At 51.6% G+C, this 57671-nt stretch carries 52 protein-coding genes and 3 tRNA genes (1 of these 55 running past the window's edge); 21 read left to right on the forward strand and 34 right to left on the reverse strand.

All coding sequences use genetic code 11. The features are described 5' to 3' along the window. Positions 1-227 precede the first annotated feature (227 nt). The 3 genes from uvrB to ACTHSA_RS01875 all read left to right on the forward strand — a co-directional run bounded on the left by uvrB (position 228) and on the right by ACTHSA_RS01875 (position 3784). Positions 228-2255, forward strand: a complete 2028-nt coding sequence (gene uvrB, locus ACTHSA_RS01865) for an excinuclease ABC subunit UvrB (RefSeq protein ID WP_440367404.1) — start codon at positions 228-230, stop codon at positions 2253-2255. A 24-nt stretch (positions 2256-2279) separates the two neighbouring features. Beyond that, entirely contained in the window at positions 2280-2936 is a 657-nt protein-coding gene (locus ACTHSA_RS01870) for a hypothetical protein (RefSeq protein WP_308881600.1), read from the forward strand. A 299-nt stretch (positions 2937-3235) separates the two neighbouring features. Further along, positions 3236-3784 carry an SMI1/KNR4 family protein gene (locus ACTHSA_RS01875; RefSeq protein ID WP_440367405.1) on the forward strand — a complete coding sequence of 183 codons (549 nt, stop codon included), beginning with the start codon at positions 3236-3238 and terminating at the stop codon, positions 3782-3784. Between the two features lie 154 nt (positions 3785-3938). On the opposite strand, the gene xth is transcribed toward ACTHSA_RS01875, so the two are convergent. The 4 genes from xth to ACTHSA_RS01895 all read right to left on the reverse strand — a co-directional run bounded on the left by xth (position 3939) and on the right by ACTHSA_RS01895 (position 8654). Next, positions 3939-4709, reverse strand: a complete 771-nt coding sequence (gene xth / locus ACTHSA_RS01880; RefSeq protein WP_440367407.1) for an exodeoxyribonuclease III — start codon at positions 4707-4709, stop codon at positions 3939-3941. A gap of 167 nt (positions 4710-4876) precedes the next feature. Then, positions 4877-5155: an ArsR/SmtB family transcription factor gene (locus ACTHSA_RS01885; protein ID WP_254342413.1), complete on the reverse strand. Its 279-nt coding sequence runs from the start codon at positions 5153-5155 to the stop codon at positions 4877-4879. A 415-nt stretch (positions 5156-5570) separates the two neighbouring features. After that, complete coding sequence (locus ACTHSA_RS01890) at positions 5571-7352, reverse strand: extracellular solute-binding protein (protein WP_440378789.1); 1782 nt, start codon at positions 7350-7352, stop codon at positions 5571-5573. A 99-nt stretch (positions 7353-7451) separates the two neighbouring features. Then, positions 7452-8654 carry a YihY family inner membrane protein gene (locus tag ACTHSA_RS01895; protein WP_070625264.1) on the reverse strand — a complete coding sequence of 401 codons (1203 nt, stop codon included), beginning with the start codon at positions 8652-8654 and terminating at the stop codon, positions 7452-7454. A 99-nt stretch (positions 8655-8753) separates the two neighbouring features. On the opposite strand from ACTHSA_RS01895, the gene wrbA reads away from it, so the two are divergent. Together wrbA and ACTHSA_RS01905 are read left to right on the forward strand one after the other, a co-directional pair. Continuing rightward, positions 8754-9359: an NAD(P)H:quinone oxidoreductase gene (gene wrbA, locus ACTHSA_RS01900; protein ID WP_004520937.1), complete on the forward strand. Its 606-nt coding sequence runs from the start codon at positions 8754-8756 to the stop codon at positions 9357-9359. Positions 9360-9571: 212 nt separating this feature from the next. Next, positions 9572-11749, forward strand: coding sequence for a TonB-dependent siderophore receptor (locus ACTHSA_RS01905; protein WP_440378790.1), 2178 nt, complete (start codon positions 9572-9574; stop codon positions 11747-11749). Positions 11750-11939: 190 nt separating this feature from the next. Here the strand turns inward: ACTHSA_RS01905 and aroG are convergent, their stop codons facing one another. From aroG to folD, 12 genes are all read right to left on the reverse strand, one after another. After that, on the reverse strand, positions 11940-12983 hold the full coding sequence (aroG, locus tag ACTHSA_RS01910) for a 3-deoxy-7-phosphoheptulonate synthase AroG (RefSeq protein WP_070625261.1): 1044 nt from the start codon (positions 12981-12983) through the stop codon (positions 11940-11942). A 278-nt stretch (positions 12984-13261) separates the two neighbouring features. Continuing rightward, positions 13262-13939: a TIGR02117 family protein gene (locus ACTHSA_RS01915; RefSeq protein ID WP_070625253.1), complete on the reverse strand. Its 678-nt coding sequence runs from the start codon at positions 13937-13939 to the stop codon at positions 13262-13264. 209 nt (positions 13940-14148) lie between these two features. Next, entirely contained in the window at positions 14149-15645 is a 1497-nt protein-coding gene (locus tag ACTHSA_RS01920) for a subtype B tannase (RefSeq protein ID WP_440378799.1), read from the reverse strand. A 292-nt stretch (positions 15646-15937) separates the two neighbouring features. Then, positions 15938-17410 (reverse strand): surface lipoprotein assembly modifier, encoded by a 1473-nt coding sequence (locus tag ACTHSA_RS01925; protein WP_440367637.1) that lies wholly within the window; start codon positions 17408-17410, stop codon positions 15938-15940. A gap of 156 nt (positions 17411-17566) precedes the next feature. Then, positions 17567-17938 carry a hypothetical protein gene (locus ACTHSA_RS01930; protein WP_004520945.1) on the reverse strand — a complete coding sequence of 124 codons (372 nt, stop codon included), beginning with the start codon at positions 17936-17938 and terminating at the stop codon, positions 17567-17569. 172 nt (positions 17939-18110) lie between these two features. Continuing rightward, positions 18111-18833: a M48 family metallopeptidase gene (locus ACTHSA_RS01935; protein ID WP_004520946.1), complete on the reverse strand. Its 723-nt coding sequence runs from the start codon at positions 18831-18833 to the stop codon at positions 18111-18113. A 38-nt stretch (positions 18834-18871) separates the two neighbouring features. Continuing rightward, positions 18872-19603, reverse strand: coding sequence for a lysophospholipid acyltransferase family protein (locus tag ACTHSA_RS01940; RefSeq protein ID WP_440367633.1), 732 nt, complete (start codon positions 19601-19603; stop codon positions 18872-18874). 71 nt (positions 19604-19674) lie between these two features. After that, complete coding sequence (gene gmhB, locus ACTHSA_RS01945) at positions 19675-20253, reverse strand: D-glycero-beta-D-manno-heptose 1,7-bisphosphate 7-phosphatase (RefSeq protein WP_070584588.1); 579 nt, start codon at positions 20251-20253, stop codon at positions 19675-19677. 11 nt (positions 20254-20264) lie between these two features. Next, positions 20265-20717, reverse strand: coding sequence for a DUF7832 domain-containing protein (locus ACTHSA_RS01950; RefSeq protein WP_049336905.1), 453 nt, complete (start codon positions 20715-20717; stop codon positions 20265-20267). 94 nt (positions 20718-20811) lie between these two features. Continuing rightward, positions 20812-22053, reverse strand: a complete 1242-nt coding sequence (locus ACTHSA_RS01955; protein ID WP_004520950.1) for an aromatic amino acid transporter — start codon at positions 22051-22053, stop codon at positions 20812-20814. Between the two features lie 129 nt (positions 22054-22182). Then, the gene (locus ACTHSA_RS01960) at positions 22183-23256 is read right to left on the reverse strand and encodes an AI-2E family transporter (protein WP_039862536.1); all 1074 of its coding nucleotides are present in this window, start codon (positions 23254-23256) and stop codon (positions 22183-22185) included. An 84-nt stretch (positions 23257-23340) separates the two neighbouring features. Continuing rightward, a complete protein-coding gene (gene folD / locus ACTHSA_RS01965) occupies positions 23341-24192 on the reverse strand; it encodes a bifunctional methylenetetrahydrofolate dehydrogenase/methenyltetrahydrofolate cyclohydrolase FolD (protein ID WP_049336906.1) in 852 nt (283 codons plus the stop codon). Between the two features lie 201 nt (positions 24193-24393). Here folD and ACTHSA_RS01970 point away from each other — a divergent pair. The 9 genes from ACTHSA_RS01970 (at position 24394) to prmC (ending at position 31360) form a co-directional block, all read left to right on the forward strand. Beyond that, positions 24394-24471: transfer RNA gene (locus ACTHSA_RS01970), tRNA-Pro, on the forward strand. A gap of 27 nt (positions 24472-24498) precedes the next feature. Then, positions 24499-24575: transfer RNA gene (locus ACTHSA_RS01975), tRNA-Arg, on the forward strand. 9 nt (positions 24576-24584) lie between these two features. Next, a tRNA-His gene (locus ACTHSA_RS01980) sits at positions 24585-24660 on the forward strand. 259 nt (positions 24661-24919) lie between these two features. Continuing rightward, positions 24920-25426: an adenylyltransferase/cytidyltransferase family protein gene (locus tag ACTHSA_RS01985; RefSeq protein ID WP_107848862.1), complete on the forward strand. Its 507-nt coding sequence runs from the start codon at positions 24920-24922 to the stop codon at positions 25424-25426. Continuing rightward, entirely contained in the window at positions 25423-27183 is a 1761-nt protein-coding gene (locus ACTHSA_RS01990; RefSeq protein ID WP_070625244.1) for a bifunctional biotin--[acetyl-CoA-carboxylase] ligase/type III pantothenate kinase, read from the forward strand. The genes ACTHSA_RS01985 and ACTHSA_RS01990 overlap by 4 nt, the downstream gene beginning before the upstream one ends. Before the next feature lie 15 nt (positions 27184-27198). Next, the gene (locus tag ACTHSA_RS01995) at positions 27199-28041 is read left to right on the forward strand and encodes a hypothetical protein (protein ID WP_004520957.1); all 843 of its coding nucleotides are present in this window, start codon (positions 27199-27201) and stop codon (positions 28039-28041) included. A 559-nt stretch (positions 28042-28600) separates the two neighbouring features. Then, entirely contained in the window at positions 28601-30043 is a 1443-nt protein-coding gene (gene tldD / locus ACTHSA_RS02000) for a metalloprotease TldD (RefSeq protein ID WP_440378791.1), read from the forward strand. Between the two features lie 53 nt (positions 30044-30096). Continuing rightward, complete coding sequence (locus tag ACTHSA_RS02005; protein WP_004520960.1) at positions 30097-30558, forward strand: hypothetical protein; 462 nt, start codon at positions 30097-30099, stop codon at positions 30556-30558. Continuing rightward, on the forward strand, positions 30548-31360 hold the full coding sequence (gene prmC, locus ACTHSA_RS02010; RefSeq protein ID WP_004520961.1) for a peptide chain release factor N(5)-glutamine methyltransferase: 813 nt from the start codon (positions 30548-30550) through the stop codon (positions 31358-31360). Before ACTHSA_RS02005 ends, prmC begins: the two co-directional genes overlap by 11 nt. An 84-nt stretch (positions 31361-31444) precedes the next feature. Here prmC and ACTHSA_RS02015 read toward each other — a convergent pair whose 3' ends face one another. From ACTHSA_RS02015 to ACTHSA_RS02030, 4 genes are all read right to left on the reverse strand, one after another. Then, on the reverse strand, positions 31445-32239 hold the full coding sequence (locus tag ACTHSA_RS02015; RefSeq protein ID WP_039863832.1) for a 3'-5' exonuclease: 795 nt from the start codon (positions 32237-32239) through the stop codon (positions 31445-31447). 771 nt (positions 32240-33010) lie between these two features. Beyond that, the gene (locus ACTHSA_RS02020; RefSeq protein ID WP_283122203.1) at positions 33011-33895 is read right to left on the reverse strand and encodes a lipid A biosynthesis lauroyl acyltransferase; all 885 of its coding nucleotides are present in this window, start codon (positions 33893-33895) and stop codon (positions 33011-33013) included. Positions 33896-33972: 77 nt separating this feature from the next. Continuing rightward, positions 33973-34518, reverse strand: a complete 546-nt coding sequence (ruvC, locus tag ACTHSA_RS02025; RefSeq protein ID WP_003684216.1) for a crossover junction endodeoxyribonuclease RuvC — start codon at positions 34516-34518, stop codon at positions 33973-33975. A 9-nt stretch (positions 34519-34527) separates the two neighbouring features. Beyond that, complete coding sequence (locus tag ACTHSA_RS02030; protein ID WP_004520969.1) at positions 34528-35358, reverse strand: carbon-nitrogen hydrolase family protein; 831 nt, start codon at positions 35356-35358, stop codon at positions 34528-34530. 94 nt (positions 35359-35452) lie between these two features. Here ACTHSA_RS02030 and ACTHSA_RS02035 point away from each other — a divergent pair, with 94 nt between their 5' ends. The 4 genes from ACTHSA_RS02035 to ACTHSA_RS02050 all read left to right on the forward strand — a co-directional run bounded on the left by ACTHSA_RS02035 (position 35453) and on the right by ACTHSA_RS02050 (position 37914). Continuing rightward, positions 35453-35752 carry a porin gene (locus tag ACTHSA_RS02035; RefSeq protein ID WP_004520970.1) on the forward strand — a complete coding sequence of 100 codons (300 nt, stop codon included), beginning with the start codon at positions 35453-35455 and terminating at the stop codon, positions 35750-35752. Between the two features lie 301 nt (positions 35753-36053). Beyond that, positions 36054-36248, forward strand: a complete 195-nt coding sequence (locus ACTHSA_RS02040) for a CsbD family protein (protein ID WP_004520971.1) — start codon at positions 36054-36056, stop codon at positions 36246-36248. Between the two features lie 71 nt (positions 36249-36319). Then, positions 36320-36478, forward strand: a complete 159-nt coding sequence (locus ACTHSA_RS02045) for a DUF1328 domain-containing protein (protein ID WP_039862543.1) — start codon at positions 36320-36322, stop codon at positions 36476-36478. Positions 36479-36621: 143 nt separating this feature from the next. Beyond that, the gene (locus tag ACTHSA_RS02050) at positions 36622-37914 is read left to right on the forward strand and encodes a valine--pyruvate transaminase (protein WP_004520973.1); all 1293 of its coding nucleotides are present in this window, start codon (positions 36622-36624) and stop codon (positions 37912-37914) included. A gap of 68 nt (positions 37915-37982) precedes the next feature. Here the strand turns inward: ACTHSA_RS02050 and ACTHSA_RS02055 are convergent, their stop codons facing one another. From ACTHSA_RS02055 to ACTHSA_RS02085, 7 genes are all read right to left on the reverse strand, one after another. After that, entirely contained in the window at positions 37983-38741 is a 759-nt protein-coding gene (locus ACTHSA_RS02055) for an iron ABC transporter ATP-binding protein (RefSeq protein WP_039862545.1), read from the reverse strand. A gap of 81 nt (positions 38742-38822) precedes the next feature. Next, entirely contained in the window at positions 38823-39449 is a 627-nt protein-coding gene (locus ACTHSA_RS02060; RefSeq protein ID WP_004520976.1) for an FmdE family protein, read from the reverse strand. A gap of 140 nt (positions 39450-39589) precedes the next feature. Then, positions 39590-41455 (reverse strand): acyltransferase family protein, encoded by a 1866-nt coding sequence (locus ACTHSA_RS02065; protein ID WP_049336907.1) that lies wholly within the window; start codon positions 41453-41455, stop codon positions 39590-39592. Between the two features lie 142 nt (positions 41456-41597). Next, the gene (locus tag ACTHSA_RS02070; protein WP_049322652.1) at positions 41598-42569 is read right to left on the reverse strand and encodes an iron chelate uptake ABC transporter family permease subunit; all 972 of its coding nucleotides are present in this window, start codon (positions 42567-42569) and stop codon (positions 41598-41600) included. Next, positions 42559-43527, reverse strand: a complete 969-nt coding sequence (locus ACTHSA_RS02075; RefSeq protein WP_036472618.1) for an ABC transporter permease — start codon at positions 43525-43527, stop codon at positions 42559-42561. Before ACTHSA_RS02075 ends, ACTHSA_RS02070 begins: the two co-directional genes overlap by 11 nt. 230 nt (positions 43528-43757) lie before the next feature. Beyond that, positions 43758-44720, reverse strand: coding sequence for a siderophore ABC transporter substrate-binding protein (locus ACTHSA_RS02080; RefSeq protein ID WP_049322651.1), 963 nt, complete (start codon positions 44718-44720; stop codon positions 43758-43760). 115 nt (positions 44721-44835) lie between these two features. Continuing rightward, a complete protein-coding gene (locus tag ACTHSA_RS02085; RefSeq protein ID WP_049322650.1) occupies positions 44836-46851 on the reverse strand; it encodes a TonB-dependent receptor domain-containing protein in 2016 nt (671 codons plus the stop codon). A gap of 415 nt (positions 46852-47266) precedes the next feature. Here ACTHSA_RS02085 and groES point away from each other — a divergent pair, with 415 nt between their 5' ends. Beyond that, positions 47267-47554 carry a co-chaperone GroES gene (groES, locus tag ACTHSA_RS02090; protein WP_003684150.1) on the forward strand — a complete coding sequence of 96 codons (288 nt, stop codon included), beginning with the start codon at positions 47267-47269 and terminating at the stop codon, positions 47552-47554. A gap of 98 nt (positions 47555-47652) precedes the next feature. Further along, complete coding sequence (gene groL / locus ACTHSA_RS02095; protein ID WP_049347844.1) at positions 47653-49287, forward strand: chaperonin GroEL; 1635 nt, start codon at positions 47653-47655, stop codon at positions 49285-49287. A 234-nt stretch (positions 49288-49521) separates the two neighbouring features. Here the strand turns inward: groL and accC are convergent, their stop codons facing one another. The 3 genes from accC to accB form a co-directional block, all read right to left on the reverse strand. Beyond that, positions 49522-50883: an acetyl-CoA carboxylase biotin carboxylase subunit gene (gene accC / locus ACTHSA_RS02100; protein ID WP_070625230.1), complete on the reverse strand. Its 1362-nt coding sequence runs from the start codon at positions 50881-50883 to the stop codon at positions 49522-49524. Between the two features lie 28 nt (positions 50884-50911). Next, the gene (locus ACTHSA_RS02105) at positions 50912-51106 is read right to left on the reverse strand and encodes a YqaE/Pmp3 family membrane protein (protein ID WP_039862547.1); all 195 of its coding nucleotides are present in this window, start codon (positions 51104-51106) and stop codon (positions 50912-50914) included. A gap of 70 nt (positions 51107-51176) precedes the next feature. Then, positions 51177-51635 carry an acetyl-CoA carboxylase biotin carboxyl carrier protein gene (accB, locus tag ACTHSA_RS02110; RefSeq protein WP_070504010.1) on the reverse strand — a complete coding sequence of 153 codons (459 nt, stop codon included), beginning with the start codon at positions 51633-51635 and terminating at the stop codon, positions 51177-51179. 357 nt (positions 51636-51992) lie between these two features. Here accB and queA point away from each other — a divergent pair, with 357 nt between their 5' ends. Continuing rightward, positions 51993-53021 (forward strand): tRNA preQ1(34) S-adenosylmethionine ribosyltransferase-isomerase QueA, encoded by a 1029-nt coding sequence (gene queA / locus ACTHSA_RS02115; RefSeq protein WP_004520993.1) that lies wholly within the window; start codon positions 51993-51995, stop codon positions 53019-53021. Positions 53022-53226: 205 nt separating this feature from the next. Here the strand turns inward: queA and gyrB are convergent, their stop codons facing one another. From gyrB to ACTHSA_RS02135, 4 genes are all read right to left on the reverse strand, one after another. Next, positions 53227-55617, reverse strand: coding sequence for a DNA topoisomerase (ATP-hydrolyzing) subunit B (gene gyrB / locus ACTHSA_RS02120; protein ID WP_049336914.1), 2391 nt, complete (start codon positions 55615-55617; stop codon positions 53227-53229). A gap of 194 nt (positions 55618-55811) precedes the next feature. Further along, positions 55812-56699, reverse strand: a complete 888-nt coding sequence (prmA, locus tag ACTHSA_RS02125; protein ID WP_004520996.1) for a 50S ribosomal protein L11 methyltransferase — start codon at positions 56697-56699, stop codon at positions 55812-55814. Positions 56700-56788: 89 nt separating this feature from the next. Next, a complete protein-coding gene (gene dapB / locus ACTHSA_RS02130; RefSeq protein WP_070587563.1) occupies positions 56789-57598 on the reverse strand; it encodes a 4-hydroxy-tetrahydrodipicolinate reductase in 810 nt (269 codons plus the stop codon). Positions 57599-57607: 9 nt separating this feature from the next. Next, positions 57608-57671: the end of an outer membrane protein assembly factor BamE gene (locus ACTHSA_RS02135; protein ID WP_070587613.1), read on the reverse strand. 332 nt of this gene lie beyond the right edge of the window; 64 of the gene's 396 nt are visible here — the last part of the coding sequence; the start codon falls outside the window, past its right edge; it ends in the stop codon at positions 57608-57610.

The raw sequence follows: 57671 nt of genomic DNA on the forward strand, positions 1-57671 counted from the left end.
ATGGGGTAACAATCGGGTGGAAAGGGAGAAGCGGATAAAGAAAAAGGACGTGCTCAGGCACGTCCTTTCGGGAGAGGATAATTTAATTGTTCCTGCTAACACAACCAACCTCAGTTAGCTAAGTAAGGAGATGAAATATTTAGTCTTGTTAGATTGGCACACTATCAATTTTCAGACGGCCCTTTGTTATAATCCTCTCTTTCCCTGAACATAAAACAGGCCATCTTATGGAAGTCATCCAATATCCCAATTCTCCGTTTAAACTCCATCAGCTATTTCCGCCCGCAGGCGACCAGCCCACCGCCATTGCCGGCCTGCTCGAAGGACTTTCAGACGGCCTTGCCTACCAAACCCTTCTCGGCGTAACCGGTTCGGGCAAAACCTACACCATGGCGAACGTAATTGCGCAAAGCGGCCGCCCCGCCATCATCATGGCGCACAACAAAACCCTTGCCGCCCAGCTTTATGCCGAAATGCGCGAGTTTTTCCCCGAAAACGCGGTGGAATATTTCGTCTCCTACTACGACTATTACCAACCCGAAGCCTATGTGCCCAGCCGCGACTTGTTCATCGAAAAAGACAGCGCGATCAACGAACACATCGAGCAAATGCGCCTTTCCGCTACCAAAAACCTGATGACGCGCAACGACGTGATTATCGTCGCCACCGTATCCGCCATTTACGGTATCGGCGACCCGACCGAATATCAACAAATGGTGTTGTCCGTCAAAGAAGGCGACACCATCGAGCAGCGCGACATCATCGCCACGCTCGTTTCCATGCAGTACGAACGCGGCGATTTGGATTTCAAACGCGGCAGCTTCCGTGTGCGCGGCGACGTGATTGACGTGTACCCCGCCGAAAGCTCCGAAAACGCCTTGCGCATCAGCCTGTTCGACGACGAAATCGACCGCCTCGATATGTTCGACCCACTTTCTGGTAGTCTTATTCAACGCGTCGGCCGCTACACCGTCTTCCCGTCCAGCCACTACGTTACCCCGCGCGACACCGTCTTGCGCGCCTGCGAGTCTATCAAAGAAGAACTGCGCGAACGCATCGAATTTTTCGCCAGCGAACAACGCCCCGTCGAACAACAACGCATCGAGCAGCGCACCCGTTTCGACCTCGAAATGCTCTACGAAATGGGCTTCTGCAAAGGCATCGAAAACTACTCCCGCCACTTCTCCGGCAAAAAAGAAGGCGAACCGCCGCCCACGCTGATGGACTACCTGCCCGACAACGCCATCATGTTCATCGACGAAAGCCACGTTACCGTAACCCAAATCGGCGGCATGTACAAAGGCGACGCATCGCGCAAGCAAAACCTCGTCGACTACGGCTTCCGCCTGCCTTCCGCCCGCGACAACCGACCGCTCAAATTCCACGAATTTGAAAAAGTCATGCCGCAAACCGTCTTCGTCTCCGCTACCCCTGCCAAATACGAAGAAGAACACGCTGGACAAGTGGTCGAACAAGTCGTCCGCCCCACAGGGCTGGTCGATCCCCAAATCATCATCCGCCCCGTCGCCACCCAAGTCGATGACTTAATGAGCGAAATCAACGACCGTATCCAAAAAGGCGAACGCGTTCTCGTTACCACCCTCACCAAACGCATGGCGGAGCAACTCACCGACTATTACAGCGAACTCGGCATCAAAGTGCGCTACCTGCACAGCGACATCGACACCGTAGAGCGCGTTGAAATCATTAGAGATTTGCGGCTTGGACTGTTTGACGTACTGGTCGGCATCAACCTCTTGCGCGAAGGCCTCGACATCCCCGAAGTCTCCCTCGTCGCCATCCTCGACGCCGACAAAGAAGGTTTTCTGCGCTCCCACCGCAGCCTGATTCAAACCATAGGCCGCGCTGCGCGCAACGTGAACGGCGTTGCCATCCTGTACGCCGATAAAATTACCGACTCCATAAAAGCCGCCATCGACGAAACCGAACGCCGCCGCGAAAAACAAATTAAATTCAACGAAGAACACGGTATCGTGCCGCAGCAGATTAAAAAACAGGTCAAAGACATCATCGACGGCGTGTACCACGAAGAAGACAGCGGCAAAGGCCGTCTGAAAGGCAAAAACAAGGTTAAAGTCGGCGAAATCCACAATGAAGAAGATGCCTTGAAAGAAATTGCCAAACTGGAAAAAGCCATGCAGCAGGCGGCTCGGGATTTACAGTTTGAAGAGGCTGCTGTGTTGAGAGATAGGATTCGAGGGATTAAGGAAGGGTTGTTGTTTGGGGCAGAATAATTTTTAAATTTCAGAGACCATGATATGGAAGAGAAACTTACAGATTTAATTCTTAGTAACATTGAAAAAGGTAATTATGGATTCATTATAGTAATAATTTTTACTATGGTATTGGCTATTATCATTTTTAGATTCAGAGGAGTATTAGAATACTTATCAGAAAGACGAAATTTTCGTAGAAAATTTTTAGAAGAGGTTATAGCCAATACAAAACATAAATCTAATGTGAGGTATTTCTTAGAAAACGAACTCATTAGGGAATATTTTGCTCGAATATTCAAATTTAATGCAGAAGTTATTATTATAGAAAAAATAATAGATTTTCATAAATTTTTAAATGGTGAATTTACGTTTAATCAACTTGTTAAAAGTTATAGGTATATGAGAATGAATGATGGAAAACTTACAATTCATATTTCCTGGCTTGATTGGCTTGTAGATGCATTTACATATTATATACTCGCATTTATTTTATTTTGTCTAGGAGTATATTCATATATTCTTGGCTTTAAACACGATAATTGGAAAATTTTATTATATATTTTATGTGCATTTTTTAATATTTTATTGAGTTTAATAATATATTTTCAATCAATCCCTTATAAAAATGCAAAGAAATTAAAATTAAGATTAGAAGCCTTTCAAAAACAAACCGTAGCAAACCGTAGCCTACATGACTAACCGCATGCGTGGATACGCCACACACACTACCTGAGGATAGCACAAACTTTAAATCTGAGGTGTAGGGTGTGTGTGGTATGCACGCATTCTTTGCCGTTCAAACCATTGGTTCAAACTTTCAGACGACCTCAAACGTCGTCTGAAAATCTCTTAGTGCAAAGGTCGTCTGAAAACCGTGAATCCGTTTTCAAACGACCTTTGTTTCATTTCAGGCAACGAATATAATAACGCATAGGCTGATTCCCGCCAGTTGATTCAAAGCCCAACGATAATCCATTTAAAAAAAGAATCCGACCATCATGACCTATCCGCAAGCCCTGCAACAACTTCAATATTGGCTCGCAAACAGCCAAGTATCTCACGCCAACCATCTGAATTTTAATGTACATCCCCTTTCAACTGATGAATTGCAGGCGATACGCGGATATACGCAGAACAAGCTGCCTGAAAGCTATTATTTATTTTTACAGCAATGTGGCGCGGGGGATTTTTTCTATTCGTGGCACACCAGCATGATCGATCAAACCGTATCGCAAACGCCCAAAATAGAAATCTACAATCTCGTCCAACTGCAAGAACAAAATCTCTATTACCAACAACTATTGCGCGAAGAACTTGACGACCTGCCGCCTGACGAACACCCCGACATAGGCGAAATCTTTATCATCGGAGCGCATCACAGCATGGGAGATTGGTTCGGCTTCGACCTGTCCCGCACCGAACCCAACTTCGATATTTTTATCCACGATGCCGCCGATCCCGCCACCTATGCCGAAGAGGCCCAATGGCGACAGTTTGAAGATTGGATCATCCGTTGCGTGGAAAGTAGGGGAGAAGATACGCTTTAAATGGTGGCATAAGTAAAACACAGTGAGGTAAAGTGGGTACTCATTAGCCATGTATTTCTGCTAACCATGCTTGAGTGGCTACGCCAAACAATAAGGCCGTCTGAAAACCATTTAAAGTTTTCAGACGGCCTTATTGTTTATATTGCTTTAAAATCTAACAGTCAAACTCGGCAATTACCGGTGCGTGGTCGCTGGGACGTTCTTGGGCTCGGGTTTCTAGGTCGACGGTGACGTCGGTAAGGGTGGCGGCGAGTTCGGGGCTGCTGAGGATGTGGTCGATACGCAGGCCGAGTTTGCGTTGGAACATGGCGCCGCGGTAGTCAAACCATGTGTAGAACGCGCCTTCGGGGTGGATTTTGCGCAGGCTGTCGGTCAGGCCGAGGTCGAGCAGGTTTTTAAACCATTGTCTTTCGATGGAGGAGCAATGGATTTTTTCGTGCCATTTTTCGGGGTCGTAGCAGTCGGCATCGGCCGGGGCGATGTTGAAGTCGCCGAGCAGGACGAGTTTGGGGTGAACGGCCATTTCTGCGCGGACGAACTCGGTCAATGCGGCAAACCATTGTTCTTTGTATTGGAATTTTGGGCTGTCCAGGGCTTCGCCGTTGACGCAATAGACGTTGATGATGCGCACGCCGTTGATGGTGGCGGCGATGACGCGGCGTTGTGGGTCATTGGGGAGGGCGGGCAGACCGCAATGTACGTCTTGCGGTTCGTGGCGGCTGATGATGGCGACGCCGTTGTAGGTTTTTTGGCCGCTCCAGACGCAGTGCCAGCCCATCATTTGCAGGGCGGCTGCCGGGAATTTGTCTTGGTCGAGTTTGAGTTCTTGTAATGCGAGTATGTCTGCTTGGTGGTCGGCCAGCCAGTTTTGTACTTGGGGCAGGCGGACGTTGAGGGAATTGACGTTCCAAGTGGCGATTTTCATGATGTTTCCGTGTGTGCTGTTGGGTGGGAAGGCGGCGGATTGCGCCTGTGGGAATGGGCGGTATTGTATAGCGGATTGGTTTATTTTTCGATATGGGCTGAAAGTGGCAGGCCGTCTGAAAGCTGATGTTTCAGACGGCCTTGATGTTGTGATATGGAATAATTTGTTTATGCTGCTGGGTCTTTGAGCGTGCGCAGGGTATTGAGGATGGTGGTGGCTTCTTCGGAGATGATGCGGTATTCGATGATGCGGTGGTAGCGCGTGAAATCGATGATGCCTTCGGTGCGCAGGCGTGCGAGGTGGTTGGCGATGCCGGTTGGGGAGGAGTCGAGTGCTTGTGCCAGTTCGGTAATGCTGCGGTCGCCGTCAAGCAGTAGAAAAAGAATGGCCATACGTTCGGGGTTGGCAATCAGTTTGAGAATGGTAGAGAGACGCTTGATTTCCATATTATTGTTCCTTTTGTCTGTTATATGAATGCTTGATTTAGGTTAAATTTGGATGATTGTAGTTTTTATTAAGATTAACCTTATAATTCAAACTCTTACCTTGCAGTGTACACGGTTTTGTAAAATTTGAGGGCATTGTTTTGCAATTTTTTTGTTCATTTTCGATATTTTGCTTCGGTTGCGAAAATGGATTGAAAAGAGACAAAAAGGCCGTCTGAAATGTTCCGTTGCAGATGATTTTGCTGACGGATGTTTCAGACGGCCTTTGATTTGGCTTTAAGTTGTTTTTTCTTTTATGTTTGTGTTGAATCAGCCGATTGATTGTTTTTAAACAAACAACTAGGTTTTATGATTCTATGCTTAGGACTACACGCCAAGGGCTTGTCAGACGCTTGGACGTGTTGTCGAAATGCGACTACTTTTTCTTCCAGCCTGCGGTCATGGCGAAGGTAATGGGGTCGTAGTATTTCGGCAGCTTGGACGGAATGCCTACATCGTTACGGTACACGACGCGGTAGCGGTCGGCGAACCAGTTTGGAACGATGGTGTATTGGTGGCGGATCAGTCGGTCGAGCGCGCGCGAGGTGGTTTGCAGCTCTTGGCGGTTGGTAAAGCTGTTGAAATGGGTCAGCAGTTTTTCGACCGCGGGATGGCAGACGCCGGACAGGTTGCGGCTGCCTTCGGTTTTGGCGGCGGCGCAGCTGAAGTAGTCGTATTGCTCGTTGCCGGGGCTTTCGCTGTTGCCGTAGTAGCCGGTGGTTACGTCAAAATCGAAGTCGTTCATGCGTTTTTGGTACACGGCGGAATCGGCGGTGCGCACGTTCATGGTAATGCCGATTTTGGCGAGGTCGCGCTGCCATTTGGCGGTAATGCGTTCGTAGTTTTTGCTGGGGGCGAGGAATTCAAAGGTCAGCGGTTTGCCTTGTTTGTCGACTGCTTTGCCGTTTTTGTATTGGTAGCCGCCTTTTTCAAGCAGGGCGCGTGCTTTGAGCAGGTTCGGGCGCACGCCCAGTTTGGGGTCGGTAACCGGCGGCATAGGGACGTCTTGATCCAATACGCCATCGGGCAGCTTGGTGCCCAATGATTTGAGCAATGCGGTTTCTGCACGGTCGGGCTTGCCAGTTGCGGCCATGGTGCTGTTGGTGAAGAAGCTGTCGGTGCGGCGGTATGCGCCGTAGAAGATGCGGCTGTTGACGCTTTCGTAGTCGAAGCTTTCAATCAAGGCGCGGCGGACGTAAATATTGTCCAAGGGCTTGTGGCGCATATTGATGACGAAGCCTTGCATGCCTGCGGTGCTGTTTTGCAGCCATTCGTGTTTGGACAGGTTGCGTTTTTTGAGGACTTCGTCGGAGTAGGCGCGCGCCCAGTTGCGGGCGACGTTTTCTTGTACAAAGTCATATTGGCCGCCTTTTAACCCTTCAATGCGGACAACTTCGTCTTTGACGTATTTGATGAGGATGTGGTCGTAATTGTAGCGGCCTTTGCGCACGGGCAGGTTTTGCGCCCAGTAGTTTTTGTCGCGGACAAACTCGCTGATGCGGCCGTTTTCAGCTTTGGCAAAACGGTAGGGGCCGGAGCCGATGGGCAGGCTGTTGGGCGCGGCGGCCAGGCCTTTTGGATAGCTTTTATGCGAGAAGACGGGCAGGCTGCCGAGAATCATGTGCAATTCTGAGTTACGCTGCTTGAAGCGGAATACGACGGTGCGGTCGTTGGGCGTTTCTACTTTGGCTACGTCGCTCCAGTAGAAGTGGTACATGGGGGCGGCGGCTTTGTCTTTGGTCAGGATGTTAAATGAAGCGGCAACGTCTTTGGCCAAAACGGGGTCGCCGTTGTGGAATTTGGCTTTGGGGTTGATTTTGAAGGTAACGGAAAGACCGTCCGGCGCCAGGGCGATGTCTTCGGCAATCAGGCCGTAAACGGCGTAAGGTTCGTCCATGCTTTGCTCGGTCAGGGTGTCGAGCGTCAGCATGCTGATGCCGTATTCGTGGTTGCCTTTGAGGGTAAAGGGGTTGAGCGTGTCAAAAGCACCGAGGAAAGGCGTGGTAAACGTGCCGCCTTTGGGGGCGTTGGGATTGACGTATTCGAAAGCGGTGAAGTTGGCCGGATATTTGGGTGGTTGGCCAAGGCCTACGCCGTGGGCGGCGAAGGCGGCAGATGGAATCAAACCGAGCAGCGAGAGTAGGGCTGGTGTTTTCATCTATTTTTCCTTGTAGGTCGAATGTAGTATTCAGTAGTGTGCCGATTATAGCAAAGGCCGCCTGAAACTTGATATTTTTGGTTTCAGACGGCGTCACGTTTAAGAGGATTGTTTTTTCGTATGGGCGCCGAACTCGGCCAGCGTCATGTTCAAGGTTTCCAAGCAGGGCTGCATGATGTGGTCAACCGTTTGATTGACCTTGTCTTTGTTGAGCGTTTGCGGGCGGTAGACAAAGAGTTTGAACAGCTCGGCCAAGTCGATGGACTCCGCCCCCATTTTCAAGACCCAACCCTGACGGCCGAAATAGACATAGCCGTGTCGCGCCAGTTTTTCTAAAAGCTCGCCCAATTCGTCGAAGCCCATATTGATATGCCGTCTGAACTCCTGCACCGGCAACGCCTTACCGCTTTGTTGGGCAGAATCGAGCAGCAGCAGGATTTTCAATACATCGTCAAAGCGGCCGCGCGCATCCAGACTGCGGCGGAACGCTTCGCCGCGCCAGTAGGACAGGGACGAGGTCAAAACCGCGCCGCCCAATACCAGCGTCCATAACAGGTTGAGCCACAACAGGAAAAAAGGTACCGCGGCAAATGCGCCGTAAATCGATTTGTAGCCGTCAAAGTTGCCCATGTACCAAGCGAACAAAAAGCGTGCCGTTTCCAAGCAAAACGCCGTTACGGCCGCGCCGACCAAAGCATGGCTTGCCGGCACGAAACGGTTGGGCACAAAGCGGTATAAGCCCCACAGCAGCATCGTAATAAATGAAACCGCAGTGATAATTCTCAGCCATTCTGATCCGCCTACCACTTGCACCTGACCGATCACGACCGACAAGCCCACGCCCAAAGATAAAGGCCCAAACGTCAGCAACGCCCAATACACTAAAAACTGCATCATCCAAGGCCGTTGCGAATTGACGCGCCAAATCCGGTTGAACGCATTGTCTATGGTCCGAATCAGCATCAGCGAGGTTACGACCAACATCACACTACCGATGGCCGTCAGCTTGGTGGCCTTATCGCGGAACGCATTGATGTAGTCAAACACCATATCCGCGCCCTGCGGCACAATGGTGCGGTTGATAAAAGAGACAAATTCCCCCGACCATTGGTCGAAAACGGGGAAGGCCGAAGCGATGACGACCATCACCGTCAACACGGGCACCAAAGCCAAAAGTGTCGTAAACGTCATGTTTGCCGCTACCTGCGGCACACGCTCGTCATCAAAACGGCGCACGACAAACCAAGCGAACGCTACGCCTTTACTCTTTAAAAAACCTTGCCACCATTGCGAAAACGGCATAACCTTTTCCCACTTTTAAATTGAAATTTCTTCTTTTCAGACGGCCCGAGTATTTAAAAGGCCGTCTGAAACCTGACAGCATTGTAACGGAAACCCCAAATGAACCCAAATCCTCTGAAAATCCTCGTCCTCTTTTATTCCCAAAATGGCAGCACGCGCAACCTTGCCCGCCAAATCGCACGCGGTATCGAAAGCGTGGACGGTTGCGAAGCCGTGTTGCGTACTGTTCCCAAAGTTTCCACCGTTTGCGAAGCCGTTGAAAAAGCCATTCCAGACGAAGGCGCGCCATACGCGACTGCCGACGACCTCAAAAATTGCGCCGGCCTTGCGCTCGGCAGCCCAACACGTTTCGGCAATATGGCCGCCGCAATGAAATACTTTATCGACGGCACCATTCCCCTTTGGCTCGGCGCAGAACTCGTCGGCAAGCCTGCCACCGTATTCACCAGCACATCTTCGCTGCACGGCGGCCAAGAAAGCACCTTGCTGACCATGATGCTGCCCCTGTTGCACCACGGCATGGTCATCAGCGGCATTCCATATACCGAGTCCGCGCTCAGCAATACCCAAAGCGGCGGCACGCCTTACGGCGCAAGCCATGTTTCCGGCCATGACAGCAAGCCGGCATTGACTGCCGAAGAAAACGATATTGCCTTTGCGCAAGGTAAACGTTTGGCAGAATTGGCACGAAAATTGGCAGACTGATTACCTTGTAATAAAAAGATTAAGGCCGTCTGAAAACCTGATGATACGGGTTTTCAGACGGCCTTTTTAGTTAATTAGGACTAGTTTGAAAATAAATATTTTGAATTAAACGAACTACTTAGAAAATAGTGATTAGAACATAGTTTCATCGGACTACATCTTTTTGATAGAATCTGCGACCAAATTGTAAAGATAAGCTAATTGGAGAGGCTATGTCACTACCTGTATTTCCCTATGGCAAATTAAGCTTTGCCGTCAGTCTGGCGCTGTGTTCGGCGTATTCTTTCGCGACCGAAGTAGAAAATACCCAGCCGCAAGAACGTGTCGATTTACCGACAGTTACCGTCCAAGGTGTCGGAAAACAGACTACTTCCAACTACACCATTCCCGCTTCCTCTGCCGCGACAGGCATCCGCCTGACCCAGCGCGAAACGCCGCAGTCCTTGTCTGTCGTTACCGAAAAACAAATGGACGACCAAGGTTTGGATACCTTGCAGGACGTGTTGAAACAAACGCCGGGCGTGTTTCACAGCAAAATGGGTAACAACGTCTCCGGCCACAGCCAGTTTATTTCGCGCAGTCAGGCGATTGACAGCATTTCCGTAGACGGCGCGCCCAAATTCCTTTACGACGGTAAAGCCATCCGCCGCGGCACCAACAATCTGGACAGCACATTGTACGAACAAGTCGTCGTCGTACGTGGCGCAAGCGGTTTGTCCAACGGCGGTATGGGCGAGCCGGGCGGTACGGTTGCGTTGGAACGCAAAAAACCGACTGCCAAACCTGCCGTCAGCGTAGAAGCCGGAGTCGGTTCGTGGAACCATTACCGCTTCGTCCTTGATGCCAATCAGCCTTTGAATGCAGACAATACCTTGCGCGGCCGCGCTATTTTGGTCAGCGACCATGGCGGCGATTACCTGCCGAACACTTCGCGCCACAATCACACTTTCTACGGCACTTTGTCTTACGATATCACGCCGCAAACCCAATGGCGCCTCGGTACGGAAATACATCGTTTCCGCAATACCGGCAGCTCGCGTTTCAGCTACCTGACCGCAGCAGGTTCGCGCCGTACTGGATTCATACCGTTTGAGTCTTCGCCGCGCAGCAATTCTTCCGCGCGCTGGGCATACGGCAAAGACACCAGTGCCGAAGTATTCACTTCCCTCAGCCATGAGTTTGACAACGGCTGGAAACTGACAGGCGATTACAGCCATGTTTCGGGTAAAAACGACATCGTTTCAGGCATTGCCGGTACATTTGAAATCAATCCCGATTACTCTGCACTTTTCACTTCAGACCGCGACCGCAGCAAATACCGCGATCAGAATTTTGCGCTGGCCTTGGACGGCCATTATCCGGCGTTGGGCCGTTCGCATGAGTTCAATGCGGGCATCAGCTATCAGGACAACAAAGAAAACCTTTCTTTCTACGAAGAAGGCGAGTCGATGATTCCCGATTTGCGTAAATTTGACGGCAACATCGCCAAACCCGATATGCCATATCTGCGCGATGGTTTTTCACGCATGAAAAACCTGTCGGTTTACGGCTCGACCCGTTTCAAACTGACCGACAAGCTCGCCTTTATCGGCGGCAGCCGTTTTGTGGATTGGCGTTACCGTTACAGCACCAGCCGTAACAAATTCGTACACAGCAGCCACAAACAAAATGTTTTCATTCCTTATTTGGGCGTAACCTACGACATCGGCGACAATTTGACCGCCTATGCGTCTTACACCACCATTTTCCGTCCGCAAGTGCGTTATCTGACCAAAGACGGCGCGGCGCTCAAACCACAACGCGGCAAAACCTACGAGACTGGTTTGAAAGCGTCATGGTTTGAAGGCCGTCTGAATGCTTCCGCCTCCGTCTTTATGAACAAACGCGACCATTTGGGCGTTGTCGCAGGCAAATTCGCGAATGGCGAGGAATACTACCGTGCAGCCGACAACACCACAACAAAAGGCGTGGAGCTCTCTGTCGGCGGCCGCCTGAGCGATAAATGGCTGTTGAATGCGTCTTATGCACGTTCTAAAATCAAAGACAGCGAAGGGGTTCAACTGCATCCGTCTTATCCGGTTCATTTGTTCAAACTCTTTACCACGTATGACGTGACCGACCGTTTGAACGTAGGTGCCAACGTCAACTGGCAAAGCCGCAGCCACACGCTGGATGAATATCCTGAAGACATCAATCCGGCTGCCGCGGCCGCGTTGACCCAACGTCCGTATGCAACGCTGGACTTGACCGGTCATTACAAAATCGGCAAATCCACCCGCATCAGTTTGGACTTTGAAAACGTCTTTAACAAACGCTATCGCACCATGCCGGATATTCACGTTTACGGCACGCCGCGTAGTGTGACTGCAACGGTTAAACACACGTTTTAATTGAAAAGAAAAGTAGGAGAGACCGTCTGAAAACCTGAATGATCGGGTTTTTAGACGGCCTGAATATTTTCTAACATATTGTTTTTACGTCGAACCTGACTAAAAATTGCTCGGGATATTGAGCAAAGAAATCAAAATGACAGACGCAAAAAAGACCGGAACATATCCGGTCTTTTTAATGGTTTCGCACTTATGCTTTGTAACTTTTCGCTTCGGCAAGCAGTGCCAGCAATTCTTCAGTCGTATCCCAACCGATGCAGGCATCTGTAATACTTTGACCGTAAACCTCTGGCTTGTCCTGACGGCCTTCAACCAAGTGGCTTTCTACCATCACGCCCATGATGTTTTCTTCACCGGCTTTCAGCTGCTCCGCAACATCGCGTGCTACATCCATTTGTTTGCGGAAGTCTTTACGGCTGTTGGCATGGCTGCAGTCCACCATCAGTTTGCTGCTCACGCCGGCTTTTTGAAGCTGCGCAACAGCGTCTTTAACGTGTTCTGCGCTGTAATTAGGCTCTTTACCGCCGCGCAAAATCGCATGGCAGTCAGGGTTGCCGCTGGTGTGGACAATCGCGGAATGACCGGCTTTGGTTACAGACAAGAAGTGGTGTGGATGATTGGCGGCGCCGATGGCGTCAATGGCAATTTTCAGATTGCCGTCCGTACCGTTTTTAAAACCGACAGGGCAGGAGAGGCCGCTGGCCAATTCGCGGTGTACCTGGCTTTCAGTCGTACGCGCACCAATCGCGCCCCAAGAAATCAGGTCGGCGTAGTATTGCGGCGTAATCATGTCCAAGAATTCAGTCGAAGCAGGCATGCCCATTTCGTTCAAAGTCAGCAACAACTGACGCGCTTGGCGCAGGCCGTAGTTGATGTCAAACGTACCGTCCAAGTGAGGATCGTTAATCAGGCCTTTCCAGCCAACGGTTGTACGCGGTTTCTCAAAATACACGCGCATCACAATCAGCAGCTCTTTCTCATATTTTTTGCGCAAGGGCAGCAATTTTTGCGCATATTCTACCGCCGCCTTAGTATCGTGAATCGAGCATGGGCCGATGATGACCAGCAAACGGTTGTCGCGGCCGTGAACCAAATCCGAAATCTCATGACGTGTTTTATAAACCAAATTGGCAACGTGAGGCGTAACAGGCAGCTCATACAAATGCGCGATTGGAGGAAGTAACTCTTTGACTTCTTTAATTTTAATATCGTCAGTAGGGTGGTGTTGGGACATGATGAACTCTCTTGTTTATTTTTGATACAGGTTACAGGTTTTAGCAGAATTAAACAAGGCTTAGTTTTTTGTTTTAGCAATTTTATTCTAAAATTTCTTTATTTTAATTATTTTATAGAATTTAAAATCAGTTTGTTTATAAAAATTAATATTTAATGCTATTTAAGAATTTTATTTATATAATAAAGGGTTTTGGGGTTTTATCAAAATACAGGCCGTCTGAAAATGTTCAGACGGCCTGAAGTCTTACATAGACCAAAAATTGAGAAGCGTGAAGGCTATCGATATTGTTCCAGCAAGGGCGAAGAGAAAGGAGTCCAATACACGCCTTTAAGGCCGCTTTCAACCAATTTGTCATTCAACCAAGTGTTACAAGTATTGAATAAATGATAGCGCCCTTTGGCTTCGTAAAAAGCATCGTTAGATTGATGATGAATTCCTTTTAGCAAGATGGGGTGCCCATTTTTTTGTTGAAAACCGGCCAAGAGCGATTTTGTTAAATTCCTGTATTGCTCAGGCGTGACCAAAAATTTGACGACGTGGCTATTTTCTCGTGGTTCAAAAGGATAATAAGTAACATGAATCAGCGTACGGTTCAGCCCGCTTAATGCACCTAAAGCATTGGAGAAAGTCAAATCTTTCCACTCAGGCGTGTATAAATAAAAATTGCGTTCCCCCCAGCCTAAACCGATATGCGTTATTTGAGGATTAGTAGAAAGCGTGTCTTTTGGATTGACGACATTCGACCAATCAAAAATATCATTCTTCAGCGGCATGACTACATCAGTATGCACGCCGTTACTGACTAGAAATAACGTAATGTCTCCTTTTGGCTGCTCTTCATTAAGCGGCAATGAAGCCATCATCCAAGCAGACAAAAAATACAATAGGGCAAAAATAGGGATGATCAGCACTATTTTGCCGATTTTTTTGAGGATGTGAAGGAAGGAGCGCATTCGTTTTTTAAAAGTAATTGAGTTTGAAGGTGTGTATTTTCCATTAAATTTGTACTTTTTTCATTAGAAATGAATAGATGGTATCTTGCGACTAATGATAAAAATGGTTGTTTAATTTAAATAAAAGAAAGGCCGTCTGAAATGTTCAGACGGCCTTTCTTTAATTAAAACGGGATACTAAATCTCATCTCAATCTATGTTGCGAATGCTTATTTTGTAGAGCTGCTGACTTGTTTCATCCAGGCAAACAGTTCGTCTAAGTCATAATCGCCGCTGTGGCCGACATCCCAAGGTAGGGCGTAGTCGACGGTTTGGCCGTTGTTTTGCAGTTTGGCGGCTAAGATGGCGGAGACTGCCAGTGAGGTGTCGCGGTCGTTAGTGCCGACGCGGATTCGCCAGTTTTGCGGCAGGTTTACGCCTGGTTTGCCGATGTAGTTGAGCGGATTCATGATTTTGATGGTTTCTTCATCCGCGATTTCGGCGTTAGCGGCGGTGTTGTGTTGCATGGAGAACGCGGTGAAGTGGCGTTTGTCGACGGTATTGGTGCCGAAGAGTTGGTTTTCGCCTGTGCTTAAATCTACGCCGTCAAAGGCGGGCGGTGTTTTTTGGCGGCCGGCGGCTTTGGCGTAGGCATCGAAATCGACGGAGACGACTTTGCCTTTGCGGACGGTCAGCCAAGTGCGGTCGCTCAGGTCTTTGCCTGCATCAAGTTGGGCTTGTGCGGATTTGGCAATTAAACCGGCAATATGGTTTTTAAAGCTGCCGTTGCCTTGGGCGTCCAGTGTCAGGGGTTTGCCTTCGGGGGATTTCAGGTTCAGGCTGTTGAGGTATGCGGGGTATAGGGGTTTGAGGAGGTCGGACAGTTTTTTCTCGTCATCGGTCAGCGTGCCGGCGACCAGCTCGCGTTTGACGCGGTAGTCGAGCATGGAAATGTTCATTTTTTTGTAGTCGTTGATACCGTTGAACTGCCATTCGTAAGCCATATCGGCATGGTCCAAATCGGTAATCGGGCAGTAGGAGGATACGGCGAAAACTTTGTCGCTGCCGTCTGCCGCACCTAAGGCTTTGAGGTGGTTTTCGTAATCTTTTTGGTCGGCTGTTGCGCCTAAGAGGGTGGACATCGCGCCACCTGCGCTTGTGCCGTTGGAAATAATTTTTTCGGCATCGCCGGGCATAACTTTGTCGTTGGCTTTAAGGTAACGGACGGCGGCTTTCAAATCAACGATGGCGGCAGGTGCTTTGCCGGTGGGTTCTGTCCGGCCGCGTGCGCCAGGGGATGCGACGACGTAGCCTTTGGAGAGGGCAACCAGGGCGGCGTTAGGCGATTTTTGGCCGTCTTCAGGCTCGCCGCGTTTGCCTTCTAAAGCGGGTTTGCCCGGTTCGGCAGGCATATATCCGCCGATTTGGTTGGGCAGGAAAATCGGTGCGGTTTCGGCGTTGAAACCGTCTATCTTGCCGCCGTTGTAATAGGCTTCGGGTACATAAATATTGATGATTTCGTAACGGGTATCGACAGGATTGCGGACGTAAACCACGCCTTCGTAAGCGCGGAATTTGATGGCTTGACCGTTCACTTCGATGCTTTGTTCGGTGTATTTTTGTTTGGAGAAGTCTAGGTCGTAGGTGTCTGTGGTTTTGACGGAAGCGCAGGCGCTCAATCCCAGCGCGACAGAAACGGATAAGAGGGTTTTGTTTAGGGCGTTCATCATCATACTTTCTGAAGAGGTAAGCGGATATGATAACGAATACTTAGGCCGTCTGAAACGCCAAGTCGGGTTTCAGACGGCCTGATTTTTTTGTAGCGTTATGTAGTGTTGTACGTTACGTTGTAAAGTAATATTGGCTTAAATCTCATCTATTTGATAAATATGAATTTAATAAGACATTATGCCTTAAAAAATCTATTTATCCGGTATCTGTAAAAGTTTGAATCTGTCTTGTAAATCAGTAAGCAGGTGTGGCGGTATTTATGCTTGATTCGCGGATTCAACGTACTTGTCAGAACGTTTTGCTCAATTCGACAAACATTTTGGTTTTGCCGTATTCGTAGAACTTGTCGTTGCTCCATGTTTTGTTGTGGGCAATGGTCAGGCGCGGGGTGATGCCTTTGAAATGGAGGGCGCGGTGCCATACGCTCAGGGAGGCGGAAGCTTCTTTGTCGCGGCGGTTTTGTTCGTTGCTGAAGAAGCCGGGGGCTTGGTAACGGCGTTGGGCGGCGCTGAGGCGTAGGACGGTGGAGAGGCCTTTGGGCCATTCTTGTCCCCATGTGGTGCGCAGGGCGTAGCGGTTGAAGCTGTCGCCTTTGTCGTCGCGGTTGCGTTCGCGGTAGAGGTCGATACCGGCCACCCAGTATTGGCGCGCGTTGCGGTAGTAAACGATGGAGTTGCTGAGCAGTTGGCTGGTGTTGTTGGAATGCTCGCGGCGGCTGTTTTTCAGACGGCCTGCTTCAAATGCGCTGAGGGTTTGCAGCTTGGGTTGCCACCAATGGTTGTAGTGGAGGCGTACGCCGTTGGTGTAGGTGTAGGGGTCATTGCCGTAGAAGCGGCGCTCGTGGAACGGGGTAATGCCGATATCGTTGCGCTGGTCGGCATAGCCGATGCCTGCCGAGAAACGTGTGGTGAGGTCGTTGTAGTTGGTGTGTTTGGGGTAGATTTTGCCGTAATGGTCTGCGCCAGCCGTGGCATAGAAGCCGTGTGGCAACGACCATTTTTTTTCTGCACCGATTTGGTAGTGGACGGCGGTGGCATCGATGGGTTCGGGGAATGTCCAGCCTCGGAAGCAGTCGTCGGGATAGGCAAGGCGCACGGCGCGGCATTGTTCGTCGCTCAGGTGGTTGCCAAGACGGCGTTGACCGGGAGCTTGGTTGATGTTTTGCTCGCGCGTGATGTTCAAGCCGGCGTTGAATTGCCATGAGTCGCGTTCGCGCAGGGCTTTGCGGTAGGTTTCGATGCGTTCTTGCAAGGCGGGCGGGAGGGATTCGGTTTGCAGTTTGTCAAACTGGTCGGCCGCAGCTTCGTTTTGTTTGTCTTCAAACAAGGCGGTTGCAAGCTGCCAGCGGACGGCGGAGGCATCGGGCTGCTCGGCGATAAAGCGGCGGTAATGGCCGACAGCTTCGGCGGCATGCCCTTCGGATTGGGCAAGCAAACCTTTGGCATAGCGCGCCATGGCGCGGTCGTGTTCGGGCCATTGTTCGTAAATGGGCAAAACGGCTTTGATGCCGGGGATGTTGTGGGCGACGACGGCGGAATACATGGCGCGTGCCAGCAATTCGGTGTTGGCAAGCAGGATGTCGGCATCGACGTTGATGATTTTTTCAGACGGCCTGTTTGTCTGCTCGGCAGGGATATTGTGCGCTTCGGGTTGTTGGGGTTCGGCAGTGTTGACTTGAAGCTCGGGTTTTACATCAGGCGGCACATCGGCGGCGTGAAGGGAAAGGGGAAGGATGGCGAGGAGGAACAGACGTTTTCTCATGGCAATGTTGGGGATGTTATCGGTATAAGTGGGCAGATTGTACAATGTTTTGAGTCGGAAATTTTGCAAACCGAGTGCCATTTTATCTGATAAAGACGACAAAAGGCCGTCTGAAACCTGATGGGATTTCAGACGGCCTTTGTTTGCGAGTCGGATTTAGTTTTTGTCCAAGTCCAAATCGGCTTTGTATTCGATGCGGCCTTGGCCTTTGTCTTCGATGGAAACGTCCAGCTCTTGTTTGCCGCGTTTGAATTTCAGATCGGCATCGTCGTGTTTGATTTCAGATTCAACCACATGGAAACCTTTGCTGCGCGCGTGGGCGATCACTTTTTTGGCCAAGGAAGGAATGGAATTGCGTTGGCCGGAAAGTTCGGCTTCGTATTCAAATTCGCCGTCGCCTTGATGATCGGCTTTGATGGTGTGCGCGCCATCCGGACGGTAAATTTCGGAAGGCAGCGGGGAGGCGAATGCCGTGGCGGAGAAAAGAGCCAAAATGCCGGTGGCCAGTAACGATTTTGCTTTGGTCATCGGTTTTCCTTTCTGAAAAGGGTTTTGAGAACGAAATCATCTTATCGGCATGCCTGAGGGGGCGGCAAGCGGATAAACCTGATTTTACGCGCGGCTACATGATTTGTTTGGAGGACGTTGATTCTTTGCTTTGGGCTGGTGTTTGCTTGCAGAAAAATGCTGCTGGAAAGACTTAGCCGAGGTGGAATAATTCGCCGCCGTGCGCCTTCAGCCATTGTTCGGCTTGGTCGACATGCGGCGTGAGCGAGTGGGTTAGAGCCCAAAATGCAGGGCTGTGGTTGGGATGGCGCAGGTGGGAGAGTTCGTGCAGGCAGACGTAGTCGGCGACATATTCGGGCGTGCCGATGAGCCGCCAGTTGAGGCGGATGCCGGTGGTGTGGCGGCAAACGCCCCAGAAGGTTTTGGCGTTGGAAAGGGAAATGGCGCTCGGGGTCAGGTGGGTGGTTCGGATATGGCCTTCGAGGCGCGGTAGCAGATATTCGTGCGCACGCTCGTGCAGGAAGCGGCGCAAATGGGTAAGTTGGGCGGCGGTTTCTTTTTCGGGCAACAGAATTTCAGACGGCCTGATTTGGATGTGGTTTGCTGCGTGGACGGACAAGGCCGTCTGAACGCCTTGATACCAAATCCATTCGGGAAGCGTGTCTGTAGGTGTTTGCCGAGCCGGTGTTTTGTTTAGGGTACGGCGCAGGATGGCTTCGTTGTCGTTCAGCCATTGGGTAAAGGTGCGCTGGGTAACAAACGGAGGGATATTGATGCTGACGGTATCGGCGGAAACGGGGCGCAAGATGAGGTTTTTCTTGGCACTGCGTTTGAGCTGGATATGAATGGTGAGGCCGTCTGAAAGGGTATGGGTATGGAGGTGGGGCATGATGTTGAGAAAAATATTGGACGGCATGGAAAGGGCGGGTATAGCGGCCCACCCGATGGAATGATTTATTTGGTTTTGGGCGCGAACGGGCCTTGTCCGGTAATCAGGGGCTGTTGGCTTTCGATCCATTGCTCGCATTGAGCCATGAGTTCGGCTTCATTGCCGTTGTTGTGGGCAATGGGTTTGCCGATGATGACGCTGACCGTGCCGGGGTATTTGAGGAAGGAATTGCGCGGCCAAAACTCGCCGCTGTTGAGCGCGACGGGGACGATGTCCATCTCAAACATTTTTGCCATGCGCGCGCCGCCGAGCTTATAGCGGCCTTTTTCGCCGGGCGGCAGGCGTGTGCCTTCGGGGAAAATGGTAATCCAATAGCCTTCGTTTTTACGCGCAAGGCCTTGTTCTAAGAGTTGTTTGTTGGCTTCGCGGCTGTTGCTGCGGTCGATGCCGATGGTTTTGACCAGCTTCAAGCCCCAGCCGAAGAAAGGGATTTTGAAGAGTTCGCGTTTGGCAACATAGACTTGCGGCGGAAAAATCTCTTGCAGGGCGAGGGTTTCCCAGCCGCTTTGGTGTTTGGCGCAAATAATGGCAGGGTGGTCGGGAATGTTTTCCGCGCCGCTTAAGGTGTAGTTCAAACCGATGATGTGCTTGAGTGACCAGTTGAGGATGCGCACCCAAATTTGCGCCATTTTGTGTGCGCCGCCTTGGAAGGGCAGGGCAAGCAGCATAAAGGGGAACAGCAAAATAATGCTAGAGGAAAGGATGAGCCAGTAAATCAGGTTGCGGATAATCAGCATATCTGGGAAAAGTCTGTCGTTTGAAGGCCGTCTGAACGCCGTTGTCGGCTGGTTTCAGACGGCCTTGTCGTTTATAGGATGGCTTGCGCGGCTTCTTCGATTTGTGTGTTTTCACGCATGATGTATTGCGAGAAAGCGAGCAGGTTGTCGAAGACTTGGGTGTGTTCGGGCAGTTCTTGCTCGTGTTTGGCCAGTGTTTTTTTGCCTTTGCCGGTCAGGACGAGCGCGGATTTGCCGCCTGCGGCATCAATGGCTTGCAGGTCGCGCAGGCTGTCGCCGACCAGCCAGGTTTCGGCGGCATTGGCCTTGAAGCGTTCGATGATGTCGATAATCATGCCGGGCTTGGGTTTGCGGCATTCGCAGTTGTCGGCGGCGGTGTGCGGGCAAAACCAAATGCCGTCGATGGTACCGCCTGCTTGAACGGCAAGGCGGTGCATTTTTGCGTGCATTTCAGTCAGGTCTTGCACGGTAAAGTATTTGCGGCCGATACCGGATTGGTTGGTGGCCACGGCGATGGTGTAGCCTGCCTGCGTTAAAAAGGCGATAGCATCCATGCTGCCTTCGATGGGAATCCATTCGTCAACGGATTTGACGAAATCGTCGCGGTCTTGGTTGATGACGCCGTCGCGGTCGAGGATGATGAGTTTCATGGTTTGGGCTCTTATTTTTCTGCTTTCAAACTGCTTTTCCATTTTTCAAAGGCCGTCTGAAAAACGGGTGTCAGTTTGGCGAAGGTTTCCGGGGTGTTTTTGACGTGGTAGAAGCCGCCGAGCGAGGGCGTGTCGAGGGCGAGGACGTAGTCTTCCATAAATGCGCCGTAGCCGTCTTCTTCGTCGGTGTAGTAGAACTCGGTAAACCGTTGGCCGAGTTCGGTAAAGTCGTCCGCTGTCAATGCGCCGTCCATGTGTTTGAGCAGGAAGTGCCGTCCGCTGATTTTGCCCGAGGTCATGGCGGCGAAGTCGGCTGCGGTTTCGGGGGCGGTTTGCCAGACGGGGTTGACGAGGCCTGCCTGCGCCGCCCACTGCCAGTACATGCCGATGTGGGTGGCGGCGTTTTCGGGCGGGAGCTGGTCGGGATAGTCTTCGTCGAGATGGAAACGGATATTGTCGTACATGGACGGTGTTCGTTGGGGGGAAAGGGGATATTGTAGCGGAAAATAATGAATTAGGCCGTCTGAAAGAGGGTGTTTCAGACGGCCTTAAGGGAATTTAACCTTTAAATACGGGAACAAGCTCCATTTGGCTCAATATTTGGGCGGCAATGTTGATGATGCCGAAGAGGAAGACCCAAACCATCAGCCAGAATCCGCCGTAAACTTTGTAGTTTTTGCCGGCACCGAATTTATGGCGCGAGCGGTAGAGCAGCATGGCGGGGATGATGCCGGTCCAGATGGTGGCGGCCAGGCCGACGTAGCCGATGGCGGTAACGAAGCCGGTAGGGAAGAGCAGGCAGGAAATCAAAGGCGGCAGGAAGGTCAGTGCGGCGGTTTTGGTGCGGCCGGAGATGCTGTCGTTCCATTTGAAGATGTCGGCAATGTAGTCGAACAGGCCGAGCGTTACGCCGAGGAAGGAGGTTGCGATCGCCATGTAGGAGAACAGGGTCAACACTTTGTCCATATTGCCGGTTTGGGCGAACTTGGACAGCGTTTCGATCAGGACGGAAACTTGTCCTTCTGCGGCGATAACCGGTGCGAACTCGTTACGCGGCAGGTTGCCTTGGATGGCGATTTGCCAGAGGATGTAAATCACAAGCGCAATCAGCGTTCCTACCCATAGGGATTTGGCCACTTTGGGCGCGTCGCCTTTAAAGTATTTGAGCAGGCTGGAGACGTTACCGTGGAAACCGAATGAGGCAAGGCAAACGGGCAGGGCGGTAGCGACATAAATCCAGTAGCTGGTGCCGGCAGGGGCTTGGGTGTCAAACAGGACAGGCATTTTGGCATCGGCAATCAGGCCGCCGGTTGCCCAAATAAAGGTCAATACCATGCCGCCGATGAGGATGCTGGTGAAGCGGTCAACCAAGCGTGCGGATGCCCAAACGCAAAAGGCGAGAATGCCGAAAAAGACGAGTTGGCCGATGGTGAGCGAAATTTCGCCGCCTACCGCGCTGCCGATGCCTTTGGCGGTCAGGTCGCCGCCGACGAAGATGTAGGCGTAGGTGAGCAGGTATAAAACGAAAGCGACGGCAACGCCGTTGATGACGTTCCAAGCCGGGCCGAGCAGGTCTTTAACCATAGTGTCGAAGCTGGCGCCGTGCGGATAATGGGTGTTGACTTCCAAAATCATCAGGCCGCTGGAGAGCATGGAAAACCAGGTGTACAGCAACACGGCCAGCGAGCCGGTAAACCATACGCCGGAGGTGGCGGTCGGGTTGGCAAGCATGCCTGCGCCGATAACCGTACCGGCGATAATCATCGCTCCGCCGAATAGGGATGGGGTTTTGGTTGACATTGTTTATCTTTCTTCTAGAAATGCGTGGCTGCCATTATGCCGTAAAGTGTAAGAAAAGGTAAAGCAAAGGCCGTCTGAAAACCCGATTGTCGTTTTCAGACGGCCTTTGATGTGTATAAACGCAACTGATTAAATCAATTTTCGCAGTTTCAATTCGTTTTTCAGATACGCGTAATAAACCGGCGCGACGATGATGCCGCCGATGCCGAAAATGCGTTCAAAGACGACCATCGCCACCAGCAATTCCCATGCGCTGGATTCGATTTCCGAGCCGATGATTTTGGCGTTGAGGAAATATTCGAGCTTGTGGATGACAACGAGGAAAACCAGCGATGCGAGTGCGACGTAAAGCGATGCGCCGAGGCTCAAAATAATAATGATGGTGTTGGAAATCAGGTTGCCTGCCACCGGAATCAGGCCGACGATAAAGGCGATGATCAGGACGGTCATTTTAAACGGCAGGTCAACGCCGAACAGCGGCAAAACCAAGTAAAGGTACAGGCCGGTCAGGAAGGTGTCGATCAGCGAGATTTTGACTTGGGCGAGGAACACGCGCTCAAAGCTGGTTTCAAAATTGACGATGCGCCGCATCAATTCGGCTTTAAACAGCGGCATTTTATGGCGGTTTTTGCGCATTTCCAGGCGGTGGAAACTGAGCATGGCGCCGATGATGATGCCGATGAGGATGTACACGAAGGACGTGATGCTGTTTTTACTGATACGGGTCAGCGCGGCGCGGTATTCTTCAATCAGCTTGATTGCCGAGGCTTTGATTTCGGCCATATTGTTGGGCAGCATATTGAGAATGGCAGCAGGCAGGTCTTGGCTGTTTTTGGTGTCTTCCAAAATCGCCGCCAGCTTGGCCAGCATAAAGCCGACGTGGCCGCCATGTATCAGGTGGTAAATGCCCAAAGACATCATCGCAATGATGCTGAATACGATGGCCAGCGTCAGCGTGGTGGAAATTAGGTTGATATTGTGCGCATTGAGCGACTTATGCAGCCGCGTGTTGCGCGGTAAAACACGGCGGCGGAGTTTGAGGATGACGCCGTTGGTGCGCGTAATAAAGATATAGGTCAGGATAACCGACAGCAGCAGCGGCAGAAAATGGTAGTGCAAGACAATCAGCAAGGCCAAGCCCATCAGGATATAGGAAGCGTTGCGGAAAGTCGGGTTGTCGGCGTGGGAAGAGAGTAAGGACATGTGAAGCCAATAAGGTAAAAAGCAAAAAAACAGGTCAGGCCGTCTGAAAAATCATGTTCAGACGGCCTAACTTAATGACAGTGATTAGTCGTGTAATGAGGCCGCGTGTACCGTGTTTTCCAACAAAGTGGCAATCGTCATCGGGCCGACGCCGCCGGGAACAGGCGTAATCATGGATGCGCGTTCTTTAGCGACATCAAACTCCACGTCGCCGCACAGGCTGCCGTCGTCCAAGCGGTTGATGCCCACATCGATAACGACTGCGCCGGGTTTGACCCATTCGCCTTTAACGAAATTCGGAATGCCTACGCCGACCACCAAAATATCTGCGGCGGCAACTTCATCGGCAAGGTTTTGCGTGGCGCTGTGGCAAATGGTTACCGTCGCGCGGGACAGCAGCAATTCCAACGCCTGTGGGCGGCCGACAATATTGGACGCGCCGACGACGACCGCTTTTTTGCCTTTCGGGTCGATGCCGTAGGCTTCCAACAAAGTCATCACACCTTTGGGTGTGCAAGGGCGCATCAGCGGCATTTTGACGACCAGGCGGCCGACGTTGTAAGGGTGGAAGCCGTCCACATCTTTATGCGGCTCGATACGCTCCAAAACCGCTTGGCTGTCGATGTGTGCCGGCAGCGGCAGTTGCACCAAAATACCGTCGACGGCAGGGTCGCCGTTCAATTCGTCCACCAGTTTCAGCAAATCGTCTTGCGTGGTTTCAGACGGCAGCTCATAAGAGCGCGATTCGATGCCGCTTTTTTGGCAGGCCAGTTTTTTATTGCGTACATAAACCGCGCTAGCAGGGTCGTCGCCAACCAATACCACCGCCAAGCAAGGCGTGTGCAAACCTTTTTCCTGACGCGCTTTTACCGCCTGCGCGACCGCCTCGATGCGTTGCTGGGAGATTTTTTTTCCGTCTATAAGTTGTGCAGCCATGATTTTTCCTCCTCAATAGGGATAAATATTGCGTTTAAATTATCGCATTTTTCAGACGGCCTGACACAAAAGAGTAGCCCTGATTGTGAAGCATAAAAATAAATAACGATTAAAAATAATAGGATAATCAAAAAATGAAAAAATAAAGCAAAGTAGGTGTTGACCGGGCTGAAAAGGGTCTGTATAGTTCAGGTCTTCAGTCGGGGCGTAGCGCAGCCCGGTTAGCGCATCTGCTTTGGGAGCAGAGGGTCGTGAGTTCGAATCCCACCGCCCCGACCACAAAATTCTTAGCACGAATCGGCATGAGCGCCCGTAGCTCAACCGGATAGAGCACCGACCTTCTAAGTCGGGGGTTACAGGTTCGATTCCTGTCGGGCGTGCCAATTTTTACGGTGGCTGTAGCTCAGTTGGTAGAGCCCTGGATTGTGATTCCAGTTGTCGTGGGTTCGAGCCCCATCAGCCACCCCAGATGAAAGCCTGCATATTGTATGCAGGCTTTTTTCCGTTTATACCCGAATTTTACTTCAGATTTAATTGGGTTTCAAAAAAGTATTTATCAAACCGTTTCATCATGGCATCGGCAAAAATGGTGTTTGCTGTGTTATCAAATATCAATGAATACGCAGTCAAGCCCGAATATTGTACCGTTCGGTATCTTTTTATGGCGTTTCGCCGTTATCCTTTATAATACCCCGATTATTTTCTGTTTCATTCCCAAAGGAACCGCATCATGTCCGAATGGTCAGCTCCAGAATTCGAATCCAAAATCTGTCCGCCCGAAAAGCTGGCGGAGCGTTTGGCGGCATTGCCCCGTCCGCTGGTGTTTACCAACGGCTGTTTCGATATTCTCCATAGGGGCCATGTAACGTATCTGGCGCAGGCGCGATCGGCCGGTGCGACTTTGGTATTGGCGTTGAATACCGATGCTTCGGTGCGCCGTCAGGGCAAAGGGGACGACCGTCCGATTAATCCTTTGGAAAACCGCGCGGCAGTGGCAGCGGCATTGGCGAGCGTGGATTTGGTCACATGGTTTGATGACGATACGCCGGCCGCGCTGATTGAAATGGTCAAACCCGATGTATTGATTAAAGGCGGCGATTGGCCTGTGGATAAGATTGTCGGTGCGGCCGAGACGTTTGCGCGTGGTGGCAAAGTATTTTCGATTCCGTTTTTACACCAGACTTCGACCACCAAAACTTTGGCGAAAATCCGCGAAGCCGGAGGAGGCGAATGACGGATTTGAACAGCCGCCATTGGGCCTTGCTCGCCGCGCTTTCAGACGGCCTGCCGCAACACGTTTCTCAGTTGGCGCGAGTGGTTGGGATGAAGCCGCAACAATTAAACGGATTCTGGCAGCAGATGCCGGGCCATATCCGCGGTTTGCTGCGCCAGCATGACGGGCAATGGCGCTTGGTGCGCCCTTTGGCTGTGTTTGCCGAAGAATCTCTGCAACAAATGGCCGGAAAACAGGGTTTTCGTGCGCAGTTGAAACACGAATGTTCGTCCAGCAACGATGAAATCATGGCATTGGCGCGCCAGTCGGCAGATTTGGCGCATAAGGCCTTGTGTGTGGCGCATTTCCAAACCAAAGGCCGCGGACGGCAAGGGCGAAGCTGGGTCAACCGACAGGGCGAATGTCTGATGTTCAGCCTGGGCTGGGCGTTTGATAAGCCGCAGTATGAGCTGGGTTCGCTGGCGTTGGTGGTGGCATTGGCCTGCCGCCGTGCGCTTGCCGATATCGGTTTGGACGTAAATATCAAGTGGCCGAACGATTTGGTCGTGGCCAACGATAAATTGGCCGGTATTTTGATTGAAACGGCGCGAGTAGAGAATAAGACTGTCGCCGTCATCGGCATCGGCATTAATTTTGTATTGCCGAAAGAAGTTGAAAATGCCACTTCCGTGCAGGCCTTGTTTCAGACGGCCTCTAAGCAGGGTGTAAGCGTCAAAACCTTGTTGAATGCGGTATTGGCGCAACTTGATGTGCTGTTGAACGAATACGCGCAAAACGGATTTGCATCATGTGTCGGCGAATACAATGCCGCCAACCGCGATACGGACAGACCGGTATTGCTGCTTCAGGAAGGACGCGTTGTTCACGAAGGCGTAGTCAAAGGCGTGGATGCGCAAGGTGCGTTGCGTTTGCAGACGGACAAGGGCGAGAAAACCATCGTCAGCGGCGAGATCAGCTTGCGTCCGGATAACCGTCCGGCACAACCTGCCGCCGCCAAGCCGGAACGCTTTTTGCTGCTGGACGGCGGCAACAGTCAGTTGAAATGGGCATGGGTGGAGAACGGCACATTTTCCGAAGTCGGCCGCGCGCCGTATCGTGATTTGGCCCAGCTGGGCGAAGAATGGCTGCAATTTGCCGATGACGATGTGAAGATTGTCGGTTGCGCCGTGTGCGGTTCGGTAAAAAAAGCGATGGTGGAAGAGCAATTAACCCGTCCGGTCGAATGGCTGTCTTCCATGCCGCAGGCTTTGGGTATCCGCAACCATTACCGCCGCCCTGAAGAACATGGCTCCGACCGTTGGTTTAATGCGCTGGGCAGCCGCCGCTTTACGCAAAACGCCTGCGTCGTCGTCAGCTGCGGCACCGCCGTAACCACCGACGCGCTGACGGAAGACAATCATTATCTCGGCGGCACCATCATGCCCGGTTTCCACTTGATGAAAGAGGCGATGGCGCTCAAGACCGCCAACCTCAACCGCCCCATCGGCAAGGTATATCCGTTCCCAACCACAACGCCGAACGCCATTGCCAGCGGCATGATGGATGCCGTTTGCGGCGCGTTGATGATGATGCATGGCCGTCTGAAAGACAAAACGGGCGAAGGCAAACCGGTCGATATTATTATCACGGGCGGCGGCGCGGCCAGAGTCGTGCAGGCGCTGCCGGAGTCATTCGTTCATGACAATCAAGTGAAAATCGTCGATAATCTCGTGATTCACGGGCTCTTGCATTGGATTGCCCATCGCAACGGACAATAAAAAGGAAAACGCATCATGAAATGGCTGTTTGCGGTCTTGGTCGCACTCAACATCATTGTTTTTGGCAGCATGGTTGCCTATCGGACACAACATAAAACCGCGAAACCCGAATCTGCCTTGGAAGGCGGCACGCACGAATTATTGCGCCCGTCTTCTTTGGACGCGCCCAAAGCCGAGCCTCAGCAGGCATCGCAACCCGATTGGGTGGCGGATGAATCAGACGGCCTGATTATGGCAGAACCTGAATCCGAAGAAGCAGAAGCCTTGCGTAAAAAGCAAGAAGCGCAGCAGTTGAAAGAGAAAAAAGAAAAAATGCGCCGCGAGAAAGAAGCGCAAGAGCGTCGCGCAGCCGAAGAAGAGATGGACGCGGCCGGCGTGGAACGCTTGTGTACCAGCAGCGCCACCGTAGTGATGGATGAAGACGATTACCACCGCATCAAAGGCTTGTTGGGCAAATGGCCTCATGCGGCCAGCCGCAGTATCGAAAAACGTAACGGCGCATCCGGTGGCGAAACTTCTTCCAAAACCTTCCGCGTGGTCTTGCCTGCCGACGGCGACACTTCCGCCCAGCTTGATGCCTTGGGCAGCCGCGGCTTTAGCGGCAGTATTCACAACGGCGAAATCAGCATTGACGTAACACGCAGCCGCTCTTCCGCCCAAGTTTTGATTTCACGCTTGTCCAGCGCAGGTTTTGGCGGTGCGCGCATTGTCGAACAGGAAGACAGAAGCGCACCCGATACCGGTTTGAGCGTAGCACGCATGACCGTGGTCTTTATGGCGGTCGACGAGCGCGATGCCCAAGACATCAGAAACATTGTCGGCCGTTATGGCAAGTTGAACATGAAAACCTGCCGATAATCAGGCCTATTCGGTTTCAGACGGCCTGATAAGCAGCCGGCCAAGCCTGATAAACCGAACGCCAAAAAACACGAAACCCACTGTATCGGCAGTGGGTTTCATGTTTTTCGGTTTTGAGTATCTGATATAAAGGGGAACAGGTATGTTTCGTATATGCGCACTCCGAGTATCAAGAGATAATGGGAAAGAGGGGGATAAAATCTGTCGTTTAATGGCTCGGATTAGGACGTCTTCCGAGTGGTTTTGATTATACGCTAATAATAACTATTATCAATAGCAAAATTGAAAAAATAATGGTTTTTGTTGTAATGCTTTGTTTTGTATGGAAATTAAATTGTGGCATTGGCTTTGCCGTGATTGAAAAGGCCGTCTGAACGTCAAACGAACAGGCCGGTTGAAATAGGGTAAGGCAAACATTTCAACCCTATATTTCAGACGGCCTTTTGATTTGTTTCAATCACTCATAAATCCAAGCAATCAACATATCCAAAGCCATATAAAATACCGTATAATCAAGGCCAAATTAACTTTGCCTGCTCGTCGGGCCGTCTGAAAAATTATGCAACAAACCTACGCCGCGGTACAGCGAGATTTGCTCGAAGCCAACCACCTTTCCCCCGATTTGCTCGCCCAAAGCCTGAGTATTATCGGCGCCAACCATGTCGATTATGCCGACATCTATTGCCAGCGTACTGCCTATGAAAGTTGGCATTTGGAAGAAGGCATCGTCAAATCGGGCAGCTTCCAAATCGATCAGGGTGTGGGCGTGCGTGCCGTTTCGGGCGATAAGACTGCTTTTGCCTACGCCGACAGCCTGTGTATCGATTCGATCAACCGCTCTGCCAAAGCCGTGCGCGTGATTGGTGCGGCTGGCGGCGAAGCCAGCGTCAAAGTGCCGACACCTGCCTACGGCAAGCCTGTCCATATGGCGATTGACCCTATTGCCAGTCTTGATTCTGCTGCCAAAGTCGCGCTGTTGAACAAAGTTGAAACGCTGGCCAAAGCCGCCGATCCGCGTATCGTGCAAGTGATGGCCGGTTTGACCTGCGAATACGACATGGTGTACATCGCCCGTCTGGACGGCAAACACGCTGCCGATATCCGTCCGATGGTGCGCATGAACGTAACCGTCATTGCCAAGCAGGGCGAGCGTCGCGAGCAGGGCAGCGCAGGCGGTGGCGGGCGTTATGATTTGGCGTATTTCGATGAAAACTTGGTGCATCGGTTTGTCGATTCCGCCGTCAAACAAGCCCTGACCAATCTTGAATCCCGTCCTGCGCCTGCCGGCGAGATGACCGTTGTTTTGGGCAACGGCTGGCCGGGCGTGTTGTTGCACGAAGCGGTTGGACATGGTTTGGAAGGCGATTTCAACCGTAAAGAAACCAGCGTTTTCTCCGGCCGAATCGGCGAGCGCGTGGCTGCCAAAGGCGTTACCGTTGTGGATCAAGGCGATATTGCCGACAGACGCGGCTCGCTCAATATCGACGACGAAGGCAACGAAACCCGCCGTACTGTATTGATTGAAGACGGTATTTTGGTCGGCTATATGCAGGACGAAACCAACGCCCGCCTGATGGGTATGCAATCGACCGGCAACGGCCGCCGCGAAAGTTACGCTTCCGCTCCTATGCCGCGCATGACCAATACCTTTATGGAAAACGGCGGCTATGAGCCGGAAGAAATCATCGCGTCCATCGACAAGGGCATTTACGCCGTCAACTTTGGCGGCGGACAAGTGGACATTACCAGCGGCAAGTTCGTGTTCAGCGCATCCGAAGCGTGGTGGGTGGAAGGCGGCAAACTGCAATATCCTGTCAAAGGCGCGACCATCATCGGCAACGGTCCCGAAGTGCTGAAACACGTTTCCATGATAGGCAACGACACTGCGCTCGACAGCGGCATCGGTGTCTGCGGCAAAGAAGGGCAGATCGTTCCTGTCGGCGTCGGACAACCGACACTGAGGATTGATGCCGGACTGACCGTCGGCGGTAGCGAAATTTAAACGGCAGGCCGTCTGAAAGGTTTTCAGACGGCCTTTTGCATTAGGATAAAACCATGCAGGAACAGAATCGGAAATCAAGTTTTCCCATAGTGATGTTGCTGGTGTCGGTTGCACTGTGGATAGCATCTTTGTCCAATGTTGCATTTTATTTGGGCAATCATGAAAGCATGAAGGGTTTGACCGTTTTGATTTTGGGGTCGATATTTGCTTCTTTGGATATCAGATATTGTGCGGCCTATGCGAATTATGTTTGGTTGGCGGCCATTGTGTTGCTGGTGTTGCGGAAGAAGGTTGTGCCTGTCCATACGGCACTTTGGGGCTTGGCGCTGGTGGCTTTCAGTGTGAAAGCCGTACACGTCGATGAAGCAGGGAATACATCGGATATTGTGCGCTACGGCGCGGGATTTTATTTGTGGTATGCCGCATTTGCGGTTGCCACCATCGGCACGTTTGCCGGAAAGATTAAGGAAAGAAAAGCCACAACGCTGGCAGATGGGACGAGAAATGACGCTTGATGAATGGTTGCGCCAATCGGCACTGCCCAAAAATGAAGCGCGGATGTTGTTGCAATATGCGCTGGGTTACACGCGTGCGCAGTTGGTTACACGCGGTACGGACGATTTGGCGGAATCTGACCTGCAAATCTTGGAGGCTTTGGCGCAACGCCGTCTGAAAGGCGAGCCGATGGCCTATCTGTTGGGCGAGCGCGAGTTCTACGGACGACGCTTTACCGTCAATCCCCATGTGCTGATTCCACGCCATGAAACTGAGCATTTGGTGGAAGCCGTGCTCAAACGCTTGCCGTCGCAAGGCCGTGTGTGGGACTTGGGGACGGGAAGCGGCGCCATTGCCGTAACCATCGCGCTTGAACGCGGTGATGCCGATGTTCGTGCATCCGACATCAGCGTCGGTGCTTTGGATACTGCCCGTCAAAATGCGGCCGAATTGGGCGCAAAAGTGGAGTTTGCGCAGGGTTCGTGGTTTGATACCGACAAGCCGTCTGAAGGCCGATACGATGTGATTGTTTCCAATCCGCCGTATATCGAGGATGGCGATGAACATTTATCGCAAGGTGATTTGAGGTTTGAACCGCAAAATGCGCTGACCGACTTTTCAGATGGCCTCAGCCATATCCGCCACATTACCCAAGAAGCCCCTAAATACCTGAAAGCCAACGGCTGGCTGCTGTTTGAACACGGCTATGACCAAGGCAAAGCAGTGCGGAACATTATGCTGGAGAACGGTTTTGCAGAAGTGGCAACCGAACAGGATTTGGCTGGATTGGATAGGGTAACGCTGGGGCGTTTGCCTGCTTAATGGGCATGGTTTGTCGAAATATAAAAAAGGGCGTGTCGATCACGCCCTTTTGGTTTTTTGGTTTAGCTGTTCAGACGGCCTGGTTTAACGCCAAGCAGCGACGAACTCCGCCCAGTGTTGTTTTTCTTCGGCTTGTGCGGCCAGATAATGTTTGATGCGTTTGATTTCGACTTCGTATTCGTCGGCATCGAGCGCGCCGCTCATCATGCGAAAGCGCATGTACATCAGGTAGGTATTGGCGGCATCGGTTTCGCAATAGTCGCGGATGTCTTTCAGACGGCCTGCATGATAGGCGTCCCAAACCTTGCTGCCGTCCATGCCCAATTTGCCGGGGAAGCCGCAGAGTTTGGCCATGTCGTCCAAAGGTACGCTGGCACGCGGTTGGTAGAGGGCGAGCAAATCCATCAGGTCGCAATGGCGGGTGTGGTAGCGGCTGATGTAGTTGTTCCACTTAAAGTCGCGACTGTCGCCAAAGTCGCCGTCGCCCATGTCCCAATAACGGGCGGCGCTGATGCCGTGTATCAGGGCGCGGTAGTGGAGGACGGGCAGGTCGAAACCGCCGCCGTTCCAGCTGACGAGTTGCGGCGTATAGTTTTCGATGACCTCGAAGAACTTGGCAATCATGACTTCTTCGCTGTCTTCGGGATCGCCGATGGTGCTGACGCGGATTTTGTCTTGCCCCCAGCGCATACAGCAGGAGATGGCAACGACTTGGTGCAGATGGTGTTGCATAAAGTCGCTGCCGGTTTTGGCACGGCGTTGCTGTTGGGCAAACAGGACGACCTCATTGTCGGGCAAATCGGCAGGCAAATCGTAAAGCTGGCGGATGCCGTTTACGTCGGGAATGGTTTCGATGTCGAAGGCGAGTATCGGAGTCATGGCGTGATCGGGTTGGATAAGGGATGATGTCATTGTGGCATGACGGCGCAGATAAAAAAAGAGGCAATCCCCCACAGGATTGCCCCAATACCTCAAATCAGAGATTTACGCTTCACAAACAATACAGGCTTTCACCTGCGGCTTTACAGATGCAGCTCAACTCTGCATCGGTAAACTTTCATTTCGGGCATTGCACCGAAATCCTCTAAAATACCGCAATTTCTTGCAATATCAGAAAACTGCTTACAAAAGTATCTAAAACCAGCGAGGCCGTCTGAACGTTTTGTAATTTGATGTAGTGAAATTTACGCGAATTTTTACAGTTTGCCAAGTATTTTTTTCTGAAGGCTTGTTTTAGTATAAATTTCAGTTATTGTCATATTTTTGCAATTATATTTCATAATTGTTTTAAATTTAGATATTTATTTTGTTTTTTTAAATTTTAATTTAATTTTATTTCATATTTTGAATGATTAAAATGTATTTTTTTAGATGGACTGTTTTTTAATATATTGTTTTTAAAAGAAATTAAATTTAATATGTAAATGAAAAAAGTGTATTGGGACTGATGTTTTTCATTTGAGAAAAAATATAGGGTTGTTTGAAAGTTTCAATCACGATGAAAAAAGTTGTTTTTAAAGCATTTAAAGCGGAATATTATTTGATTGTTTAAAATCAAACATAAGTTTCGGTTTGATTCAATTAAAATGAAAAAGCGGCGAAAGAAGGATTTTGCCGCTTTTTGCATATTCAAATTGTAATTCAATGTAGTCAATAAAAGCTGCTTTCGCCTTCGGGACGGGTTTTGAAGCGTTTGTGCAGCCAGAAATATTGTTCGGGATGCTCGCGTACCCGCTCTTCGATGAAGTCGTTCATGCGCTGGGTATCGGCTTCGACATTTTCGGTCGGGAAATTGTCCCAAGCCGGATAGAAGCGCAGGGTTACGGTATTGTCAGCTTCGCGTGTGGGAATGGCGGGAATGATTTTGGCTTTGGTCATACCGGCGATGCGGCTGAGGCCGGTAATCGTGGCCGTCTGAATGCCGAAGAAATTGACGAAAATGGAATCGTTGCGGCCGAAGTCTTGGTCGGGCAGATAAAGAAAGGGCGCATCGCTTTTGCGCAGGTGTTTGATGATGGCGCGCAGGCCTTCTGTGCGGCCGATCAGGAAAACATTGTTGTAGCGGTGGCGGCCTTTCAGGATTTGCTCGTCCAGGGCTTTGTTTTTTTGGTGCGAATACATGCTGGTCAGCGGCACATCCTGATTGAGCGTGTAAACCGCCATTTCAAATGCGGTAAAGTGCGGATAGAGGATGATGACTTTTTCGCCGGCGGCGAGGGCTTCGTCAAGATGGTGTTTGTCTTGATAGCGTACCAACGAGCGCAGCTTATCCGCAGGCGCGTACCAGTAGAGGCCGTATTCGAGCATCAGCTTCGCCATGTGTTGGAAATGGCGTTTGAGCAGGGCAGTGCGCTGGCTGTCGTTTAGCTCGGGAAAGCATTTTTTGAGGTTTACCTCGCCGACTTTGCGGCGTGGTTTGACTGCGTAATAGGCGAGAATACCGATCGCGTCGGCAATCTTGTGCAACACGCAAAAAGGCAGCAGGCGGATGAGATAGAGAAAAAGGAAGGCGGCTTTCATGAAGGCTCGCTGTATGTGGGCAAAGGGCTATTATAACCGAAAGGCCGTCTGAAAACGGGCTGGAACATATTTCAGACGGCCTGAATGTCGGCCTACCATTGAAAACGGCCGCGCTTGACCTGCAAGCCGTCGGGGTTGAGTTGCGAAGCCAATCCGTGATTGCGCAGGGCGTGGGTGAGGGCGACGGCGAGTCCGTCGGCGGCATCGGCTTGCGGTGTACCTGAAAGTGCAAGCATTTGGACCACCATATGCTGCACCTGCTCTTTGGCGGCCTTACCCTTGCCAACCACCGCCTGCTTGACCTGAAGCGCGGTGTATTCAAACACGGGCAAATCGTGCATGACCAAAGCGGCAATCGCGGCACCGCGCGCCTGACCGAGCATTAACGTCGCGGCTGGGTTGACGTTGACGAACACTTGTTCGATGGCTGCCTGATGCGGCTGATAGTGGCGGATGATTTCATCGATATGGCGGACAATCACGGCGATGCGTTCGGAAAGCGACGCGCCGGTCGGCGTTTTGATACAGCCGGAAGCAACATAATGATGTTCGCGGCCGTGGACATCAATAACGCCGAAGCCGGTTACGCGACTGCCGGGGTCGATGCCGAGAATGCGTGTAGGTTGGAACTGGGACATAGTGCGTGTTTAAAGTAATCGGTGTTTCAGGGCAGGCAGGCGCGTGCGCACGCTTTGCAGTCGCGCGGTATCCAAATCGGCACAAATTACGCCTTCGCCTTCCGACAACGTCGCCAACACATCGCCCCAAGGGTCGATAATCATACTGTGGCCGAATGTGCGGCGGCCGCTTTCATGCAGTCCACCTTGTGCCGACGCGATGACGTAGCATTGGTTTTCCACTGCGCGGGCGCGCAGCAGCAATTCCCAATGCGCCTTGCCGGTCGTGTAGGTAAACGCGGCCGGCAACAGCAAAACATCAAACGGCTGCTGGGCGCGGAAAAACTCAGGAAAGCGCAAATCGTAGCAGACGCCGGCCGCCAGCGGAACATCGTCCACGCTCAATTTCGGCACATCGCTGCCTGCCAGTATCGTATCGGCTTCGGCGTAGCGTTCGCCCAAACCGGAAAAGCCGAAAAGGTGCATTTTGTGGTAAAGCCCGACTCGGTTGCCGTCGCGGTCATACACCAGCATCGTGTTCATCACCTTGCCCGCGTCTGGGCTTTGCAGCGGAACCGTACCGCCAAACAACACCACGCCGCATTCCCTTGCCGTTTCGCTTAAGGCCGTCTGAAAACGGGTGTCGCAGGTTTCGCCGACGCGTCCATCGTCCAAAGGCTCGGCAAATGCCAGCTTGTCCGTATCGTTTTTGCCCATCAGCGGCCAATATTCGGGCAGCAACACCCAATCCGCCCCTTGTTCGGCCGCCTCGCGGACAAGGCGTTTCATCGTGGCAATATTGGTTTCGGGGTTGGTGGACGACACCATTTGCACCGCGGCAGCGCGTAAAGAGTGCATCATCAAAACTCCTGTCAGATTTTGCAAGAATTGTAACTTGTTTACGCACAAGGCCGATACAATCGCCTCACAATTCCTCTCCAAAAAAGGATAAACCATGAACTTGAAACTTCTCCTCACTGCCGCACTTTCCACCGCCGCACTGGCCGCACATGCCGACGTACAGCTTTACGGCAGCATCAAAAGCGGCATCGAAACCTCGCAAACCCGTTTTGGCGGCCAAACATACAGCCGAACTGCCGTTGCCGACCAAGGCAGCCACATCGGTTTACGCGGCTCGCATCCGATTGGCGGCGGAACGAATTTTATTTGGGAAGTCGAACAAGACACACCGGTCGGCAAAAGCGGCTCCATCCGCCAAGACTGGCGCGAACGCCGAGATAATTTTGGCCGTTAAAGGAAAGATTGGATAGTAAAGGCCGTCTGAAAGATTTTCAGACGGCCTGTTTTTTATAGTGAGGTCGATTGATTTAAAGAATACACGTAAAAGGCGGTAATCAATAATATCTTAATATTTTCAAAATTTAACAATTTTATATAACTTATTGATTATTTATAAAATTAATAAAATATTGGGTAGCTGATTAAAAAATCAGCATTGGCATTGCTTGCAAATTAAAAAATTATCAAGTAAGGTTAAATGCAAGCGGTTTTATCAGTGAATTAAATATTAATCAATAAGATAGGATTATATAACTATGAATGAAGATATTATCAAAGGAAAATGGGAGCAACTTAAAGGTAAAGCCAAAGAAAAATGGGGCGAGCTGACAAACGACGATTTGGACATCATCGAAGGCAAGCGCGATCAGTTGGCTGGTAAAATCCAAGAGCGTTACGGTCGCACTAAAGATGAAGCTGAAAAAGAAATTGATGATTGGTTGAACAGCTAAGACCGTTGAATTTCATAATAAACGGTCGTATCCCCCTCGACCGTTTTATATTAAACCGAAAGGAAAAAATCATGCTTCATTATTCGATCGTTTTCTTTATAATCGCTATTATTGCAGCTGTATTAGGTTTCGGTGGTATTGCAGGTAGTGCGGCAGGCATAGCCAAAATTTTATTTGCCGGTTTCTTGATCTTGTCGGTGATATCACTGATTTTTGGCAGGAAGAAATAATACCTGTAAACCAATAAGGTTGTATCAAGCCACCATTCCGTCAAATAGGCCGTCTGAACAATCAGGATAACTGGTTTTCAGACGGCCTTTGTTCTTATAATAGCGGTTTATTGTTTCCACACACACCTAGCAACGGAGTTTCCATGCAGTTTTCAGCATTCGGTGAAAAATTCACACAACACAGCGGTATTTTGCAGTTGATGGACGATTTGGGCGATGCGCTCAAAAGTGACAAGCCCGTCAACATGCTTGGCGGCGGCAATCCGGCGAAGATTGCTGAAGTCAATGCGGTGTTCGCCGATGTGTTTTCTAAACTGGCGGCGGAACACGCTGTTGAGAATATCGGCAATTATTCCAATCCGCAGGGCGATGCGGCGCTGATTGCGGCTTTGACTGAGTTTCTCAACCGCGAATACGGCTGGAACCTGACGGCGGACAATATCGCGCTGACCAATGGTTCGCAAAACGCGTTTTTCTATTTGTTCAACCTGTTTGGCGGCAAATTCAATCTTTCAGACGGCCAAACGGCTGAGAAAGCCATTTTGTTGCCGCTTGCGCCTGAATATATCGGTTATGCCGACGTGCATGTCGAAGGGCAGCATTTTATTTCGGTGAAGCCGAAAATCGAAAATGTCGAACACGAAGGCGAAGCAGGCTTTTTCAAATACCGCGTGGACTTTGACGCGCTGGAGAGCCTGCCTGAATTGAAAGAGGGCAAAATTGGTGCGATTTGCTGTTCGCGCCCGACCAACCCGACCGGCAATGTGTTGACCGACGGAGAGATGGCGCGTTTGGACGCTTTGGCGCAGGAGCATGGGATTCCGCTGATTATCGACAACGCTTACGGAATGCCGTTCCCGAATATTACTTACAGTGATGTGACGCTCAACTGGCACGAAAACATCATCCTCTGCTTCAGCCTTTCTAAAATCGGCCTGCCCGGCGTGCGTACCGGCATTATTGTCGCTGCGCCGGAAGTGGTCAAAGCCGTCAGCAGTTTGAATGCGATTGTGAACCTGTCGCCTACGCGTTTCGGCGCGGCGATTGCGGCTCCGCTGTTAAACGACGGCCGTCTGAAACAGCTGGCCGACCAAGTGATTCAGCCGTTTTACCGTCGGCAGGCGCAAACGGCGGTTTCCCTGCTCAAACGCGAATTGGGCGCGTATCCGTTGAAAATCCACAAGCCTGAAGGTGCGATTTTCTTGTGGCTTTGGTTTGAAAACCTGCCTGTTTCGTCGCAAACCTTGTACGAAATGCTTAAAGCCGAAGGCACGCTGATTATTCCGGGCGAGCATTTCTTCGTCGGCATCGACACGCAGGATTACCCGCACGCCCGCGAGTGCATCCGCATGAGCATTGCGCAGGACGCGGAAACGCTGGAAAAAGGCATTGCCGCGATCGGTCGCGTGGTGCGCGGTTTGTATGATAAAAAATAAATGCTTTGAATAGGCAAAGGCCGTCTGAAACGTGGGTAATCAGGTTTCAGACGGCCTTTTTGTCGGATTTAGATATGGTGGATAACCAGTTTTTTGCCTTCGTAATCGAGGACGTTGACGTCCATATCGAATAAGGTTTTGATGTTTTCGGCGGTGAAAATATCGTTGGGCTTGCCCTGCATGGCGACTTGGCCGTTTTTCATGGCGACGACGTAATCGGCGTAGGCGGCGGCCTGGTTGATGTCGTGTAGGACGACGACGGTGGTGCGTTTGTGTTCGTCGGTCAGTCGGCGCAGGATTTGCATGAGGGAGCGGGCATGATACATGTCGAGGTTGTTCAGCGGTTCGTCCAGCAAAACGTAGTCGGTGCGCTGGCAGAACACCATGGCAATCATGGCGCGTTGGCGTTGGCCGCCGGAAAGCTCGGTCAGGTAGCGGTCGGCAAAGTCTTGCAGGTGGAACTCGGTGAGCGCTTCTTCGACGATGGTTTTATCCGTTTCAGACGGCCTGCCTTGGTGGTAGGGATAGCGGCCGAACATGAGCAGGTCGCGCACGGTAATGCGGCTCATGATGCTGTTTTCTTGGGTGAGGATGGAAAGCGTGCGGGCGAGTTCGGCGGTGGGGGTGGTTTTGATGTCTTTGCCTGCGTAGCTGATGTCGCCGCGTACCAAGGGCTGCAGGCGCGCCATAAAAGAGAGGAGGGTGGACTTGCCTGCGCCGTTCGGGCCGATCAGCGCGGTAATGCCGCCTTCGGGGATGTCGAGGCTGACGTCGTTGAGGATGGGGTTGCTGCCGATGGTGTGGCTGACGTTGCGGATGGTAATCATAGGCGGGTCCGAAAATGGGAAATTGGGGTTTCAGATGGCCTTGAGTTTTAAGGCCGTCTGAAACTTATTGATTATGACGTTTTAGATTTCGCTGACGGTGACAAATTCGGGATTGTCGGCTTGGTCGATCAGGAAGGCGCGGACGCGTTCTTGCCAAAGCTCGCCGAATTGTTTGAGTTCGTCGGTACTTGCGCTGCCGCTGACGGCTTTGGGCATGATGTCGCGCATTTGCGGCGCAAAGGGTTGGAGCGCGGCGTTGAGGCTGACGGCAACGGTTTTGCCGGTATCGCGGCGGCGGAGCGCGAGTGTGCCGTTGATTTCGCCTGCACCAAAGGACAAGAGGTGGCGGCGGGCAAAGCGTCCGGCTGGGCCTACGCCGCCAAAGCCGGTTTCGGGTGCCGCGCCGGTAAGGAGTTGGACGACGGAAGCGGTTACGCCGGTCGTGCCTTCGTCACGCTCGCCCTGCATAAAGGCTTCGATGTCGCCGCGTTGCGGCAGCTCTTCGCCGTAAAGGGCTTTCAGGCCTTTGACCACCATCAGGTAGGCACCGGCGACGGTCGGGCAGGAGTGGCCGCACAGGCGCACGGCATCGGCGTAGCGGTAAGTGAGGATGCCGTTTTCGGCCGCGCCGAGGAAGTCGGCCAATGCGTCTTGGACGGTAATGGTCGGGGCGTCATCGAAGAATGAAGGGAGGCGTTCTTGTGTCATGAGGGTTATCCTTTATGGGTTTGCTTAGGCCGCCTGAAGGTTTCAGACGGCCTGAAACCTTTGCGGCATACTGTTTGCTGCGCTTTGAGCGGCATTTGCATTCAGTATTGCGGCAAAGGTTTCGGACTGAAACTGCGGTGTTATTTTAGGAGTATTTTTTTGTCCTGTATAAATTTTTCCGCCAGTTTTGTCGCGCCGTGGGTGTTGAGGTGGTTGGTGTCGAAATATATCGGCAGGCCGTCTATGGTTTTGTCTGCCGGAATAGGCTCCATGATGTTGACCCAATGCACGGCAGGCCGCTGTTTGACTATGTTTTCTATGGTTTTTTCCGCTTCGGCGGAGCGGGCAATTTCCGCTTTTTTATGCTCGGAAACGTATTGCATATCGATGCCGAGACGCTGTTTCAGGTAGTAATGGCGCAGGGGCAGTTGCGCGTTCATCGGCGTGTCGGCAAAGACGTAAACCTGCTTGCTCTGTTGGATCAGGGTATCGAGCATTTTGCCGAAATGCTCCGTAAAACCGGGCTTGTCGGTATGCAGGAACCAACGTTGCGAGATAAAGACCACCGGATAGTTTTCGACCTTTTGTGCAATAAAGCGGTTGTAAGGGTTGCAACGGTTGGCACGGCGGTCGCTTTGCGGCAACATAAAACCGAAGGCAACGCCGCAGCTGTTGGACGAGATAATGTCGGCGGCAAAGCTTTCCTGTTTACCCACCATATCGATAAAGGGCGTCAGGTGGGCGGCGTGGGAGTCGCCCATCAGCAGGACTTTGCTGCTTTGGTTTTCTGCGCCGACCGCGCAGTCGGTTTTAGTCAAGGTATCCGCGCAGATTTTACTTTCGTCAACCGTATATAGGTTTGTCTCGTATGCGGCCGGTTTGGCAGTCAGCAGGTAGCCGGCGGCAGGAATCAGCAGGGCGAAATAGGCGGCGATGACCCTGATGAATTTCTTGGTGGTGAAATTCTTTATCCGTCGCGCCGGTGTTTCGACGAAGTAATAGGACAAAACAGACAAGCCGGACATCAGCACCACTGCCAATACAATCGCGGACATCGGCAAAGCGTTGTCCATGTAAACATAGCGCATGACGGCCAAGACCACCCAATGCCAGAGATACAGTGAATAGGAAATCAAACCGATAAACACAACGGGCTTGAGGCTCAACAGTTTGGCGGTATTGAAGCCACTTTGCGTTTGCAGGGTTTTGCCTGAGTAAATCAAGCCGCCAACCGCCGTACAGCACAGCAATCGTTCGATATTGCCTTCGCCGGGCAACACGCCGTAAGGAAGCAGTAGCATGGCGGCAATAACCGCCATCATCGCCCAGCCGACCAGAGGCGTGCTGAAACGGTCGTTGGTTTGGGAGGGCGGAATAAAGGCAAAAAGTGCGCCGATCAGCAGCTCATATGCGCGCACATAAGGCAGGAAATAAGGATCCATGCCGAAGGTGGGCAAAAAGACGGACAACAGGCTCAATACAATCAGCAAAAGGATGAATTGGCGGATGTTGCGCCCTTTGCTGAATCGGAAAAAAGCAGTCAGCAAAACTGGAAAAACAAAGTAAAACTGCTCTTCCAGCGATAAAGACCAAATGTGTTGCAAAGGTTTTTCCGCCGCGTCGGCATCAAAATAACCGCCGCGCCGTGCAAAAAACAGGTTAGCCGAAAACAGCAACGCAAACACTGCGGATTTGACGTATTGGCGCAGGTCAAACGACAAGAAAAAGATTGCGGCGGCCAAGCTTGTACACAGCAATACGCAGGAAAAAACAGGCAAAATGCGCTTCGCGCGGCGTTTGTAAAACTCTAAAAACGAAAAACTGCCGTTTTGCATTTCGCGGCTGATGATGGTGGTGATCAGGTAGCCGGACAGGACGAAAAACATATCCACGCCGAGAAAGCCGCCGGGCAGCCAAGCGGCATCAATGTGGAAAATAATGACAGCCAAGACTGCCAACGCCCGGATGCCGTCCAAGTCGGGACGGTATTTTAATGTCGTGCTCATTTTTTGTAATTCTAGTAAATCCAGTAATGTTTACTATGAGTACATGTCAGAAATTTAGTTTCATTTCAAGTACTAAATATTTTTTAAACATGGATTTCAGACGGCCTGAGTTTATTTTTGCGAGCGTTTGGGCTCGTTTAATTTATTTCTTTTTCAACACCAAATATAAAAATACCAATCCGCCTGCAAATTCGACGACCACGCTCAATACGGCCTGCATACCGAGGAAGTGCTCGAAGATAGTTTGCCCGCCGACCAACAGGATGCCGCCGACACAAAAAGTCATGGGTAGGCGGACGGAATGTTTCACCGACGGAGAAAAATGGTTGGCCAGCGCGGCAACCAGCAGGCCGAAAAAGCTTACCGGGCCGACAACGGCGGTCGCAGTTGCAACCAGTGCGGCGATCCACAACAGCAGCCATAAGGTATTGCGCGTGTAGTTGATGCCCAAATTAATGGCCTGATTGCGGCCGAGCAGGTAAACATCGAGGCGGTGGCGTTCGCGCCAGATTACGGCGGCGCTGATGAGCAACACGATTGCGCCGATACCCAACAATTCCGAGTGGACGGTATTGAAGGTGGCAAACATATTCGCCTGCGCGGCGGTAAATTCTTCGGGGTCAATCATGCGCGAAAGCAGCGATGACAGGCTGCGGAACAAAATCCCGAAAATCACGCCGATTAAAATCATGCGCGACAAATCGCGTCCGCCCTGTTTGATGAGTATGTAGAACAGCAGCAGCGAGCCGCCCATCATGACGACCAGTTCAAAGCCGAATTTGCCCGTCAACGGCAGGGAAGCATAGCCCACGCCGCCGAGCGTAAATACCAGCAAGGTCTGCAAAAACACATACAGCGAATCGAAACCCAAAATCGAAGGGGTCAGAATCGGATTGTTGGTCAGCGTTTGGAAGAGTTGAGTGGACACGCCGACTGCATAGGCAACCATCAGCAGTGCGGCAAGCTTGGTCAGGCGCAGATGCAAGACAAAGTCCCAATCGCCTTTGACGTTGAGCGTCATAAACAGAACGCAGGAAACCAGCAACAGCGCAAAGGCGACCCACAACGGACGGCTGCTTCCTGCCATAAAACCGATATTTTTTTCAGACGGCATGAGCAGGTTTCCTTAATAAAAGCCACAAAAACAAAGCCGTCCCCATTACGCCAAAAACCGTAGAGACCGGAATTTCAAACGGAAACACAATCACGCGTCCGACAATATCGCACAGCAACACCAAAGACGCGCCCAGCAAGGCTACCGCAGGCAGGCTTTGGCGCAGTTTGTCGCCCATCAGGCGGCTGATGATGTTCGGCACGACTAGGCCGATAAACGGAATATTGCCGACCGTCACGACCACCAAAGACGTAATCAGCGCCACAATAATCAGCCCCGACCACAGAATCGCCGTCCGGTTCAGTCCCAAGTTCACGCTCACCGTTTCGCCCAAACCCAAAATCGTTAGCTGGTCGGCAATCAAATAGGCAAACAAAGCCAAAATCCCCGTTGCCCACAACAATTCATACCGCCCGAGCAACACGCCGGAAAAATCGCCCTGTTGCCACACGCCGAGCATTTGCAGCATTTCGTTTTCATACGCGATAAAGGTGGCCACCGCCTCAATCACACCGCCGAAAATAATCCCGACCAAAGGCACCATCAGTTGCGCGGTCGGCGGCAGGCGGCGGATCAGCAGCATAAAGACCAACATCCCGATCAGCGCAGCAACGGCGGCAACCGACATTTTTGCCAGCAGTGGCGCAGCCGGAAGCAGCAGGGTCATCAACAGCAAACCCAAAGCCGCGCTTTGGCTTGCGCCCACCATCGACGGTTCGACAAAACGGTTGCGCATCAAAATCTGCATAATCATGCCGGCTACCGCCATCGACGCACCCGTCAGCACAATCGCAAACGTGCGCGGCAGGCGGCTGATGAACATAACCTGCTGGCTGTCGGATAGCGAAAACAGGGCGGACCATTTGAATTCGGCCACGCCGACCGACAGGCTGACGGCAAACAATATCAGCAGCGCCACACCGTTGACCGCATTTAAAAATGAAGGTTTGTGAAACATAAAATGGTTCGGAAAAAATAAGGCCGTCTGAAAGAAGGGTTAAGGTATTTGGGAAAAAAGCAGGTTCGCCCATCATAAAAAACAGATGCAAGCAAGCAAAAATTGTCCATTTGCACCATGTATTTTCAGACGGCCTAAATCCAATGACTTCAGGTCAAGCAGCTTGACTCTGTGAATCATCAAACCCTTCGGGCCGTCTGAAAGAAGCGGGCGGCTATACCCACGCCGAATTACTTGGCCGCATTAAACGCATCGCTTACCTGTTTGGAAGCATTCAGCAATTCTTGTGCGCCGCCGGCTGCCAGATAGGTTTCCGGCACGAGGTACACGACTTGGCCTTTTTTCCATGCAGTTGTTTCGGCAACCAAAGGATTGTCCAACACATCTTTCGCAGCCTGACCTTCTTCACCGATGGCCGCACCGCGGTCCAAAACAAACAGCCAATCAGGGTTTTTCTCTTTCAGGTATTCAAAGCTGATAGGCTGGCCGTGGCTGCCTTCTTTAATCGATTCATCGACAGCGGGAACGCCGATGTCTTTGTGCAGCCAACCGCCCAAACGGGAAGAAGGGCCGAAAGCCGACATCTTGCCGCCGTTGACCAAAATCACCAAACCCTTGCCTTTGCCTTGAGCAGCGGTTTTCGCCGCTTCAAACGAAGCATCGATTTCCGCTTTCAGCTTGTCGGCTTCCGCCTGTTTGCCGAAGATTTGCCCCAGCGCGTCGATGCGCTCTTTTGAGCTTTCTTTCAGATTGGCGGTTTCGGCGGTCATCTCGATGGTCGGCGCAATGGCGTTCAACTTGTCAAACGCTTTGGCTGCGCGGCTGCCGATGATGATGAGCTGCGGTTTGTAGGCGTTAAGCGCTTCGTAGTCAGGCTCAAACAGCGTACCGGCAGGTTTCGTGGTTTTGAAATATTCGTCCAAATAAGGCAGCCGGTTTTTATCGACGGACAAACCGGTTTTCACGCCCAATTTGTTTAAAGTGTCGAGCATGCCCAAATCGTAAACGGCGATACGCTCCGGATTTTGCGGCACTTTCGCGTCGCCGCGCGTGGTTTTCACCGTCAGGCTTGCGCCTTCGGTTTGGGCGGCAGAAGCGGAAGCAGTTTGTGCCTGATTGGAAGCAGAATCTTTCGGCGAACACGCACCCAAAGCGAGGGTGCAGCATACGGCTAAAGCGGTCAAACGTAACATAGAGGTTCTCCGTGGTCGGAAATAAAGCAAATAGAAATGATAACTTGTATCGGATTATAAAGCTAGACGCCGTCTGAAAACTTTTGTTTTCAGACGGCCTTTTCAAGCTGATTGCTTAGAAGCGGTAGTTCACACCCAAGCGGACATCGCGGCCAGGTTCAGACAGGGAGTTAGCACCTGCGCGTTGGCTGTGCGGCTTGTAGTTTTTATCAAAGACATTGTTGACTGAGAAGTTGACGTTCAAGTCGTCTTTGCCTGTCGGCTTCCAGTTGGCGAAGATATCGTTGACGCCGTAGCCTGCGCGGACGACATTCAGAGCTACATCAGAGCCACGCGAGGTCGGGGCGTAGCCTGCATTTTGGACATAACGTCCGCGCCAGCCGATTTCCAGATTCGGATTGTCAAATTGGTACGACAGACCTGTTGTCCATGTGCGTCCCATCGGGATAGCGGTCGTTACTTTGTCGGCGGTATCGCCGTTCAGCTTCGGTTTGCTGTAGGCTACGCCTGCACGTGCGGTCAGACCTTTCCAGCGGTAGGCTGCGTTCAGTTCGTAACCTGTGTTTTTCAGCTTGCCGCCGTTATACCAAACATAGTATTGACCCTCTTGGCGGATGGCTTGTACATCTTTGATTTGTTGATGGAAATAGCTGCCGGACAATGTAAGGGCAGAATTCCAGTGGTAGTTGAAGCCGATTTCTGCATTTCGAGAGCGTTCCGCTTTCAAGTCAGGCGATGCTTTAATCGATCTGCTGCTCATTAAAGCTGCTTCGTACAGGCGGGGGCTGCGGGTTGCATAGTTCAGGCTGGTGTTGATGGAAAAATCAGGGGTAATGTCATAAACCAACCCGATGCTTGGATTGAGGTTGCCGTCTGAATTTTCTGTATTACTGCTGGTTTTCATTTTCCAACGGTCATAGCGCAAACCTGTGGTCAGCGTAACCGGAGAGAAATCCCAAATGCCTTCTACATATACGCCGGCATCGCTTTTCTTCTCGCTGTTTTCTCCGTTTGAGCTGCTTTTTTGAGTGCGCCAGTTTACTCCGTATTTCAGGGTATGGCGGTCAAATAGACGGCTGTCGAGATTCAGATTGGCTCCGTATGTCCGTACTTCGCCGTCCAATTCATAATTTGGATTGGGGACTTCATCACGTTTGGTGTTCAAACGGTAAACATTGGCTTTGATTTTGTCGATAAAGCCCAAGTTTCCGCCTTTGAATTCCAAGTTGGTGGTGTCTTGGGTCAGCGTGCGGTAGCGCGGCGAGTTGGTGGCGACGTTCGGAATACGGTTGCCGTTGGCATCCAAAACGTATTGACCCGTACGGCGGTCAGTTTGGAAGACTTGCGAGAAATCGAACTCTTCGCGCAGGGCGCGTTCCCCATATTGTTTCTCTTGGCGGTGGCTTAATTCAATACGGTTGTCTTCGTTGAAACGATAGCCGATTTTGCCCAACAAGCCGCGTGAACCCAATCCACTGTTTAAAACCTTATCGCTTCCGAGCAAATTACGGTAGCCTTTGCCTGCCGTGTATTCTTTGTCGCGTACGAAATTGCCTGAAACCAAAGCGTCAAAACCGCCTGCCTGACCATAAACGCTTGCGCCGCGTGAATAGCCTTTATTGCTGCTGATACCGACATTGACTTTGAAACCGACGTTTTGACCTTCTCTCAGCAAATCTTTGGCTTCAACCGTTTCGGCAACAATCGCACCGCTGGTTGCACCGATGCCTGCGGAGGCCGAACCCGTACCTTTTTGTACGGCAACGACTTTTACCAATGCGGGGTCAAGCATAAAGCGGCCGTTGTGGTGGAAAATCTGGCTGTCGGTGTAGGTATCGTCAACTTTATAATCTATTTGGTCTTGACCCATGCCGCGGATGGTTACCCACTGCGACTGACCGTTGCCGCCGCCGAAACTGATAGAGGGTTCGTTGAACAATACGTCTTTTAAATCAGTGGAAGTCGTTTCTTCCATACGTTTCGTCGTTACACGGTGTGTGGCGCTTGTAGCCTGACCTTTGACGGTAACGGTATCAAGTACAACATTGTCTTTGGCTTCATTTTCTGCGTGTGCAAAACCGGCTGCCAGTGTCAGTGACAGCAGGCTCAGTCGGAACAGGGGCGTATTCATTGAGAAATGTCCTTAATAAAATGACAGTAATAAAAAATAAAAGCAAATAAAGAGAAATTATCTTTAAAATATGCAATTAAGAATAATCATCATTTATAATAGTGCGTTAAAAAGAAATAGTTGTAAAGAGTTGTATTGAATTTGTAAAGAAAGTGGCTTGTTTTTAAACGAACTTTGCAGTTGGTATATCAGGTCGTCTGAAAAATATATGATCGGGCATTTTTGCGTATGAAAATATTTGGAAAGACTGCATAGAAATTTTTACTTTTTCCCTTGAATTTGTCGCAAACAACCCAAATCTACCCGCCATTAAGGCAGGCTTTCCATAAGCGTGCCGCTATTTCCAAGTAAACCGTGTCTGTCATGTCCGACAGACAATTGTTTTCAATCTATTTATTTATCGGAGCATTAAGACATGACCATCCGCCCTTTACACGACCGCGTAGTCGTCAAACGCTTAGAAGCTGAAGAAAAAACCGCCTCCGGCATCGTTTTGCCGGGTGCGGCTGCTGAAAAACCCGACATGGGCGAAGTAATCGCCGTGGGTGCGGGCAAAATCGGTAAAGACGGCGAGCGCCGTCCGCTGGATGTCAAAGTCGGCGACAAAGTGATCTTCGGCAAATACAGCGGTCAAACTGTAAAAGCCGACGGCGAAGAGCTGTTGGTAATGCGTGAAGAAGACATCTTCGGTATCGTTGAATAATTGTTGAATTAAGTTTCAGAACCAAAGGCCGTCTGCATCAAACACGAAGTTTTCAGACGGCCTCGAACAGATTTTTAATATTGATTTGGAGAATTTAAATGGCAGCAAAAGACGTACAATTCGGCAATGAAGTTCGCCAAAAAATGGTAAACGGCGTCAATGTATTGGCAAACGCCGTACGCGTAACTTTGGGCCCTAAAGGCCGCAACGTGGTACTTGACCGCGCTTTCGGCGGCCCACACATCACTAAAGACGGTGTGTCTGTAGCAAAAGAAATCGAATTGAAAGACAAATTCGAAAACATGGGCGCGCAAATGGTGAAAGAAGTGGCGTCTAAAACCAACGACGTAGCCGGCGACGGTACCACTACTGCAACCGTATTGGCGCAATCCATTGTTGCCGAAGGCATGAAATACGTTACCGCCGGCATGAATCCGACCGACCTGAAACGCGGCATCGACAAAGCCGTTGCTGCTTTGGTTGAAGAGCTGAAAAACATCGCCAAACCTTGCGATACTTCTAAAGAAATCGCCCAAGTCGGCTCTATTTCTGCCAACTCTGACGAACAAGTCGGCGCGATTATCGCCGAAGCGATGGAAAAAGTCGGCAAAGAAGGCGTGATTACCGTTGAAGACGGCAAATCTTTAGAAAACGAGCTGGACGTGGTTGAAGGTATGCAGTTCGACCGCGGTTACCTGTCTCCTTACTTCATCAACGACGCTGAAAAACAAATTGCTGCTTTGGACAATCCGTTTGTATTGTTGTTCGACAAAAAAATCAGCAATATCCGCGACCTGTTGCCTGTTTTGGAACAAGTGGCCAAAGCCAGCCGTCCGCTCTTAATTATCGCTGAAGACGTAGAAGGCGAAGCCTTGGCAACTTTGGTGGTGAACAACATCCGCGGTATTCTGAAAACCGTTGCCGTTAAAGCCCCTGGCTTCGGCGACCGCCGCAAAGCCATGTTGCAAGACATCGCCATCCTGACCGGCGGCGTAGTGATTTCCGAAGAAGTCGGCCTATCTCTGGAAAAAGCGACTTTGGACGACTTGGGTCAAGCCAAGCGCATCGAAATCGGTAAAGAAAACACTACCATCATCGACGGCTTCGGCGACGCAGCCCAAATCGAAGCGCGTGTTGCCGAAATCCGCCAACAAATTGAAACCGCAACCAGCGAATACGACAAAGAAAAACTGCAAGAGCGCGTGGCTAAATTGGCCGGCGGTGTGGCAGTGATCAAAGTCGGTGCCGCTACCGAAGTGGAAATGAAAGAGAAAAAAGACCGCGTGGAAGACGCGCTGCACGCTACCCGCGCAGCCGTTGAAGAAGGCGTGGTTGCAGGTGGTGGCGTAGCCTTGTTGCGTGCCCGTGCTGCTTTGGAAAACCTGCACACCGGCAATGCCGACCAAGACGCAGGCGTACAAATCGTATTGCGCGCCGTTGAGTCTCCGCTGCGCCAAATCGTTGCCAACGCAGGCGGCGAGCCTAGCGTGGTCGTGAACAAAGTGCTGGAAGGCAAAGGCAACTACGGTTACAACGCAGGCTCCGGCGAATACGGCGACATGATCGAAATGGGCGTACTCGACCCTGCCAAAGTAACCCGTTCTGCGCTGCAACACGCCGCATCTATCGCCGGCCTGATGCTGACCACAGACTGCATGATCGCTGAAATCCCTGAAGAAAAACCTGCTATGCCTGATATGGGCGGCATGGGTGGTATGGGCGGCATGATGTAAGGCCGTCTGAAACCTTCAGACAAAAAGCAAAACCGCACGGCAAGCAGCCGTGCGGTTTTTTATTTGCCAGAAAGAAGCGTAAGATGGTGAGGGGTATGTCATGATTTACGGAGAAATAAGGGCAGCCAGTTCCATTGAATCTGAAGCAATCAAATAAACTTCATCATCAAAAAAAAGCCGTCTAAAACTTTATTTTACGTTTCAGACGGCCTGATTTTTAGTCAAAACAAGGGATTATTTATCCAGTTTGGCTTTGCGTTCTTCCAACCAATGTTCCAAGTAGTGGATGCTGACACCACCTTTTTGGAAACCCGGATCGCTGAACAAGTCGCGGTGCAGCGGCGTATTGGTTTTGATGCCGGTAATCGCCAGCTCATCGAGGGCAACACGCATTTTGGCCATGGCTTGGTCGCGGTCTTTACCGACGACACAGACTTTGCCGATCAGGCTGTCGTAGTAAGGAGGGATGCGGTAGCCTTGGTAAATATGGCTGTCGACGCGGACGCCGAAGCCACCGGGCAAGTGGCAGCTTTCAATCAGGCCCGGGCTTGGAATGAAGTTGTACGGGTCTTCAGCGTTGATACGGCACTCAAACGCGTGGCCTTCGACTTGAATGTCTTCCTGTTTGTATTGCAAAGGCAGGCCGGATGCGATGCGTAATTGCTCTTGAACGATGTCTACGCCGGTGATGAGCTCGGTAACCGGATGCTCAACCTGAACGCGTGTGTTCATCTCGATAAAGAAGAATTCGCCGTCTTCGTACAGGAATTCAAACGTACCTGCGCCGCGATAGCCGATGCGTTTGCAAGCGTCGGCACAGGCTTTGCCGATTTTGGCGCGTTCTTCTTCAGTGATGAACGGGGCCGGTGCTTCCTCAATGACTTTTTGGTGGCGGCGCTGCATGGAGCAGTCGCGCTCGGCGAGGTAGATGGCGTTGCCGTGTTCGTCGGCAATCACTTGGATTTCGACGTGGCGCGGACGTTGCAGATAGCGTTCCATGTAAACCATCGGGTTGCCGAATGCCGCGCCTGCTTCGGCTTTGGTCATTTCGACAGACTGGAGGAGGTCTTCTTTTTTCTCGACGACGCGCATACCGCGGCCGCCGCCGCCGCCGGAGGCTTTAATAATGACGGGATAACCGACTTTATCGGCGATTTTGAGGATTTCTTCGCCGTCGTCTGGCAATGCGCCATCAGAACCGGGAACGCAAGGTACGCCGGCTTCGATCATGGCGTGTTTGGCAGATACTTTGTCGCCCATCAGACGGATGGTGTCGGCTTTAGGGCCGATGAAGACAAAGCCAGATTGTTCGACTTGTTCGGCAAAATTGGCGTTTTCGGCGAGAAAGCCGTAGCCGGGGTGGATGCCGTCGGCTTCGGTTACTTCGGCGGCAGCAATGATGGCCGGGATGTTGAGGTAGCTTTGTGCGGATGCGGCAGGGCCGATGCACACGGATTCGTCGGCAAGTTTGACGTGCAGGCTGTCTTTGTCGGCTTCGGAATGGACGGCGACGGTGGCGATGCCCATTTCACGGCAGGCACGCAGGACGCGCAGGGCGATTTCGCCCCGGTTGGCGATCAATACTTTTTTCAGCATGATAATCTTTCCGGATGGTTCAGACGGCCTATTGTCGGCCGCCTAATGCGTTGCGGATTTTTTGGTCGGTTTTGTATTGGCTCAAGGCATAAACCGACCACATGGCTGCCGGTATCCAGCCAACCAGCGTACATTGCAGAATCAGACAGATAATGCCTGCAAACGGACGGCCGATGGTGAAAAACTGAAGCCATGGCAAGAAAATAGCCAAAATCAGACGCATGGTTTGTCCTTAATGAACAGAAAAGGAATTTCAGACGGCCTTAAAGCTAAAGGCCGTCTGAAAAAGCGGATTATTCAATGATGAAGAGCGGCTCGCCGTATTCGACCGGAGTACCGTTTTCAACCAGAATTTCTTTAACGACACCGGATTTCTCGGCTTCGATTTCGTTCATCAGCTTCATGGCTTCGATGATGCACAAAGTATCGCCGGCTTTGACTTGTTGGCCGACTTCGACGAAAGCGGCGGCGTTCGGGCCGGGGGCGCGGTAGAACGTACCGACCATAGGCGATTTTTGCGCGTTGGACAAATCGCGAGCGGCAGGGGCGGCGGCCGGAGCGGCTGCAGCCGGAGCAGCTGCAGGGGCGGCAACCGGAGCGGCTGCGGCAGGTGCCGGAGCAGCATAAATAGGAGCTGCGGCGGCAGTGGTACGCGTAATGCGGACTTTTTCTTCGCCTTCGGTAACTTCAATTTCTGCAATGCCTGATTCTTCGACCAAATCAATCAGTTTTTTTAATTTACGCAAATCCATTGCTTTTCCTTTTTTGCGCGGCATATAAAGTGCATATTAGGTATGCGCCGCAGTGGTTTTAGATGATTTCCTGATACGTCGGAAGGCTGGTTTGCCATCCGGCGTTTAAATAATGTCGGAACAGGGCGGAGCCTGAAAAATGAATCCGGCTATTTTCCCGAACTTGTCGGTAAATGTCCAGTAAAAGATAGAAAAAAGGCGTTTTTCGGCGAAAAAAGAAAGGAACGCTGATTTTCGTTAAAAAGTGATTTCCCCAAGAGCTTTTATTCTAATTTATTGGTTTTTCGACAAAACATGCCGTCTGAAAACCCACTTTGCGCGTATAATGGCGCCTGTTTTTTTAAATTATGCACGACAATGGATATTTCCGATTTTGATTTTGAATTGCCCGAAAAACTGATTGCCCAGCATCCGCCGGAAGTACGCGGCAGCAGCAGGCTTCTGGTTGCCTTGCCTACATTGCCGATTGAAGACAAACATTTCGGCGATTTACCCGATTATGTCGCACCGGGCGATGTGCTGGTGTTTAACAATACCAAAGTGATGAAGGCACGCCTGTTCGGCCAAAAAGCCAGCGGCGGCAAAATCGAAGCCCTAATTGAACGGGTATTGGACGCGCATACCGCATTGGCGCATATCCGCTCGTCCAAATCGCCGAAACCGGGTACAGAATTGATTTTTGAAGGCGATATCCGTGCCGTCATGATGGAGCGTGCGGAAGAATTGTTTTGCCTGAAATTTGAAGGCGAGCAAACCGTTTACGAACTTTTAGAGCAAAACGGCCATCTGCCCTTGCCACCTTATATCGAACGCGTGGCCGATGATGAAGACGACAGCCGCTATCAGACCGTGTACGCCAAGTACCAAGGCGCAGTGGCCGCACCGACGGCAGGCTTGCACTTTACCGATGAATTATTGGGCCGTCTGAAAGCCAAAGGTGTAGAAACCGCGGAAGTAACCCTGCACGTCGGTGCCGGCACATTCCAACCCGTGCGCGTCGATAAAATTGAGGAACACAAAATGCACAGCGAGTGGTTTGACGTACCGGCCGAGACTGTTGCCGCCATTGAAGCCGCTAAAGCGCGCGGCAATAAAGTGTGGGCGGTGGGCACAACCTCCATGCGCGCCTTGGAATCTGCCGCACGCGAGACAGGCCGTCTGAAAGCCGGTCGCGGCGATACCGATATTTTCATTACGCCGGGCTACCGCTTCAATGTTGCCGATCGATTGATTACCAACTTCCACCTGCCCAAATCAACCTTGCTGATGCTCGTCAGCGCGTTTTCGGGCATGGAGCATATCCGCAGCGTTTACCGTCATGCGGTGGAACAGGAATACCGCTTTTTCAGCTATGGCGATGCGATGATTTTGGGGAAAGCGGAATAAATTTGAAGCGGATTGGAGCATTTCAAACTGGTTATTTGGGTTGTCCCGAATCCGAATCAGTTGGAACGCTCTAAAATACGCGAATTAAAATAAATTATTGAAGTAAACACGCGAAGTTATTGGAATTTGAGTTGTAAGAAATAAAGCACAAAACAAAAAGGCCGTCTGAAAATCGTTTTTCAGACGGCCTTTTATCTTTCCATGCTTAGGCGTCGATGTTTTGCGCCAGCAGGGCGTTGTTTTCGATGAAGGCGCGGCGCGGTTCAACTTCGTCGCCCATCAGGGTAACGAACACTTCGTCGGCGGCGATGGCGTCTTCGATGCGGACTTTCAGGAGGCGGCGGACGGTAGGATCCATCGTGGTTTCCCAAAGTTGTTCCGGGTTCATCTCGCCCAAGCCTTTGTATCGTTGGATGGACATGCCTTTTTGAGCAACGCTCATCAAGATGTCCAAAGCGCCTTCAAAGCTGTCGATATCGTATTCGTTGTCGCCTTTGTAGAGCTTCGCCTCTTTTCCGACTATGCCTTTGAGTGCGGCGGCGGTTTGGGTAAGGGTTTGGTAGGCTTTGCTGTTGAGGAACTTAGGCTCAAGGTAGCTCACCATCACATTGCCGTGCAACTTGCGTGTGATTTTGATGAACTGGTGTCCTTCGTGGCCTTCGATACGTTCGAGCGCGACTTCTTTTTCGTCCAAGAGGCCGCTCAATTCGGCAACGGCCCGGTCTGCGCTTTCTGCGGTGCTGAGATCGACTGGCGAAGCGTGCAGCATGGCATGCAGGACGAGTTCGTCAATGATGCGGCTTTCTTGCTCGATGACGGTTTTTGCCAACAGGAATTGTTTGGCGGTATTGGCAAGCTCTTCGCCTTCGATGGTGCGGCCGTCTGAAACGATTTTGGCTTTTTCCAAGGCCAAGCCGAGCAGCCATTGGTCTTTTTCCAATTCGTCTTTGAGATAGCGCTCTTGTTTGCCGTATTTGGCTTTGTACAAAGGCGGCTGGGCAATGTAGATGTAGCCGCGTTCGACCAGCTCGGGCATTTGGCGGTAGAAGAAGGTCAGGAGCAGGGTGCGGATGTGCGCGCCGTCCACGTCGGCATCGGTCATGATGATGATGCGGTGGTAGCGCAGTTTTTCGGCATTGAATTCTTCTTTGCCGATGCCTGCGCCCAAAGCGGTAATCAGCGTGGCGACTTCTTGGCTGGCCAGCATTTTTTCAAAACGTGCTTTTTCGACGTTCAAAATCTTACCTTTGAGCGGCAAAATTGCTTGGAATTTGCGGTCGCGGCCCTGCATGGCGGAACCGCCTGCGGAGTCGCCCTCGACGAGGTAGAGTTCGGACAGGGCAGGGTCTTTTTCTTGGCAGTCGGCCAGTTTGCCCGGCAGACCCAAGCCGTCCATCACGCCTTTGCGGCGGGTAATTTCGCGGGCTTTGCGGGCGGCTTCGCGCGCGCGCGCGGCATCGACGATTTTGCTGGTGATAATTTTGGCTTCGGTCGGGTTTTCTTCAAGGAAGTCGGTCAAGGCTTGGTTGATGACTTCGTTAACGACGGGGCCGATTTCGCTGGAAACCAGTTTGTCTTTGGTTTGCGATGAGAATTTCGGGTCGGGCAGTTTGACGGACAAAACGCAGGTCAGGCCTTCGCGCATATCGTCGCCGGCGGTTTCCACTTTGGCTTTTTTGGCGACTTCGTTGGCTTCGATATAGTTGTTGATGGTGCGGGTCATCACTTGGCGCAATGCGGTCAAGTGGGTGCCGCCGTCGCGTTGCGGAATGTTGTTGGTAAAACATTGCACGCTTTCTTGGTAGCTGTCGTTCCATTGCATCGCGCATTCGACGCTCATGCCGTCTTTTTCGCCGAACGCGTAGAAGATTTTTTCGTGCAACGGTGTTTTTTTGCGGTTCATGTATTGTACGAAGCCGGCCACGCCGCCGGAGAGGGCGAAGCTTTCGTGTTTGCCGTCGCGTTCGTCGATCAGCTCGATATCTACGCCGTTATTGAGGAAGGAAAGTTCGCGGATACGTTTGGCAAGGGTGTCGAAGCTGTATTCGACATTGCCGAAGGTTTCGCTGCTGGCGAGGAAGCGTACGGTTGTACCTTTTTTGTCGGAATCGCCGACGACCTTCAACGGCTCTTCGGTTTCGCCGCGTACGAAGCGGACGAAGTGTTCTTTGCCGTCACGGTAGATGGTCAGCGTTACCCAGTCGGACAGCGCGTTGACGACGGATACGCCCACGCCGTGCAGACCGCCGGAGATTTTGTAGCTGTTGTTGTCGAATTTGCCGCCTGCGTGCAAGACGGTCATGATGACTTCGGCGGCGGAGCGGCCTTCTTTCGGGTGGATGCCGGTCGGCATGCCGCGGCCGTTGTCGGCCACGCTGACGGAATTGTCGGCATGGATGGTTACGGTGATTTTGTCGCAATGTCCGGCGAGCGCTTCATCAATAGCGTTGTCGAGCACCTCGAACACCATGTGGTGCAGGCCGCTGCCGTCCTGCGTGTCGCCGATATACATACCGGGGCGTTTGCGTACCGCTTCCAAGCCTTCCAGCACTTGTATGCTGTCGGCGCCGTATTCTTCGTGTTTTTGGTCAGTCATGGTCTTTTCTTGCTGAATTTCAAGGAATTTTTCCGTGCGCGCGATGAAATGTCAAACGGGCGCGGCGGATGTGTTCCGAAAGGTCAAAATAATAGGCAATTATACCTGATTTTGCTGGAATATTCAGCGTTTTAAGTACAAAAAGGCCGTCTGAAAGATTAAATTTCAGACGGCCTTTGTATCGGAAAACAGGTTTAGCGTTTGACGCCGCTCAATCGCGCCCAGCCTTCTTCGATTTCGGCAGGCTCAATGTCAAACCATTGGCTGTAAATGCCGCTGAGTTCTTCGACTTGTTCGTCCAAAAGGCCGGACAAGACAATGCGGCCGCCTTGTTTGGTACGCGCGGCAAGCATTTCGCCGAGCATACGCAGCGGGTTGGCCAGAATGTTGGCGACAACGACATCAAATTGGCCTTGCGGCAGGCCGTCCGGCAGGTAGAACTGCGCGTCAACGTTGTTTTGCGCGGCATTGTCTTTGCTGGCGCGGATGGCTTGTTCGTCAATATCTACGCCGATGGCGGAGCCTGCGCCGAGTTTGAGGGCGGCAATGGCCAAAATGCCTGAGCCGCAGCCGTAGTCCAATACGCTTTCGCCGCCTTTGAGCTGTGTGTCGAGCCATTTGAGGCAGAGGCGGGTGGTCGGATGGCTGCCTGTGCCGAAGGCAAGACCCGGGTCAAGTTGCAGGTTGACGGCGTTGCCGTCGGGCGCTTCGTGCCAAGACGGGGTAATCCATAGGCGGTCGGAAATTTGAATCGGGTCGAATTGCGCTTGGGTCAGGCGTACCCAGTCTTGATCTTCAAGGATTTCGCCGGTGTATTTCAAATCGTTCAAACCGCATTCCTGCGCGGCGGCTTCGATAATGGAAGCGGCATCGTCGCTTTCGCCGAAAAGGGCGATGACTTTGCTTTGTTGCCAGATTTGTTCGGTCGGCATGCCCGGCTCGCCGAAAATGGCCTGCTCGTTTTCTGTACCGGCGTAGGCATCTTCAATGGCGGCGGACAATGCGCCGTGTTCCATCAGCGCGTCGGCAAGGCGTTCGGCGACGGCATCGTTGACGTTGATGGTGATTTGTTGATAGGACATGGTGGGGCTTTCTTTTTAATAAGGCCGTCTGAAAATCGATGTTGTGCTTTCAGACGGCCTTGTAAGGTATGAAACCTGATGATGCGGGTTTATCGGTTTTTCAAACCCAATACGTCTTGCATATCGTACAGGCCTTTTTTGCCGTTTGCCCAAACTGCGGCGCGTACGGCACCGGCGGCAAAGGTCATGCGGCTGCTGGCCTTGTGGGTGATTTCCACGCGCTCGCCGTCGGTGGCGAAGAGGGCGGTGTGGTCGCCGACGATGTCGCCTGCGCGGACGGTGGCAAAACCGATGGTGGATGGATCGCGCGGGCCGGTGTGGCCTTCGCGGCCGTAAACGGCGCATTCTTTGAGGTCGCGGCCGAGGGCGTCGGCAATGACTTCACCCATGCGCAACGCGGTACCGCTTGGGGCATCGACTTTGTGGCGGTGGTGGCCTTCGATAATTTCGATGTCGTAGCCTTCGTTTAACACGCGGGCAACAGTGTCGAGGATATGGAAGGTCAGGTTGACGCCGACGCTGAAGTTGGCTGCAAAGACAACGCCTATTTTTTCGCCTGCGGCTTGGATGGCGGCTTTGCCTGCATCGTCAAAACCGGTCGTGCCGATGATGATGTTGACGCCTTTTTCCACGCATTTTTGCAGGTGTTTCAGGGTTGGCTCGGGACGGGTAAAGTCGATAAGGACATCGCTTTGAGCCAGTACGGCATCCACGTCGTCTGAAATGGTAACGCCGGTTTTGAGGCCGGAGGCGAAGCCTGCATCCAAACCCAATACTTCCGAACCAGAATGCTCGAGTGCGCCGGAGAGGACGGCATCGGGATGGTTGTTGACCGCTTCAACCAAAACGCGGCCCATGCGGCCGTTGACGCCGGCAATGGCGATTTTCAATGCGCTCATGGGATTTCCTTATTTCGCGTTGGTTTCGGTAGTCGGAACGATGTTTTGTCCGGCTTGAACGGCTTCGATGGAT

Source organism: Neisseria sp. P0008.S002 (assembly GCF_051962805.1).
Taxonomy (GTDB): Bacteria; Pseudomonadota; Gammaproteobacteria; order Burkholderiales; family Neisseriaceae; genus Neisseria; species Neisseria perflava.

Excerpts from the sequence above, each read along its gene's own strand:
- ACTHSA_RS02065 (WP_049336907.1), bottom strand. The coding sequence starts at position 41,455 with ATGAGCACGACATTAAAATACCGTCCCGACTTGGACGGCATCCGGGCG.
- ACTHSA_RS01955 (WP_004520950.1), bottom strand. The coding sequence starts at position 22,053 with ATGTCAACCAAAACCCCATCCCTATTCGGCGGAGCGATGATTATCGCC.
- ACTHSA_RS01895 (WP_070625264.1), bottom strand. The coding sequence starts at position 8,654 with ATGCCGTTTTCGCAATGGTGGCAAGGTTTTTTAAAGAGTAAAGGCGTA.
- ACTHSA_RS01875 (WP_440367405.1), top strand. The coding sequence starts at position 3,236 with ATGACCTATCCGCAAGCCCTGCAACAACTTCAATATTGGCTCGCAAAC.
- ACTHSA_RS01920 (WP_440378799.1), bottom strand. The coding sequence starts at position 15,645 with ATGAACGCCCTAAACAAAACCCTCTTATCCGTTTCTGTCGCGCTGGGA.
- prmC (WP_004520961.1), top strand. The coding sequence starts at position 30,548 with ATGACGCTTGATGAATGGTTGCGCCAATCGGCACTGCCCAAAAATGAA.
- dapB (WP_070587563.1), bottom strand. The coding sequence starts at position 57,598 with ATGAGCGCATTGAAAATCGCCATTGCCGGCGTCAACGGCCGCATGGGC.
- ACTHSA_RS02055 (WP_039862545.1), bottom strand. The coding sequence starts at position 38,741 with ATGATTACCATCCGCAACGTCAGCCACACCATCGGCAGCAACCCCATC.
- aroG (WP_070625261.1), bottom strand. The coding sequence starts at position 12,983 with ATGTCCCAACACCACCCTACTGACGATATTAAAATTAAAGAAGTCAAA.
- folD (WP_049336906.1), bottom strand. The coding sequence starts at position 24,192 with ATGGCTGCACAACTTATAGACGGAAAAAAAATCTCCCAGCAACGCATC.
- ACTHSA_RS01915 (WP_070625253.1), bottom strand. The coding sequence starts at position 13,939 with ATGCGCTCCTTCCTTCACATCCTCAAAAAAATCGGCAAAATAGTGCTG.
- ACTHSA_RS01870 (WP_308881600.1), top strand. The coding sequence starts at position 2,280 with ATGGAAGAGAAACTTACAGATTTAATTCTTAGTAACATTGAAAAAGGT.
- gyrB (WP_049336914.1), bottom strand. The coding sequence starts at position 55,617 with ATGACTGACCAAAAACACGAAGAATACGGCGCCGACAGCATACAAGTG.
- tldD (WP_440378791.1), top strand. The coding sequence starts at position 28,601 with ATGCAACAAACCTACGCCGCGGTACAGCGAGATTTGCTCGAAGCCAAC.
- accB (WP_070504010.1), bottom strand. The coding sequence starts at position 51,635 with ATGGATTTGCGTAAATTAAAAAAACTGATTGATTTGGTCGAAGAATCA.
- ACTHSA_RS02045 (WP_039862543.1), top strand. The coding sequence starts at position 36,320 with ATGCTTCATTATTCGATCGTTTTCTTTATAATCGCTATTATTGCAGCT.
- ACTHSA_RS01995 (WP_004520957.1), top strand. The coding sequence starts at position 27,199 with ATGAAATGGCTGTTTGCGGTCTTGGTCGCACTCAACATCATTGTTTTT.
- ACTHSA_RS02050 (WP_004520973.1), top strand. The coding sequence starts at position 36,622 with ATGCAGTTTTCAGCATTCGGTGAAAAATTCACACAACACAGCGGTATT.
- queA (WP_004520993.1), top strand. The coding sequence starts at position 51,993 with ATGGATATTTCCGATTTTGATTTTGAATTGCCCGAAAAACTGATTGCC.
- wrbA (WP_004520937.1), top strand. The coding sequence starts at position 8,754 with ATGAACCCAAATCCTCTGAAAATCCTCGTCCTCTTTTATTCCCAAAAT.
- prmA (WP_004520996.1), bottom strand. The coding sequence starts at position 56,699 with ATGTCCTATCAACAAATCACCATCAACGTCAACGATGCCGTCGCCGAA.
- ACTHSA_RS02105 (WP_039862547.1), bottom strand. The coding sequence starts at position 51,106 with ATGCGTCTGATTTTGGCTATTTTCTTGCCATGGCTTCAGTTTTTCACC.
- uvrB (WP_440367404.1), top strand. The coding sequence starts at position 228 with ATGGAAGTCATCCAATATCCCAATTCTCCGTTTAAACTCCATCAGCTA.
- xth (WP_440367407.1), bottom strand. The coding sequence starts at position 4,709 with ATGAAAATCGCCACTTGGAACGTCAATTCCCTCAACGTCCGCCTGCCC.
- ACTHSA_RS02040 (WP_004520971.1), top strand. The coding sequence starts at position 36,054 with ATGAATGAAGATATTATCAAAGGAAAATGGGAGCAACTTAAAGGTAAA.
- groES (WP_003684150.1), top strand. The coding sequence starts at position 47,267 with ATGACCATCCGCCCTTTACACGACCGCGTAGTCGTCAAACGCTTAGAA.
- ACTHSA_RS01930 (WP_004520945.1), bottom strand. The coding sequence starts at position 17,938 with ATGACCAAAGCAAAATCGTTACTGGCCACCGGCATTTTGGCTCTTTTC.
- ACTHSA_RS01890 (WP_440378789.1), bottom strand. The coding sequence starts at position 7,352 with ATGAAAACACCAGCCCTACTCTCGCTGCTCGGTTTGATTCCATCTGCC.
- ACTHSA_RS02070 (WP_049322652.1), bottom strand. The coding sequence starts at position 42,569 with ATGCCGTCTGAAAAAAATATCGGTTTTATGGCAGGAAGCAGCCGTCCG.
- ACTHSA_RS02035 (WP_004520970.1), top strand. The coding sequence starts at position 35,453 with ATGAACTTGAAACTTCTCCTCACTGCCGCACTTTCCACCGCCGCACTG.
- ACTHSA_RS01925 (WP_440367637.1), bottom strand. The coding sequence starts at position 17,410 with ATGAGAAAACGTCTGTTCCTCCTCGCCATCCTTCCCCTTTCCCTTCAC.
- ACTHSA_RS02075 (WP_036472618.1), bottom strand. The coding sequence starts at position 43,527 with ATGTTTCACAAACCTTCATTTTTAAATGCGGTCAACGGTGTGGCGCTG.
- accC (WP_070625230.1), bottom strand. The coding sequence starts at position 50,883 with ATGCTGAAAAAAGTATTGATCGCCAACCGGGGCGAAATCGCCCTGCGC.
- ACTHSA_RS01950 (WP_049336905.1), bottom strand. The coding sequence starts at position 20,717 with ATGTACGACAATATCCGTTTCCATCTCGACGAAGACTATCCCGACCAG.
- ACTHSA_RS02030 (WP_004520969.1), bottom strand. The coding sequence starts at position 35,358 with ATGATGCACTCTTTACGCGCTGCCGCGGTGCAAATGGTGTCGTCCACC.
- ACTHSA_RS01885 (WP_254342413.1), bottom strand. The coding sequence starts at position 5,155 with ATGGAAATCAAGCGTCTCTCTACCATTCTCAAACTGATTGCCAACCCC.
- ACTHSA_RS02085 (WP_049322650.1), bottom strand. The coding sequence starts at position 46,851 with ATGAATACGCCCCTGTTCCGACTGAGCCTGCTGTCACTGACACTGGCA.
- ACTHSA_RS01960 (WP_039862536.1), bottom strand. The coding sequence starts at position 23,256 with ATGTCCTTACTCTCTTCCCACGCCGACAACCCGACTTTCCGCAACGCT.
- ACTHSA_RS02080 (WP_049322651.1), bottom strand. The coding sequence starts at position 44,720 with ATGTTACGTTTGACCGCTTTAGCCGTATGCTGCACCCTCGCTTTGGGT.
- ruvC (WP_003684216.1), bottom strand. The coding sequence starts at position 34,518 with ATGTCCCAGTTCCAACCTACACGCATTCTCGGCATCGACCCCGGCAGT.
- ACTHSA_RS01990 (WP_070625244.1), top strand. The coding sequence starts at position 25,423 with ATGACGGATTTGAACAGCCGCCATTGGGCCTTGCTCGCCGCGCTTTCA.
- ACTHSA_RS02015 (WP_039863832.1), bottom strand. The coding sequence starts at position 32,239 with ATGACTCCGATACTCGCCTTCGACATCGAAACCATTCCCGACGTAAAC.
- ACTHSA_RS01905 (WP_440378790.1), top strand. The coding sequence starts at position 9,572 with ATGTCACTACCTGTATTTCCCTATGGCAAATTAAGCTTTGCCGTCAGT.
- groL (WP_049347844.1), top strand. The coding sequence starts at position 47,653 with ATGGCAGCAAAAGACGTACAATTCGGCAATGAAGTTCGCCAAAAAATG.
- ACTHSA_RS01940 (WP_440367633.1), bottom strand. The coding sequence starts at position 19,603 with ATGCTGATTATCCGCAACCTGATTTACTGGCTCATCCTTTCCTCTAGC.
- gmhB (WP_070584588.1), bottom strand. The coding sequence starts at position 20,253 with ATGAAACTCATCATCCTCGACCGCGACGGCGTCATCAACCAAGACCGC.
- ACTHSA_RS02060 (WP_004520976.1), bottom strand. The coding sequence starts at position 39,449 with ATGACACAAGAACGCCTCCCTTCATTCTTCGATGACGCCCCGACCATT.
- ACTHSA_RS01935 (WP_004520946.1), bottom strand. The coding sequence starts at position 18,833 with ATGCCGTCCAATATTTTTCTCAACATCATGCCCCACCTCCATACCCAT.
- ACTHSA_RS02005 (WP_004520960.1), top strand. The coding sequence starts at position 30,097 with ATGCAGGAACAGAATCGGAAATCAAGTTTTCCCATAGTGATGTTGCTG.